Annotated in this window: 62 protein-coding genes, 1 pseudogene and 3 other annotated features (2 of these 66 cut by a window edge); of the genes and pseudogenes, 49 read left to right on the top strand and 14 right to left on the bottom strand. The window is 36.2% G+C overall.

Annotation, left to right across the window (positions count from 1 at the left end):
* The 6 genes and pseudogenes from ACU8YW_RS22985 to ACU8YW_RS22960 all read left to right on the top strand — a co-directional run.
* A protein-coding gene (locus tag ACU8YW_RS22985) for a hypothetical protein (protein WP_088064561.1) crosses the window boundary here: on the top strand, positions 1-221 show its 3' portion. 208 nt of this gene lie to the left of the window's left edge; only the last 221 of its 429 coding nucleotides appear in the window; the start codon falls outside the window, past its left edge; it ends in the stop codon at positions 219-221.
* 44 nt (positions 222-265) lie between these two features.
* On the top strand, positions 266-598 hold the full coding sequence (locus tag ACU8YW_RS22980) for a cupin domain-containing protein (RefSeq protein ID WP_044584895.1): 333 nt from the start codon (positions 266-268) through the stop codon (positions 596-598).
* The gene (locus ACU8YW_RS22975) at positions 595-1,383 is read left to right on the top strand and encodes a GNAT family N-acetyltransferase (RefSeq protein WP_088064560.1); all 789 of its coding nucleotides are present in this window, start codon (positions 595-597) and stop codon (positions 1,381-1,383) included. Before ACU8YW_RS22980 ends, ACU8YW_RS22975 begins: the two co-directional genes overlap by 4 nt.
* 2 nt (positions 1,384-1,385) lie before the next feature.
* Entirely contained in the window at positions 1,386-1,730 is a 345-nt protein-coding gene (locus ACU8YW_RS22970) for a DUF6176 family protein (protein WP_088064559.1), read from the top strand.
* Positions 1,731-1,833: 103 nt separating this feature from the next.
* Positions 1,834-2,007 (top strand): annotated as a pseudogene (locus tag ACU8YW_RS22965) (anti sigma factor C-terminal domain-containing protein); the annotation flags it as partial.
* A gap of 63 nt (positions 2,008-2,070) precedes the next feature.
* Positions 2,071-2,277 carry a hypothetical protein gene (locus tag ACU8YW_RS22960; protein WP_001248904.1) on the top strand — a complete coding sequence of 69 codons (207 nt, stop codon included), beginning with the start codon at positions 2,071-2,073 and terminating at the stop codon, positions 2,275-2,277.
* A gap of 14 nt (positions 2,278-2,291) precedes the next feature.
* Here the strand turns inward: ACU8YW_RS22960 and ACU8YW_RS22955 are convergent, their stop codons facing one another.
* The gene (locus ACU8YW_RS22955) at positions 2,292-3,119 is read right to left on the bottom strand and encodes a DUF2785 domain-containing protein (RefSeq protein ID WP_426934091.1); all 828 of its coding nucleotides are present in this window, start codon (positions 3,117-3,119) and stop codon (positions 2,292-2,294) included.
* Positions 3,120-3,212: 93 nt separating this feature from the next.
* On the opposite strand from ACU8YW_RS22955, the gene ACU8YW_RS22950 reads away from it, so the two are divergent.
* Positions 3,213-3,587 (top strand): hypothetical protein, encoded by a 375-nt coding sequence (locus tag ACU8YW_RS22950; RefSeq protein WP_142310773.1) that lies wholly within the window; start codon positions 3,213-3,215, stop codon positions 3,585-3,587.
* Between the two features lie 40 nt (positions 3,588-3,627).
* Here the strand turns inward: ACU8YW_RS22950 and pepQ are convergent, their stop codons facing one another.
* The gene (pepQ, locus tag ACU8YW_RS22945) at positions 3,628-4,725 is read right to left on the bottom strand and encodes a Xaa-Pro dipeptidase (protein WP_088064556.1); all 1,098 of its coding nucleotides are present in this window, start codon (positions 4,723-4,725) and stop codon (positions 3,628-3,630) included.
* A gap of 149 nt (positions 4,726-4,874) precedes the next feature.
* Between pepQ and ACU8YW_RS22940 the strand changes: the two genes are divergently transcribed.
* Positions 4,875-5,558, top strand: coding sequence for a metal-dependent hydrolase (locus tag ACU8YW_RS22940; RefSeq protein ID WP_060486546.1), 684 nt, complete (start codon positions 4,875-4,877; stop codon positions 5,556-5,558).
* Positions 5,559-5,598: 40 nt separating this feature from the next.
* Here ACU8YW_RS22940 and ACU8YW_RS22935 read toward each other — a convergent pair whose 3' ends face one another.
* Positions 5,599-5,760, bottom strand: coding sequence for a hypothetical protein (locus ACU8YW_RS22935; RefSeq protein ID WP_060486545.1), 162 nt, complete (start codon positions 5,758-5,760; stop codon positions 5,599-5,601).
* A gap of 244 nt (positions 5,761-6,004) precedes the next feature.
* Between ACU8YW_RS22935 and ACU8YW_RS22930 the strand changes: the two genes are divergently transcribed.
* The 4 genes from ACU8YW_RS22930 to ACU8YW_RS22915 all read left to right on the top strand — a co-directional run bounded on the left by ACU8YW_RS22930 (position 6,005) and on the right by ACU8YW_RS22915 (position 9,220).
* Complete coding sequence (locus ACU8YW_RS22930; protein ID WP_000201566.1) at positions 6,005-7,318, top strand: CBS domain-containing protein; 1,314 nt, start codon at positions 6,005-6,007, stop codon at positions 7,316-7,318.
* A 148-nt stretch (positions 7,319-7,466) separates the two neighbouring features.
* Complete coding sequence (locus tag ACU8YW_RS22925; protein ID WP_088064555.1) at positions 7,467-7,790, top strand: hypothetical protein; 324 nt, start codon at positions 7,467-7,469, stop codon at positions 7,788-7,790.
* Positions 7,791-7,925: 135 nt separating this feature from the next.
* A complete protein-coding gene (locus ACU8YW_RS22920; RefSeq protein WP_426934090.1) occupies positions 7,926-8,867 on the top strand; it encodes a phosphotransferase enzyme family protein in 942 nt (313 codons plus the stop codon).
* Positions 8,868-8,956: 89 nt separating this feature from the next.
* Complete coding sequence (locus ACU8YW_RS22915) at positions 8,957-9,220, top strand: DUF3949 domain-containing protein (RefSeq protein ID WP_142291818.1); 264 nt, start codon at positions 8,957-8,959, stop codon at positions 9,218-9,220.
* A gap of 18 nt (positions 9,221-9,238) precedes the next feature.
* Here ACU8YW_RS22915 and ACU8YW_RS22910 read toward each other — a convergent pair whose 3' ends face one another.
* Complete coding sequence (locus ACU8YW_RS22910; RefSeq protein ID WP_088064553.1) at positions 9,239-9,535, bottom strand: YtpI family protein; 297 nt, start codon at positions 9,533-9,535, stop codon at positions 9,239-9,241.
* A gap of 237 nt (positions 9,536-9,772) precedes the next feature.
* Between ACU8YW_RS22910 and ACU8YW_RS22905 the strand changes: the two genes are divergently transcribed.
* Positions 9,773-10,705 carry a DHH family phosphoesterase gene (locus tag ACU8YW_RS22905; RefSeq protein ID WP_087985387.1) on the top strand — a complete coding sequence of 311 codons (933 nt, stop codon included), beginning with the start codon at positions 9,773-9,775 and terminating at the stop codon, positions 10,703-10,705.
* 51 nt (positions 10,706-10,756) lie between these two features.
* On the opposite strand, the gene ytrI is transcribed toward ACU8YW_RS22905, so the two are convergent.
* Both ytrI and ytrH read right to left on the bottom strand, forming a co-directional pair.
* Positions 10,757-11,260: a sporulation membrane protein YtrI gene (gene ytrI / locus ACU8YW_RS22900; protein ID WP_046958744.1), complete on the bottom strand. Its 504-nt coding sequence runs from the start codon at positions 11,258-11,260 to the stop codon at positions 10,757-10,759.
* Positions 11,257-11,670: a sporulation membrane protein YtrH gene (ytrH, locus tag ACU8YW_RS22895; RefSeq protein ID WP_073516695.1), complete on the bottom strand. Its 414-nt coding sequence runs from the start codon at positions 11,668-11,670 to the stop codon at positions 11,257-11,259. Before ytrH ends, ytrI begins: the two co-directional genes overlap by 4 nt.
* A gap of 42 nt (positions 11,671-11,712) precedes the next feature.
* On the opposite strand from ytrH, the gene dnaE reads away from it, so the two are divergent.
* The 8 genes from dnaE to ACU8YW_RS22855 all read left to right on the top strand — a co-directional run bounded on the left by dnaE (position 11,713) and on the right by ACU8YW_RS22855 (position 22,541).
* The gene (dnaE, locus tag ACU8YW_RS22890) at positions 11,713-15,039 is read left to right on the top strand and encodes a DNA polymerase III subunit alpha (protein ID WP_060486540.1); all 3,327 of its coding nucleotides are present in this window, start codon (positions 11,713-11,715) and stop codon (positions 15,037-15,039) included.
* 133 nt (positions 15,040-15,172) lie between these two features.
* The gene (ystJ, locus tag ACU8YW_RS22885) at positions 15,173-16,381 is read left to right on the top strand and encodes an NADP-dependent malic enzyme (protein ID WP_161796084.1); all 1,209 of its coding nucleotides are present in this window, start codon (positions 15,173-15,175) and stop codon (positions 16,379-16,381) included.
* Between the two features lie 14 nt (positions 16,382-16,395).
* Complete coding sequence (locus tag ACU8YW_RS22880; protein ID WP_000204434.1) at positions 16,396-17,040, top strand: FadR/GntR family transcriptional regulator; 645 nt, start codon at positions 16,396-16,398, stop codon at positions 17,038-17,040.
* A gap of 185 nt (positions 17,041-17,225) precedes the next feature.
* Complete coding sequence (gene accD / locus ACU8YW_RS22875) at positions 17,226-18,095, top strand: acetyl-CoA carboxylase, carboxyltransferase subunit beta (RefSeq protein WP_000942866.1); 870 nt, start codon at positions 17,226-17,228, stop codon at positions 18,093-18,095.
* On the top strand, positions 18,083-19,057 hold the full coding sequence (gene accA, locus ACU8YW_RS22870) for an acetyl-CoA carboxylase carboxyl transferase subunit alpha (protein ID WP_000818786.1): 975 nt from the start codon (positions 18,083-18,085) through the stop codon (positions 19,055-19,057). Before accD ends, accA begins: the two co-directional genes overlap by 13 nt.
* Before the next feature lie 128 nt (positions 19,058-19,185).
* The gene (gene pfkA / locus ACU8YW_RS22865) at positions 19,186-20,145 is read left to right on the top strand and encodes a 6-phosphofructokinase (RefSeq protein WP_000821162.1); all 960 of its coding nucleotides are present in this window, start codon (positions 19,186-19,188) and stop codon (positions 20,143-20,145) included.
* A gap of 53 nt (positions 20,146-20,198) precedes the next feature.
* Positions 20,199-21,956: a pyruvate kinase gene (pyk, locus tag ACU8YW_RS22860; protein WP_001232677.1), complete on the top strand. Its 1,758-nt coding sequence runs from the start codon at positions 20,199-20,201 to the stop codon at positions 21,954-21,956.
* Positions 21,957-22,151: 195 nt separating this feature from the next.
* On the top strand, positions 22,152-22,541 hold the full coding sequence (locus ACU8YW_RS22855) for an FxsA family protein (RefSeq protein WP_048544357.1): 390 nt from the start codon (positions 22,152-22,154) through the stop codon (positions 22,539-22,541).
* Positions 22,542-23,173: 632 nt separating this feature from the next.
* Here ACU8YW_RS22855 and ytvI read toward each other — a convergent pair.
* Positions 23,174-24,292 (bottom strand): sporulation integral membrane protein YtvI, encoded by a 1,119-nt coding sequence (gene ytvI / locus ACU8YW_RS22850; protein WP_001081380.1) that lies wholly within the window; start codon positions 24,290-24,292, stop codon positions 23,174-23,176.
* Positions 24,293-24,712: 420 nt separating this feature from the next.
* Here ytvI and ACU8YW_RS22845 point away from each other — a divergent pair, with 420 nt between their 5' ends.
* The 5 genes from ACU8YW_RS22845 to ACU8YW_RS22825 all read left to right on the top strand — a co-directional run bounded on the left by ACU8YW_RS22845 (position 24,713) and on the right by ACU8YW_RS22825 (position 29,812).
* Positions 24,713-25,174 (top strand): DUF441 domain-containing protein, encoded by a 462-nt coding sequence (locus ACU8YW_RS22845; RefSeq protein ID WP_000625511.1) that lies wholly within the window; start codon positions 24,713-24,715, stop codon positions 25,172-25,174.
* A 387-nt stretch (positions 25,175-25,561) separates the two neighbouring features.
* Positions 25,562-26,710: a citrate synthase gene (citZ, locus tag ACU8YW_RS22840; RefSeq protein WP_000503659.1), complete on the top strand. Its 1,149-nt coding sequence runs from the start codon at positions 25,562-25,564 to the stop codon at positions 26,708-26,710.
* 160 nt (positions 26,711-26,870) lie between these two features.
* Positions 26,871-28,163, top strand: a complete 1,293-nt coding sequence (gene icd, locus ACU8YW_RS22835) for an NADP-dependent isocitrate dehydrogenase (protein ID WP_000206896.1) — start codon at positions 26,871-26,873, stop codon at positions 28,161-28,163.
* A 19-nt stretch (positions 28,164-28,182) separates the two neighbouring features.
* Positions 28,183-29,121 carry a malate dehydrogenase gene (gene mdh, locus ACU8YW_RS22830; protein ID WP_446894005.1) on the top strand — a complete coding sequence of 313 codons (939 nt, stop codon included), beginning with the start codon at positions 28,183-28,185 and terminating at the stop codon, positions 29,119-29,121.
* Between the two features lie 217 nt (positions 29,122-29,338).
* Positions 29,339-29,812 carry a MaoC family dehydratase gene (locus tag ACU8YW_RS22825; RefSeq protein ID WP_000914190.1) on the top strand — a complete coding sequence of 158 codons (474 nt, stop codon included), beginning with the start codon at positions 29,339-29,341 and terminating at the stop codon, positions 29,810-29,812.
* A gap of 57 nt (positions 29,813-29,869) precedes the next feature.
* On the opposite strand, the gene ACU8YW_RS22820 is transcribed toward ACU8YW_RS22825, so the two are convergent.
* A complete protein-coding gene (locus ACU8YW_RS22820) occupies positions 29,870-30,001 on the bottom strand; it encodes a hypothetical protein (protein WP_002122970.1) in 132 nt (43 codons plus the stop codon).
* A gap of 89 nt (positions 30,002-30,090) precedes the next feature.
* Here ACU8YW_RS22820 and ACU8YW_RS22815 point away from each other — a divergent pair, with 89 nt between their 5' ends.
* From ACU8YW_RS22815 to ACU8YW_RS22725, 19 genes are all read left to right on the top strand, one after another.
* Positions 30,091-30,336, top strand: a complete 246-nt coding sequence (locus ACU8YW_RS22815; protein WP_426934089.1) for a hypothetical protein — start codon at positions 30,091-30,093, stop codon at positions 30,334-30,336.
* A 153-nt stretch (positions 30,337-30,489) separates the two neighbouring features.
* On the top strand, positions 30,490-31,209 hold the full coding sequence (phoP, locus tag ACU8YW_RS22810; RefSeq protein ID WP_001065223.1) for a two-component system response regulator PhoP: 720 nt from the start codon (positions 30,490-30,492) through the stop codon (positions 31,207-31,209).
* Positions 31,202-32,965: a sensory box histidine kinase PhoR gene (gene phoR, locus ACU8YW_RS22805; RefSeq protein WP_088064549.1), complete on the top strand. Its 1,764-nt coding sequence runs from the start codon at positions 31,202-31,204 to the stop codon at positions 32,963-32,965. Before phoP ends, phoR begins: the two co-directional genes overlap by 8 nt.
* A 284-nt stretch (positions 32,966-33,249) precedes the next feature.
* A complete protein-coding gene (gene polA / locus ACU8YW_RS22800; RefSeq protein ID WP_048544346.1) occupies positions 33,250-35,883 on the top strand; it encodes a DNA polymerase I in 2,634 nt (877 codons plus the stop codon).
* A 12-nt stretch (positions 35,884-35,895) separates the two neighbouring features.
* Complete coding sequence (gene mutM / locus ACU8YW_RS22795; RefSeq protein WP_087985380.1) at positions 35,896-36,726, top strand: DNA-formamidopyrimidine glycosylase; 831 nt, start codon at positions 35,896-35,898, stop codon at positions 36,724-36,726.
* Positions 36,727-36,798: 72 nt separating this feature from the next.
* Positions 36,799-37,431: a sporulation membrane protein YtaF gene (gene ytaF / locus ACU8YW_RS22790; RefSeq protein WP_000281739.1), complete on the top strand. Its 633-nt coding sequence runs from the start codon at positions 36,799-36,801 to the stop codon at positions 37,429-37,431.
* 53 nt (positions 37,432-37,484) lie between these two features.
* On the top strand, positions 37,485-38,087 hold the full coding sequence (gene coaE, locus ACU8YW_RS22785; RefSeq protein WP_088064547.1) for a dephospho-CoA kinase: 603 nt from the start codon (positions 37,485-37,487) through the stop codon (positions 38,085-38,087).
* A gap of 109 nt (positions 38,088-38,196) precedes the next feature.
* Positions 38,197-39,225, top strand: coding sequence for a glyceraldehyde-3-phosphate dehydrogenase (locus tag ACU8YW_RS22780; RefSeq protein WP_000198978.1), 1,029 nt, complete (start codon positions 38,197-38,199; stop codon positions 39,223-39,225).
* Between the two features lie 387 nt (positions 39,226-39,612).
* Positions 39,613-39,996: an adenosylmethionine decarboxylase gene (gene speD, locus ACU8YW_RS22775; RefSeq protein ID WP_002003660.1), complete on the top strand. Its 384-nt coding sequence runs from the start codon at positions 39,613-39,615 to the stop codon at positions 39,994-39,996.
* Between the two features lie 285 nt (positions 39,997-40,281).
* Entirely contained in the window at positions 40,282-40,743 is a 462-nt protein-coding gene (gene nrdR, locus ACU8YW_RS22770) for a transcriptional regulator NrdR (protein WP_001203687.1), read from the top strand.
* Between the two features lie 151 nt (positions 40,744-40,894).
* Positions 40,895-42,301, top strand: a complete 1,407-nt coding sequence (locus ACU8YW_RS22765) for a replication initiation and membrane attachment family protein (protein WP_426934088.1) — start codon at positions 40,895-40,897, stop codon at positions 42,299-42,301.
* A 33-nt stretch (positions 42,302-42,334) separates the two neighbouring features.
* Positions 42,335-43,273: a primosomal protein DnaI gene (gene dnaI, locus ACU8YW_RS22760; protein WP_000400114.1), complete on the top strand. Its 939-nt coding sequence runs from the start codon at positions 42,335-42,337 to the stop codon at positions 43,271-43,273.
* Between the two features lie 278 nt (positions 43,274-43,551).
* The gene (gene ytxC / locus ACU8YW_RS22755) at positions 43,552-44,433 is read left to right on the top strand and encodes a putative sporulation protein YtxC (RefSeq protein ID WP_087985377.1); all 882 of its coding nucleotides are present in this window, start codon (positions 43,552-43,554) and stop codon (positions 44,431-44,433) included.
* Positions 44,434-44,464: 31 nt separating this feature from the next.
* Positions 44,465-44,694 (top strand) — a binding site (T-box leader).
* Positions 44,695-44,741: 47 nt separating this feature from the next.
* Positions 44,742-46,679, top strand: a complete 1,938-nt coding sequence (thrS, locus tag ACU8YW_RS22750; protein WP_446894004.1) for a threonine--tRNA ligase — start codon at positions 44,742-44,744, stop codon at positions 46,677-46,679.
* Between the two features lie 210 nt (positions 46,680-46,889).
* Positions 46,890-47,010 (top strand) — a sequence feature (ribosomal protein L20 leader region).
* Between the two features lie 62 nt (positions 47,011-47,072).
* On the top strand, positions 47,073-47,576 hold the full coding sequence (infC, locus tag ACU8YW_RS22745) for a translation initiation factor IF-3 (protein WP_000973214.1): 504 nt from the start codon (positions 47,073-47,075) through the stop codon (positions 47,574-47,576).
* A 21-nt stretch (positions 47,577-47,597) separates the two neighbouring features.
* Positions 47,598-47,798 (top strand): 50S ribosomal protein L35, encoded by a 201-nt coding sequence (gene rpmI, locus ACU8YW_RS22740; RefSeq protein ID WP_001125946.1) that lies wholly within the window; start codon positions 47,598-47,600, stop codon positions 47,796-47,798.
* Between the two features lie 37 nt (positions 47,799-47,835).
* A complete protein-coding gene (gene rplT / locus ACU8YW_RS22735) occupies positions 47,836-48,192 on the top strand; it encodes a 50S ribosomal protein L20 (protein ID WP_001138364.1) in 357 nt (118 codons plus the stop codon).
* Between the two features lie 470 nt (positions 48,193-48,662).
* Positions 48,663-49,154: a dUTP diphosphatase gene (locus tag ACU8YW_RS22730; RefSeq protein WP_098133589.1), complete on the top strand. Its 492-nt coding sequence runs from the start codon at positions 48,663-48,665 to the stop codon at positions 49,152-49,154.
* 69 nt (positions 49,155-49,223) lie between these two features.
* The gene (locus ACU8YW_RS22725) at positions 49,224-50,309 is read left to right on the top strand and encodes a M42 family metallopeptidase (RefSeq protein WP_048544341.1); all 1,086 of its coding nucleotides are present in this window, start codon (positions 49,224-49,226) and stop codon (positions 50,307-50,309) included.
* Between the two features lie 40 nt (positions 50,310-50,349).
* Here ACU8YW_RS22725 and ACU8YW_RS22720 read toward each other — a convergent pair whose 3' ends face one another.
* Positions 50,350-50,967 carry a TetR/AcrR family transcriptional regulator gene (locus ACU8YW_RS22720; protein WP_048544339.1) on the bottom strand — a complete coding sequence of 206 codons (618 nt, stop codon included), beginning with the start codon at positions 50,965-50,967 and terminating at the stop codon, positions 50,350-50,352.
* Between the two features lie 297 nt (positions 50,968-51,264).
* On the opposite strand from ACU8YW_RS22720, the gene ACU8YW_RS22715 reads away from it, so the two are divergent.
* Together ACU8YW_RS22715 and ACU8YW_RS22710 are read left to right on the top strand one after the other, a co-directional pair.
* Entirely contained in the window at positions 51,265-51,918 is a 654-nt protein-coding gene (locus ACU8YW_RS22715; protein ID WP_001071411.1) for an HlyD family secretion protein, read from the top strand.
* A gap of 12 nt (positions 51,919-51,930) precedes the next feature.
* Positions 51,931-53,730, top strand: coding sequence for a DHA2 family efflux MFS transporter permease subunit (locus ACU8YW_RS22710; protein ID WP_087985376.1), 1,800 nt, complete (start codon positions 51,931-51,933; stop codon positions 53,728-53,730).
* Between the two features lie 21 nt (positions 53,731-53,751).
* On the opposite strand, the gene ACU8YW_RS22705 is transcribed toward ACU8YW_RS22710, so the two are convergent.
* The 5 genes from ACU8YW_RS22705 to sspI form a co-directional block, all read right to left on the bottom strand.
* Complete coding sequence (locus ACU8YW_RS22705; protein ID WP_088609283.1) at positions 53,752-54,108, bottom strand: ammonia permease; 357 nt, start codon at positions 54,106-54,108, stop codon at positions 53,752-53,754.
* Positions 54,109-54,146: 38 nt separating this feature from the next.
* Positions 54,147-54,518 carry a DNA-binding protein gene (locus ACU8YW_RS22700; protein WP_088064544.1) on the bottom strand — a complete coding sequence of 124 codons (372 nt, stop codon included), beginning with the start codon at positions 54,516-54,518 and terminating at the stop codon, positions 54,147-54,149.
* Positions 54,519-54,660: 142 nt separating this feature from the next.
* On the bottom strand, positions 54,661-55,374 hold the full coding sequence (locus ACU8YW_RS22695; protein ID WP_087985373.1) for a CPBP family intramembrane glutamic endopeptidase: 714 nt from the start codon (positions 55,372-55,374) through the stop codon (positions 54,661-54,663).
* Between the two features lie 139 nt (positions 55,375-55,513).
* Positions 55,514-56,071 (bottom strand): HD domain-containing protein, encoded by a 558-nt coding sequence (locus ACU8YW_RS22690; protein ID WP_426934087.1) that lies wholly within the window; start codon positions 56,069-56,071, stop codon positions 55,514-55,516.
* Positions 56,072-56,248: 177 nt separating this feature from the next.
* The gene (gene sspI / locus ACU8YW_RS22685) at positions 56,249-56,458 is read right to left on the bottom strand and encodes a small acid-soluble spore protein SspI (protein WP_000009511.1); all 210 of its coding nucleotides are present in this window, start codon (positions 56,456-56,458) and stop codon (positions 56,249-56,251) included.
* Positions 56,459-56,540: 82 nt separating this feature from the next.
* Here sspI and ACU8YW_RS22680 point away from each other — a divergent pair, with 82 nt between their 5' ends.
* Both ACU8YW_RS22680 and pheS read left to right on the top strand, forming a co-directional pair.
* The gene (locus ACU8YW_RS22680) at positions 56,541-57,338 is read left to right on the top strand and encodes a TrmH family RNA methyltransferase (RefSeq protein WP_137036649.1); all 798 of its coding nucleotides are present in this window, start codon (positions 56,541-56,543) and stop codon (positions 57,336-57,338) included.
* A 48-nt stretch (positions 57,339-57,386) separates the two neighbouring features.
* Positions 57,387-57,615: a binding site (T-box leader), on the top strand.
* Between the two features lie 43 nt (positions 57,616-57,658).
* Positions 57,659-57,671: the 5' portion of a phenylalanine--tRNA ligase subunit alpha gene (gene pheS, locus ACU8YW_RS22675; RefSeq protein ID WP_000388220.1), read on the top strand. The gene runs 1,022 nt beyond the window's last position; the window shows 13 of its 1,035 coding nt (coding positions 1-13); it begins with the start codon at positions 57,659-57,661; its stop codon lies off the right edge, out of view.

The following is a 57,671-nucleotide window of genomic DNA, read 5'->3' as shown; positions in this document are numbered from 1 at the left end:
ATGTTTTTGGGTATCTCCTTGTCGCAATAGAGCTAGTCTTATTCTTTATATTATTTAATAAAGTGTGGCCTAGTTATGAAAGTAAGAACGATAAGCAAAGAAAAATGAGAAAAAAATCTTCAGATGCTTCAAGCTCATCAAGTGGATTCGGTGACTACAGTAGCAACGATTGTAGCAGCTCAAGTGATAGTGGAGGAGATTGCGGAGGTGGTGGAGACTAAGTTGTTTTTTCAGAAGAACGACTAATGAAAGGGTGGGACGAAAGATGGAAACTGTGAACTTAATAGAATTAACAAAGGACATTCAAGATCAACATAAAAACTTCGTCGTTTCAAATGTAAATAGTCATTGCTTACGAATCGCTGTATTTACTGGTGAATATGATTGGCACTATCATTCTAATTCGGATGAATTATTCATTGTGCTAGAGGGAGAATTACTTATCGATTTTGAAGATAGAGAAACAGCAGTTTTAAAGCCGAATGATTCTATCTTAATTCCAGCATGCACGATTCATAGAACGAGAGCATTAAAGAGAACAGTAAATCTTTGTTTTGAAAATATAGAAGCTGATACGATTAAAGTGGAGCAGTTATGAAAAAATTATCTGTAGCTGAGTATAGAAAAATCTTTCCGATTTTAGAAAGTCATACAAAAACGACGACGTTTGCTTATGCGGTATGTGATCAAATGATAGATGGTGAAGTTTTTACAAACGAGAAGTTAACAGCAGGGTTAATTCGTACAGCTAACGGTATCTATTATGTATTTGGTGATACGGATGATCACAATTATAACGAATATTTATTTGCGTATTTAAAAATGGCTATTGAAAAAACAGAGAAGAGATTTACATTGTTCACTTCGAGTGACGAGTGGGAAATGAAGTTAGAAGAGCGTTTTAGTAATACACTTCGGAACATCCTGCGAATGAAATTTCAACGAGAAATTTTTGAAGAGAGAAAACGAGATGCAAACAAAAATACATATGAAGTGAAGCGTATTGATAAAAGTGATATAGAACGAAGCAATGAATTTACAGAGGTGTATTATAAAGAATATTGGGGATCAACTGAAGCATTTTTAAATAATGGCTTTGGATTTTGTATAGAACAAGATGGGATGATTGTAGCTGAATGTGTTTCGATATTTAATGGGAATGGATTTGCTGAAATTGATATTGTGACGCATGAATCATATCAAGGAAAAGGATTAGCACAAGCTGTTGCAACGCGGTTTATTGAACATTGCATGCAAAATGATATTACACCGTGCTGGGATTGTTATGTAGACAATATTCCTTCGCAAAAACTAGCTAGTAAATTAAGTTTTAATCATCCAATAGAATATAGATTGTTTGTACGCAAGAAAACGGGGGAATAAAAATGAATGTAGAGTTAACGAGATTCAAAGTGAAACAAGGTAAAAGTCAGTGTGTAGATGCATGGATGCAGCTTCTTAATGACAATATGAAAGAAGTGCTTTTGACACTAAACGACGAAAAGATGTACGTTGAGACAATTTTCCGGGAAATAAGAGATGGAAAAGAATACTTATATTGGTATTCTGTGCAAGGAGAAGGCGGGGCTCTTGTCGAAAATTCTCATCATGAAATTGATAAAAAGCACTTAGAATTTTGGCATGAATGTATTGATGAAGAAGCACCATCTGTTGATATGAAAACAGAAGTCGTTATGATTCAAGATGTTGTGAAGGAAGCGATGAAATAATAGAATAGTATTTTTGAGAGAAGCACATCAAGGTAGGTGTGCTTTTTATTTTGAAAAAAAATTTGAAGAAAAGCTGTATTTAGATATCTTTAAGTGAAAATAAGGGGGGTATCAAAAGTATTTTAGGGAAAACTATAATGAGATGAAAAACTTTGTAGTAAAAGACTTATAAATATACGGTGTAGTTGTAACAGGTAAAACAGAGGATTTACAAAGTTTACAAGGAGCACCGTATATTAAGGCTGCTGTTAGAGGTGTAACAGTTGAGAAATATTGATTACAAGAGATTAATGTGAATAATCAGAAAATTTATGTTATAATATGGGAAAAGGAGGTTAATATGAGGCAAATACATGGAGCAATTTATATTTACATAACAATGTTTTTCGTGGCGATATCTTATGGATTAGGGCACGTGTATTCGCATCCTATACTAACTTTTTTAAGCGGAGCATGTATGGCGTTTGCGATTCTTGTCCACCTTTTCTCAGTTTGGATCGTGAAATTTCAATTAAATATTAGTGAAATAGAAGAAGGCACTTTTTGAGTGGCCTTCTTTTTTTAATAATATTTTGGAAGCTCTCGTAGCAATTTTTCAATTTCGCATTCGGTTTCTTCACATATAGAAAGTGTACGTAGTCTGAAAAATAAGCTGCGTAGGAAAGATTTTATATTTCCGTATAGAAACTCGTATGATTCAATATGTAGTGTTTGTTTTTGGGCTGGTAATTGAGCTACTAAGTCATGAAGGGCTAATATGAGTACGTCTTCCTTTAGACTATTTTGTAGCATTGAGACAATCGGATAAACGAGTCGCTCGTCTTCTTCATATTTGTAGTAAATAGAATGGACACAAACTTTGTTTAATAAAGTTTGTAATATTTCTTCGTAATGTAAAGTTTCCAGTTTAGGACTACGAACAAGCGCTTCAAATGTATCAGTAGCATGAGCGATACTATGTGCCCAGCCGTGGTCTTGAACATATCCACGGAAATCATGTTCATTGTTCATATATAGAATCAATTGATCTTTTACAGTTAAAATATCATTCTGTGATAAGAAATTATATTTTGTATCAGCATCAATAATGAGCGCAAGTAATAATGTCGTAAATGCGCGGGTAAATACAGCATCTTCGTCATCCGAATGAATTTTATACAATAAATATTTTTCACTAATGCTTTCTAATAATAGTTTCTGTAATTGTGTGTGTGAAATGTAGTCGTTTTTGATGAGATGAAAAAAAGTAGAGTAAATAAGTTTGTCTCTTAAATAGCTATCAGTAACACCGATATGCTCAAGCATATTGGAGCTTAAAGAATCAATGTTAAGTGTGTTATCCAATATGTAATTATTATTACGAATTTTTTCTAACTGTTGTTGTAACATATAAACCTCCTATTTTAGAAAATTCTGTATTTTAATAGTATAATAAAAGGAAGAAATAGACAATAAATAAATGCTTTTGAATGGAGGGGCATGATGAAGAGAGCATTAGTCTTTTTTATAAGTATTTTCTTTTTAGGGAGTTGTTCGATTTGGTATGTTACTTTTTCTAGCGAGAGCAAAAGTTGGACGGGGCAATATAAAGGATATATTAAGGACGACAGTGAAGATGGAATGTTTACGTTTCAGTATAAGGGCGGGGATGGGAATACAGAATTTAAAAATTTAGAGATTGCTATTAATGGATCCTTTGGCACAATGACACAAACGTCAGAAAATCATAAAGGAGCAAAGGTTGAAATGAAGTCTTCTTGTGTCAGTTGTACGCCCCTATCCAAAGATGAACCGATAGCGGTTGTGATTAAATGGGATGATAAGTATGAGGAGAAGATGGTGTTAAATTTGAAATAGTAGAGAAATAAAAAAGGCAGCAATCACGCTGCCTTTTTTATTATTTCACAAATTGTAATTCTTTCGGGAATTTCGTTAAAATTTCTGACCCGTCTTTTGTGATGTAAATATCATCTTCAATACGAACGCCACCTACGTTTGGTACGTAAATACCTGGCTCGATTGTGAAGACCATACCTTCTTTTAATGGAGACTCGTTACCAGCTTTTACATCTGGATATTCGTGTACGCTAATTCCAAGTCCGTGACCAAGGCGGTGTGGGAAGAAGTCCCCGTAACCTGCATCTGCGATAACAGAACGAGCAGCGTTGTCGATTGCGCCAAGTGTAACACCTGGTTTACATGCTTCAACTGCTTGTAGTTGTCCAGCAAGTACAGTGTTATAAATGCGAGTTTGTTCTTCAGAAATTTCACCGAATGCCACTGTACGTGTAATGTCAGAGCAATAACCTTCAATGATTACGCCTAAATCAAATAGTACGAAATCGCCGCGTTTCATTTTATTTGCACCTGGAATACCGTGTGGAAGAGCAGAGTTTGCACCTGCTAATACCATCGTATCAAATGACATTTTATGTATGCCTTTTGTTTTTAATTCGTGTTCAATAATTGCTAATACTTCTAGCTCACTACGATCTTCTTTTATTGCATTTACACCAACTTCAACAGCGTAGTCCGCCATTTTAGCTGCTTCGCGTAAAATAGAAAGTTCTTTTTCATCTTTAATTAAACGAAGTTCACGAACTTTTTCCTCAGCTGATTTGAAAGCTGCATTTGGGAATAACTTTGTTAATTCTTCGTAGCGTTCTACGTTTAAATGTTCTTTTTCAATTGCAACTGCATTTGCATTGACGCCGCGGTCTTTAATTGCTTTTGCAATCATATCCCATGGTCTGTCAGTATCAGTAAATCCGATAATTTCATGTGCCCAGCCAGCGTTACGCGCTTGACCTTCTTCCATTTTAGGGCAAATTAAAATAGGCTCTTTTTCTTGGAATACAAACATACCAAGAAGTCTTTCATGTGGTTCACAGTGGAAGTTTGTCATGTAGAAGACGTTCGGTGTAGAAGTTAAGAACGCAGCTTCTACGTTTTTTTCTTTTAGCCATTGCATTAAATTTTCTAATCTAGCATTCATCGATTGGCACCCCCGAGATATTTAATTACAAATATAACTTTACATCGGAAGAAAGCGTTATGACAAGTAAATAGATGTTAGAAAAGACAGGGAATTGAAAAATCATGTAGAATAAAAAATGAGAATGTGAATAGGGGAGGAATGTAGTAATGAAAGTATCTTATCACGGGCATTCAGTTGTAAAGATTGAAACGAATGGAAAAGTGATTTTAATTGATCCATTTTTAACTGGAAATCCGACAACGGATTTAAAGGCTGAAGATGTCAAAGTAGATGTAATTCTTTTATCGCATGGACATGGTGATCATGTTGGAGATACAGTAGAGCTTGCGAAGAAAAATAATGCAGTTGTTGTGGCACCATTTGAACTAGCGACATTTTTAAGTTGGCAAGGTGTAAATACACATCCGATGCATATTGGTGGTTCGCATGAATTTGACTTCGGAAAAGTGAAGTTTACACAAGCATTCCACGGTTCTAGTTATATTGATGAAGAAAATAAGACGATTACATATACAGGTATGCCAGCAGGTATTTTATTTACAGCAGAAGAGAAAACTGTATACCATGCAGGAGATACCGCTCTATTCTCTGATATGAAATTAATTGGGGAACTGAATAACATTGATATAGCATTCTTACCAATTGGCGATAATTTCACAATGGGGCCAGAAGATGCTGTTTTAGCAGCAAAATGGGTTCAGGCGAAAACTGTTGTGCCGATGCATTACAATACGTTCCCAGTAATTGAACAAGACCCATATCAATTTGTAGAAAAGCTACAAAATTGTACAGGAAAAGTATTAGAAGCTGGAGAAAGTATTACACTATAGAAAAGAAACCCTTCATTTGAAAAGACAAGTGAAGGGTTTTTTACGTGTGTAGGACAGCTTTTAAAGGTTGTACTTGTTTTGATGATTTTTTTCTTTTTGGAAGTGGCTGTTCAGGTGTTTCATTCAATTCCATTGCAACTTTTTTTCCGTCTACGAAAGCTAAAAATACAGCACCTACAACTTCTAATAATTTTTTCATCATATATCCGCTCCTTTGTTTCATTTCTTGTCTTCATTGTATATTGAAGCGGCTGGACAAACTATCGAACGAGATGACAATACCATTACATTGTTGTAATAGAAGAAGTAGTGTAATGTAAGGCGTATTTTGTTATAAAAAAAATAGTACAGATATATAAAGAGAGAGTGTAACAGTTTTGAAAATATAGTATACTGAAAATACAACACATGAAGAATTTAGGGAAAAGAAAGTATGGTGAAACCATTTGGCTACCAAGCATAACCAAATTTTAGAACATATTAATGGCCTGCCAGTAGGGCATAAAATTTCTGTAAGGCAAATTGCGAAAGATTTGAGTGTAAGTGAAGGGACAGCTTACCGTGCAATTAAAGATGCAGAAAATAAAGGATATGTTAGTACGATTGAACGTGTCGGAACAATACGAATTGAACAAAAGAAGAAAGAGAATATTGAAAAGCTGACATATGCAGAAGTCGTTAACATTGTCGATGGTCAAGTACTTGGGGGCAGAGAGGGCCTACATAAAACGTTAAATAAATTCGTAATCGGGGCAATGAAATTAGAAGCGATGATGCGCTATACAGAAGCTGGAAACTTACTTATTATCGGTAACCGTACGAACGCACATCAATTAGCGTTAGAAGCCGGAGCTGCGGTATTAATTACGGGCGGATTTGATACGGAAGATCATGTGAAGAAATTAGCAGACGAATTAAAACTGCCGATTATTTCAAGTAGTTACGATACATTTACAGTTGCGACGTTAATTAACCGTGCAATTTACGATCAGCTTATTAAGAAAGAAATTGTCCTCGTTGAAGATATTTTAACGCCAATTGAAGAGACGTTATATTTAAAGCCGAATGATACAGTGCAGCAATGGCATGCGTACAATGAAGAAACGATGCATGGACGTTATCCAATTGTTGATGAAAATAAAAAGGTGTTAGGTATCGTAACTTCAAAAGATATGATTGGTGTCGTGAAAGAAACACCAATTGATAAAGTGATGACAAAGCATCCAATTACGGTAAACGGTAAAATGTCTGTCGCAGCTGCAGCACGTATGATGGTGTGGGAAGGTATTGAGTTACTTCCAGTTGTTGATGAAGGAAATAAACTGCAAGGAATTATTAGTCGTCAAGATGTACTTCAGGCGCTGCAAATGATTCAGCGTCAACCACAAGTCGGCGAAACAATCGATGATATTGTAACGAATCAATTTATGACGCCGAAAGAAGCGAAAAATGAACATTTATATCAATTTTCAGTGACGCCGCAAATGACGAATTCAATCGGAACGTTATCTTACGGTGTATTCACAACAATTGTGACGGAAGCAACGAATCGCGTTATTCGTGCGCAAAAGAAGAGTGATTTAATTGTTGAGAACTTAACAATTTATTTCGTAAAACCAGTTCAAATTGACAATGTTGTATCGGTTCATCCGAAAGTATTAGAAATTGGACGTAAATTTGGTAAGGTTGATGTAGAAGTGCATCATGAAGGTAATGTTGTCGGGAAAGCATTACTTATGGTGCAGTTGATCGATAAATAAAAAGATGGAGCAGACCGCTTTGGTTTGTTCCATTTTTTTATTTAAAAGGATAGAAACAAAAAATAAATAGCGTATCATTTCATATGTATAATAAAAATACTGAAAAATTCGAAGATGCGGAAATGGCATAGCGATAAGGAGGAAGTGAATGGGCGGAATCATTTTCTTTTTAGTGGTCGTATGTTTCATCATTATTCATGTTTTAACGCATAGAAGAATGAATGCTATTAAAAAGAGGTTGTATTTTGTAAGTTTGACTCTTGCTAGTATAGGTGCCTTGATTCCTATATCAGGAGAAAATGAGCCGGATTTTCTTTACTTTGGTGTACCAGCTGAAACGTTTGTTTATTATGGTGTGTGGGAATGTTGGTTTAATCCATTAGGTTTTTTCTTTAACTTTATTTTGTTTTATTGGATTTTGAAGCTATTGTTTAAGTTACGTAAGAGTTCGGATAGAGAAGTGAAAAAATAGAAGGATATGTATGAGTACGGATAGAAAATTGGTTGTTAGTTGATAAGAAAGCTTACGCTACTAATCATTAAGAGATAATAATAGTGTAATTGGATAGGGAAACTACGCTTCACTATATGAACTAGGGGGAGAAGAATGGATTTTTACATTAAAGAGCAGTTATGTAAGCAATATAATTTTAATAGTTTTACGAAAGTTTCATTGTTACATGGGGGAGAAAATCAAACATATATATTAGAATCGGACAAAAATAAATTTGTAGTGAGGCAGTATAGAGAGGGACGTTATACAGCCGAGCAAATAGAAGCTGAAATACATTGGTTAATAGCGATACAAAAACAAATGTTAGTACCAGAAGTAGTTGTCAATAAAAGTGGTGATTTAATCACACCTATTATGAAAGATGAAGGGAATATCCAGTATTTTGTTGTCTTTAGGTTTATAAACGGAAGTGAAATTTTAGAACCAAGGGATAGGGACTATGAAAAAATCGGATCATTAATGCGAAAGTTTCATGAAAAAACAAATGAAGTGCTCAAAAGAGTGCCGCAAACTTGGAGAGGTTATGAAAGGCCTATATATAGTGAGCAAAAGATAATCCACGAGCCTTTACAACGATTACTAAATGCTTCATTTCTATCACATGCGGATAAGCATAAATGCATAAGAATTGCAGAAAGAATACAAGAACTCGCAAATTCAACTCAACTAGGAGAAAAACAATTTGTTCACGGTGATATGCATTTTGGTAATGTTCTTGTAGACAAAGAGGATTGGTATTTACTTGATTTTGATGAATGTGGATTTGGGTATAAAGAGTTTGATATTGGTGTTCCGAGATTACATTTAATTGCTTCGGGACAGTTAGAAGTTGTATGGGGGAATTTCATGATGGGATATGGGGAAAATATTTCGGAAACAGCTATTCGACTTGGGACTGCTTCGAGAATTTTTTATATGGCGGGAAAGATTCCGTTAAGGCTTGATATCGAGCCTATTAGAAAAGATCCCGGTGCTTTTATTCGGCGATATGTTCAGTATGCTGAAGAGGAATTATGTGGTGAGACAATTGTATAACTAAAAAACAGAATATTAATTTAATTAGAGTTTATACTATGTTACAATTGAATTGTAAGGAAATGGATTTTAGGAAGGTGGTATGCAATATGTCATCAGAAGTGCTCTTCTTTGGTGGAATCGCACTATTTTACTTTCTTGTGATGATACCGTTTCAATATTTATACTTACAAGGTTTACATGAAAAAAAGAAACGAACAGGATTATCTCAGCGAGAACTATATGAAAAAATGTCTTTTGAAGAAGAACAATTACATTTTCACGTACAAGGCAACCCCTTTAATATACCTTCTGCTTTTGTTGCATATATGATTTTAAAAGTTAAGGGACGTAAAAAAGCATCACAATGTTGATGCTTTTTTTGCGCTGATTCAGACAGATTTAGCTTCTTCAACTGCTAATGGTAAGAAATGTTTGTATTGGCGAAATCCATTAAATACACTTGCACTACCAAATAGAACAAATAAAACACCAACGATAATTCGAGCGGTTGAAAGTTCTAAAAAGAATTGGTTTATCCCAAAGAATAAGACGAATGAACCAAGTGCCATTGCGGATTTTCCTGAGAGCCAACCTTTCTCCATTGGGCGGTTTGTACGAAAGTATTTTGTTTTGTAGAAGAGGTACAACATAAATGAGACGATAATACAGAAGACTAATACTGGCATAATGCACGCTCCCATCGCTTTGTGAAAAATAATAGTAGAGAAAAAGAAATATCTAAACTTTCTAACTTTTATTATAAAGCAATTGTTCGCATGTATGAAATACTTTCCGTTATAATGGAGGATAAAGTGAAACTTTAATTAGTGTGAGGATGTTTCTACGCTAATGATTTGCCCGCACCAATCGGGCTTTTACTGCACGTTAAAGTGAAGAAGTTGAGTAAAAAGGAGATTATACATATGCATGAGCAAATTTTAAGAGCAATTAAAGAGTTTGATACAATTATTATTCATCGTCATGTGCGTCCAGATCCAGATGCATTAGGTTCACAGGGAGGTCTTGGTACAATTCTACAAGAATCGTTTCCAGAGAAAAATATTTATACGGTTGGGTACAATGAACCTTCACTAGAATATTTACGAGTAATGGATGATATTGAAGATAGTGTATATGAAAATGCACTTGTTATCGTATGTGATACTGCGAACCAAGAACGTGTTGACGATCAACGCTATGCAAAAGGGAAGATGTTAATTAAAATTGATCATCATCCGAATGAAGATCCGTACGGAGATATTACGTGGGTAGATACGACAGCAAGTTCTACAAGTGAAATGATTTATGAGTTTTACAGTTATGGAAAAGATAAAGGATTACAGATAACGAAAGAAGCAGCTCGTCTTATTTTAGCGGGTATTGTTGGGGATACAGGTCGTTTCTTATTCCCGAATACAACAGCGAAAACACTTCGTTATGTAAGTGAGCTTGTTGATATGGATGTGAAGTTCACAGATTTATATAATGAAATGTATAAGACGAAAGAAAAGATTGCTCGTTTAAACGGCTATATTTTACAAAACTTTACGATGGTAGAAGAAGGAGCAGCTTACATTAAATTAACGAAAGAAGTGTTAGAAAAGTTTGATGTACTTCCTTCTGAGGCATCCGGTGTTGTTGGAGCACTTGGTAATATTGATGGATTAAAGTCGTGGGTTCTATTTTTAGAGGAAGACGATGTGATTCGTGTTCGTCTTCGTTCAAAAGGACCAGTGATAAATAAATTAGCAATGCAATATAATGGCGGAGGGCATCCGATGGCTTCTGGTGCAAAAGCATCTTCTTGGGAAGAAGCGGATCGTCTTTTTGCTGATTTACGTGAGTTGTGTAGATAAGAGATTATATATGAAAACGAAAAGAAGGAGCGGCGCTAAAGCCCTCCTTCTTTATTTTTCTTTCTCTATCGTAATGCTAATTTCAAGCACTGTATCAAAAGATATCGTATCGACTTTGAAACGGTATAGCCGATCGTAATGTTTGTACGTTTTGTTTTCGATTACCTTTTTGAGTAGGTCTTTATTTTTTGCTATACTTTGAATGTTTTTCGTTAAAAGATGTTGGAGGTCATTATGGATAGACGTAGTCATATTTTCGAGTGTAAGGTTGTCTAAATCGTATTTTTCTCGATTTATAAGTTTTATTTTAATCTCTTGAATAGTTAAGAGCCGTTTATTTTCTGTATTCAATTTTTCTTGATCTTCGAGAAGGACGTGGAGCTTTGCTTCTTGTTTTTCTATAATTTCTCGTTGCTCTGCTATTTTACTAGCTTGTTCTTCTTGAAAAACACCGTATATGTACAAAAAAACAAACCAGCTCAACACGCCTCCAACAGCAGCACCAGCTAAAACTAAATACCATTTTTTTGCTGTATTGGCACTTGGTACTCTCATACATGTTCCTGCGTTAGCCATTTAATAATAGTAAGACCTGTTTGCATACCACCCGTTGCGAAAAAAATAAGGAGAATTTGTTTTACAATATCTTTCATATCTCCGCCAAAGAAACTTCTTTCAAAGCTATAAAAAGTATCAAATGTTCCGCCAATTGCTGCAACGAGTGCCCAAATTCTTAAATTTTGGGCGAATTGATTAATGTAAGTTAGAGTTGGTTTTCCGATAAGAAATGCACCAAATCCACCAATTAATGAACCACCAAGTATCACCCCAAAGGCAATAAAATAACTAATAATAAGCAGAGAGAAAAAAGTATGTTCTCTTACATCCATCGTCATTCCCCTTTCTTCTTCATATATATGGACAAAGTATAAGAAGTATGTTTTGATTTCCGCTTTCCTCATCACCTATAATAAAAGTAGTCAGATTGGTAAAGAGAGGGTACAACAGTGAAGTTTGTGCATTTACAATGTCAAACCGTTTTTAGTTTATTAAAAAGTGCTTGTAAAATTGATGAGCTTGTAGTCAGGGCGAAAGAACTTGGTTTCTCGTCACTCGCTATTACGGACGAAAATGTTATGTATGGCGTTATTCCGTTTTATAAAGCATGTAAGAAACATGGTATACAGCCTATTATCGGCTTAACAGCTTCTATTTTTAGTGAAGAAGAGGAAAAATCTTATCCGCTTGTTTTACTTGCTGAAAATGAAATGGGCTATCAAAATTTATTAAAGATTTCTAGTAGCATTATGACGAAGTCAAAAGAAGGTATTCCGAAAAAGTGGCTTGCCCATTATGCGAAAGGATTAATTGCTATTTCACCAGGTAAAGATGGGGAAATTGAAAAATTATTATTAGAAGACAAAGAGAGTCAAGCTGAAGAAGTAGCTCGCATGTATCAAAGTATGTTCGACAATTTTTATATGAGTTTGCAGCATCATGCGATTCAAGATGAACTGCTCCTGCAAGAGAAATTACCTGCATTTATGAGTAGGATAAATGTTCCAGTCGTTGCAACAAACGATGTACGCTACATCAATCAAAGTGACGCACTTGTTCATGAGTGCTTATTATCTGTTGAAAGTGGAACGAAAATGACTGATCCAGATAGACCAAGGTTGAAAACTGATCAATATTATTTAAAATCATCAGATGAAATGGAAGCACTATTTTCTCACGTAGAAGAAGCGATTTATAACACAGTAGAAATTGCAGAACGTTGCAGAGTAGAAATACCGTTTCATATAAATCAATTACCGAAATTTCCTGTTCCAGCTAACGAGACGAATGATATGTATTTACGCCGCGTTTGTGAAGAAGGCTTGCAGAAACGATATGGTACGCCGAAAGAAGTACATATAAAGCGTTTGAATCATGAATTAAACGTTATTTCTAGTATGGGGTTTAGTGATTATTTCCTCATCGTGTGGGATTTTATGAAGTATGCGCATGAAAATCATATTTTAACAGGACCAGGACGTGGATCGGCAGCCGGCTCACTCGTTTCTTACGTATTAGAAATTACAGATATTGATCCGATTGAATACGATCTATTATTTGAAAGATTTTTAAATCCTGAACGTGTGACACTTCCAGATATTGATATCGATTTTCCAGATATAAGACGTGATGAGATGATTCGATATGTGAAAGATAAATATGGTCAGCTGCGTGTTGCACAAATTGTAACGTTCGGGACGCTTGCAGCGAAAGCGGCAATTAGAGATATTGCGCGTGTAATGGGGCTTCCGCCGCGAGACATTGACATATTTTCAAAACTTATCCCATCAAAGCTTGGTATAACGTTAAAAGATGCATATGAGGAATCGCAATCACTCCGTGAGTTTATACAAGGGAATCTGTTACATGAGCGTGTGTTTGAAATTGCAAAACGTGTAGAAGGCTTACCACGTCATACGTCTATTCATGCAGCTGGCGTTATTATGAGCCAAGAGCCGTTAACCGGAAGTGTTGCAATACAAGAAGGGCATAACGATGTGTATGTTACGCAATACCCAGCTGATGCATTAGAAGAACTTGGTTTGTTAAAGATGGATTTTTTAGGATTACGTAATTTAACGTTACTTGAAAATATTATAAAGTTTATCGTGAAAAAGACGGGGACACAAATTGATTTAAGAAATTTACCACTTCAAGATGAAAAGACGTTCCAATTGTTAGGTAGAGGGGATACAACAGGTGTATTCCAGCTTGAATCAGGTGGTATGCGAAATGTACTTCGCGGGTTAAAACCGAATGAATTTGAAGATATTGTCGCTGTTAACTCGTTATATAGACCAGGACCAATGGAACAGATTCCAACCTTTATTGAATCAAAGCACGGAAAAAGAAAAATTGAATATTTACATCCGGATTTAAAGCCAATTTTAGAAAGAACATACGGTGTAATTGTATACCAAGAACAAATTATGCAAATTGCGTCGAAGTTGGCGGGATTCTCGCTCGGAGAAGCAGATTTATTACGCCGAGCAGTGAGTAAAAAAAATCGTGATATTTTAGATCAGGAGCGTAAGCATTTTGTACAAGGCTGTTTACAAAATGGTTATGACGAGACATCCGCAGAGAAAATTTACGATTTAATTGTAAGATTTGCGAATTACGGTTTTAACCGAAGTCACGCTGTAGCCTACAGTATGATTGGATATCAGCTTGCTTACTTAAAAGCGAATTATACGCTGGAATTTATGACAGCATTATTATCAAGTGCAATTGGAAATGAAGATAAGATTGTGCAGTATATACGAGAAACGAAGCGGAAAGGTTTTCACGTTTTGCCGCCGTCTCTTCAGAGAAGTGGTTACAATTTCCAAATAGAAGGTAATGCGATACGTTACAGCTTACTTTCAATTCGAAACATCGGAATGGCTACAGTGACAGCATTACTCGAAGAACGAGAGAAAAAAGTATTTGAAGATTTATTTGAATTTTGTCTTCGCATGCCATCAAAGTTTGTAACAGAGCGAAATTTAGAGGCGTTCGTCTGGTCTGGGTGTTTTGACGATTTTGGTGTTTCGAGAACAAATTTATGGAAAAGCCTTAAAGGAGCGTTAGAGTACGCAAATCTTGCACGTGATTTAGGAGATGCTGTTCCAAAATCAAAATACGTGCAAGGAGAAGAGCTCTCTTTTATTGAACAGTTAAATAAAGAGAAGGAAGCACTAGGTTTTTATTTATCAAGCTATCCGACAGCGCAGTATGTGAAGTTAGCGAAAGAATTAGAAATTCCATCTCTTGCTCAGGCAATGCGACATAAGAAAAAAGTACAAAGGGCTATCGTGTATATAACAAGCGTGAGAGTGATTCGTACGAAAAAGTTGCAAAAGATGGCGTTTATTACATTTTGTGATCAAAACGATGAAATGGAAGCAGTTCTTTTCCCTGAAACATATATACATTTCTCAGATAAGTTACAAGAAGGAGCAATTGTTTTAGTTGACGGCATGATTGAGCTTAGAAATCATAAGTTGCAATGGATTGTAAATGGACTATATCCGTTAGAAGAAATGGATGTGTATGAAGAAAAGAAAGATGCATCTGTTTACGTGAAATTGTCGTCTCAGTATGAGAAAAAGCTTTTAAATCAGGTTACTAAAATATTGTTTGACTATTCAGGTTTTGCGAAAGTACTAATTTATTATGAAAAGGAACATAAAATGGTACAATTGTCTCGAAGTTTATCGATTCATCCAAGTGAAGAATGTTTAGGAGCACTTCGTGAAATTGTCGGGGAAGAAAATGTAGTTGTGAAAATATAATGGACAATTTCCCTACACTTCGATTATTATAGTAGTAGTGTTCGTGGTCAGACCACTTGGAGAAATTGATATCAGCTAGAATAATTTGAGGAGAGTGGATAGTTTGTCAACACTTCGTGAAGAAGCACTTCACATGCATAAAGTGCATCAAGGAAAATTAGAAACTGTATCAAAAGTAAAAGTAGAAAATGCAAAAGATTTAAGTCTTGCATATTCTCCAGGGGTTGCAGAACCTTGTAAGGAAATTTATGACGATAAAAGTAAGGTATATGAATATACAATGAAGGGAAATATGGTAGCAGTTGTGACAGATGGAACGGCTGTACTTGGTCTTGGTAACATTGGACCTGAAGCATCTCTTCCAGTAATGGAAGGTAAAGCTGTATTATTCAAGAGCTTTGCTGGTGTAGATGCATTCCCAATTGCCTTAAATACAAACGATGTAGATAAAATTGTTGAAACTGTAAAATTAATGGAGCCAACTTTTGGCGGCGTTAACTTAGAGGATATCGCAGCACCAAACTGCTTCATTATTGAAGAACGTTTGAAAAAAGAAACAAATATTCCTATCTTCCATGATGATCAACACGGAACAGCTATCGTAACAGTAGCAGGTCTTGTGAACGCGCTAAAATTAGTTGGAAAGAAAATGTCTGACATTAAAGTTGTCGCAAATGGCGCAGGTGCAGCAGGTATTGCAATTATTAAACTTTTATATCGCTATGGTGTACGCGACATTATTATGTGTGACCGTAAAGGCGCAATTTATGATGGTCGTCCTACAGGTATGAATCCGGTGAAGGATGAAGTTGCAAAATATACAAATAAGAATCGTATTGAAGGTTCTTTAGCTGACGTTGTACAAGGTGCGGACGTATTCATTGGTGTATCTGCAGAAGGTGCATTAACAGAAGAGATGGTTCGTACAATGAATGACGATGCAATTATTTTTGCAATGGCGAATCCAGTTCCAGAAATTATGCCAGAATTGGCAAAAGCAGCGGGCGCAGCTGTTGTTGGAACGGGTCGTTCTGACTTCGCGAACCAAGTAAATAATGTACTAGCGTTCCCTGGTATTTTCCGTGGTGCACTTGACGTACATGCGACACAAATTAACGAAGAAATGAAGATGGCAGCTGTACAGGCTATTGCTGAGCTTGTAGCAGAAGATGAGTTGAATGCAGACTATATCATTCCGGCACCGTTTGACGCGCGTGTAGCGCCTCAAGTGGCAGCTTACGTTGCGAAAGCTGCAATGGAGACAGGAGTAGCTCGCCGTCAAGTAGATCCAAATGAGATTGCTGAGAAAACAAAACAATTAGCGCTGATTGGTAAAGAATAAGCGAGGAATTTCCATTGACATCATCAAATACAAAAGTATATCTCGAAATTGTAAAAAAAATCCGTTCCATTATGGAAGAAGATGGATTGGTGGCGGGGGATCGTTTGCCGTCTGAGCGTGAGTTAAGTTCACGTTTAAACGTAGGGCGTTCCTCTGTAAGAGAAGCATTGCGTGCTTTAGAACTGGTAGGATTGATTGAAACGAGACGTGGTGAAGGGACGTTTATTCGAAACTTTTACGATAACGGTCTTGTACAATTGATTGCGCCGTTCTTGCTGCAAGATGAGAAAACAATTCGTGATTTATTACAAACAAAACGATTGCTTGAGAAAGATATGATTCGAATTGTATGTAATTTGCCGAAAGAAACGTTTTCTAAAGTGCTAAGAAAATTAAATCAAGTGCTTGAAGAAAATGAAAACTCGATTCCAATGCTTCATCAAACGTTCTTTAAAACACTCATTGAACAAGTCGATAATTATTTACTCTATCGCATTTGGATGATCGTAAATGATTACGTATCAACTCTTTCTTGTGAAGTTTCAGGAGATTCTATCGATATGTATAGAAAGCTTTATGCTACTTTGGAAGAAAAACAAGAAAATGATGCACTAAAAATTTACGATGAATTAGTAGAGAATATACAGTTTCACTCGTAATGTATAAAATTTGTCGAAATGACCATGACACGTTATGACAAACATTCTATCGCGTAGCGGTTAAAGTTAAACGTAAAGAGTGAGGTTATTAGACAGATTGAGAAGATAAGGCTAACATCAAACTTTGGTGTTAGCCCAATTTTCTTCTTGCGCTAACCTTAGCTCTCAACGAAGGGGGTCAAATTGTGCTAAGAGATTTATTCGTGAAAAAGAAAAAGTACGCTGCAATACCTTCAGAACAAGTACGAAAAGATGTACCAGATGGCGTTATGACAAAATGTCCGAAATGTAAAAAAATCATGTATACGAAAGAGCTTCTAAAAAATTTAAAAGTATGTGTGAATTGTGGATATCATCATCCTATGAATGCATGGGAACGTCTTGATAGTATATTGGACGAAGGGTCATTCCGTGAGTATGACAAAGAAATGGTTTCATTAAATCCACTCGAGTTTCCAGGATACGAAGAGAAACTAGAGAGCGATCGTAAGAAGACTAAATTGAACGAAGCGGTTGTAACTGGTGAAGGAACAATTGATGACATGCTTGTTGTTGTTGCAGTAATGGATTCTCGTTTTCGAATGGGCAGCATGGGCTCTGTTGTAGGAGAGAAAATTGCCCGTGCAGTTGAAAAAGCATACGACTTACAAGTTCCATTTATTATCTTTACTGCGTCGGGTGGTGCCCGTATGCAAGAAGGGATATTAAGTTTAATGCAAATGGCAAAAACAAGCGTAGCTTTGAAAAAGCATAGTAATGCAGGAGGGTTATTTATTTCTGTTATGACTCACCCAACGACGGGCGGGGTTTCAGCGAGTTTCGCTTCACTTGGTGATTACAATCTTGCAGAGCCAGGTGCACTTATCGGATTTGCTGGTAGACGTGTAATTGAACAAACAGTGCGTGAAAAACTACCGGAAGATTTCCAAACGGCAGAATTTTTATTAGAGCACGGTCAATTAGATGCGGTTGTGCATCGTGATGATATGAGAGAATCACTCCGTAAGATTTTAGAAGTTCATCAAGGAGGGGAAATGGCTGTATGGCAGAGCTAGAATTTGAGAAACCAGTTGTTGAGCTAAGAAATAAGATTCGTGAACTGAAAGACTATACGAAAAACAGCCAGATGGACTTCAGTGAGGAGATTCGTATTTTGGAAGACAAGCTAGAAAAATTAGAGGAAGATATATACGGCAATATGAAAGTATGGGACCGTGTTCAAATTGCTCGTCATGCAGAACGACCGACAACGCTCGATTATATTGAGCACTTATTTACTAATTTTTTTGAATGTCATGGAGATCGCCTATTTGGCGACGATGCAGCGATTGTCGGCGGCATTGCGAAATATAAGGGGATGCCTGTAACTGTAATTGGGCACCAACGCGGAAAAGATACGAAAGAAAATATTCGTCGTAATTTTGGGATGCCTCATCCAGAAGGATATCGAAAAGCACTGCGTCTAATGAAACAAGCGGAAAAGTTTAATCGTCCTATTATTTGTTTCATCGATACGAAGGGAGCCTATCCTGGTAAAGCAGCTGAAGAACGTGGACAAAGTGAGGCGATTGCCCGTAATTTATTTGAAATGGCGGGTTTAACAGTACCTGTTATTTGTATTGTTATCGGTGAAGGTGGTAGTGGTGGTGCGTTAGGTCTTGGAGTAGGAGATTACATTCATATGCTGGAAAATTCCACGTATTCTGTTATTACACCAGAGGGTGCGGCGGCAATTCTTTGGAAAGACGCTGGTAAAGCAAAAGAAGCTGCAGAAGCGATGAAAATTACAGCATTAGATTTGAAAGAATTAGGTGTAATTGACGAAATTATTCCAGAGGCAAAAGGTGGAGCGCATCGTAACATTTTAAAACAATCAGAAAATATAGATTTAATGCTTAAGAAAACTTTTGAACAATTAAGCGGAATTTCGAAAGATGAATTAATCGAAAAACGTTATGAAAAATATATGAAAATTGGGCAAGTTTCGTTTTCAAACGCTTCCATTGGGATAAAATAATAAAAGCGTGCGTTCCTCTTCGCGAATGCACGTTTTTATTATGAAAAGACACATCTTCTCCATTGTGTTTTTATATTTTTTCGTGTTATTTTATTATAAGGCAAATAATCTTTATGAGGTGAGTACAAATGAAACGTATTGGTGTATTAACAAGTGGTGGAGATTCACCTGGTATGAATGCTGCCATTCGTGCAGTTGTTCGTAAAGCGATTTTCCATGATATTGAAGTATATGGTATTTACCATGGATACGCGGGTTTAATTTCTGGTCATATTGAAAAATTAGAACTTGGTTCTGTTGGCGATATTATCCACCGTGGTGGTACGAAATTATATACAGCAAGATGTCCTGAGTTTAAAGATCCAGAAGTACGACTAAAAGGTATCGAGCAATTAAAGAAACACGGTATCGAAGGACTTGTTGTTATTGGTGGAGATGGCTCTTACCAAGGTGCTAAAAAATTAACTGAACAAGGATTCCCATGTGTTGGTGTACCAGGTACAATCGACAATGATATTCCTGGTACAGACTTCACAATTGGTTTCGATACAGCTTTAAATACTGTTATTGATGCAATTGATAAAATTCGTGACACAGCTACATCTCATGAACGTACATATGTTATCGAAGTAATGGGACGTCATGCTGGAGATATCGCATTATGGGCTGGTTTAGCTGATGGTGCCGAAACAATCTTAATTCCAGAAGAAGAGTATGACATGGAAGATGTTATTGCTCGTCTGAAGCGTGGTAGTGAACGTGGTAAAAAACACAGTATTATCATTGTGGCTGAAGGTGTTGGAAGTGCAATTGACATCGGTAAGCACATTGAAGAAGCAACAAACTTTGATACTCGTGTAACTGTATTAGGTCACGTACAACGTGGTGGATCACCAAGTGCACAAGACCGTGTATTAGCAAGTCGTCTTGGCGCAAGAGCAGTTGAATTATTAATTGCTGGTAGAGGTGGACGCTGTGTAGGTATTCAAGATAATAAACTTGTTGATCATGATATTATCGAAGCGTTAGCTCAAAAGCATACAATCGATAAAGATATGTATCAATTATCTAAAGAATTATCCATCTAATCGGCTTAATGTCGGATATTTGGGAACGGTTTCATAATTTTCGGAGGTGCAATATGCGTAAAACTAAAATTGTATGTACTATAGGTCCTGCTAGTGAAAGTATTGAGAAATTAGAACAATTAATCGAAGCGGGTATGAACGTTGCTCGTTTAAACTTCTCTCATGGTAGCCATGAAGAGCACGGCGCTCGTATTAAAAACATTCGTGAAGCTTCAAAGAAAACTGGTAAAACAGTTGGTATCTTACTTGATACAAAAGGTCCAGAAATCCGTACTCACGACTTCGTAGACGGACAAGCTGAGCTTGTAACAGGTGCAGAAGTAGTTCTTTCTACTGAGCAAGTATTAGGTACTGCAGAGAAGTTCTCTGTATCTTATGCTGGTCTTTATGACGATGTAGACCCAGGTTCTCGTATTCTAATCGATGACGGTCTTATCGAACTAGAAGTAATCGAAAAAGCTGACGGAAACATCCGTACAAAAGTTTTAAACAGCGGAACTGTAAAAAATAAAAAAGGTGTTAACGTACCAAACGTAAGCATTAAGCTTCCTGGTATCACTGAAAAAGACGTAAAAGATATCGTCTTCGGTATCGAGCAAAAAGTTGATTTCATCGCAGCTTCATTCGTACGTAAAGCATCTGACGTATTAGAAATCCGTGAATTATTAGAAGAGCATAACGCTCAATACATCCAAATTGTACCAAAAATCGAAAACCAAGAGGGTATCGATAACATCGATTCAATCTTAGAAGTTTCTGACGGTTTAATGGTAGCTCGTGGTGATATGGGTGTAGAAATTCCACCAGAAGAAGTACCATTAGTACAAAAACGTCTAATCAAAAAATGTAACGTGTTAGGTAAACCGGTTATTACTGCGACACAAATGTTAGATTCTATGCAACGTAACCCACGTCCAACTCGTGCGGAAGCAAGTGACGTAGCTAACGCAATCTTCGATGGTACAGATGCAATCATGCTTTCAGGTGAAACAGCTGCTGGTCAATACCCAGTAGAAGCAGTAACAATGATGGCTAACATTGCAGTACGTGTTGAAAAATCATTACAATATGAAGATATGTTCAAAAAACGTATTAAAGAGTTCACTCCAACAATTACAGATGCAATTAGCCAATCTGTTGCGCATACAGCACTTGCTCTTGATGTAGCTGCAATCGTAGCTCCAACAGAAAGTGGACATACTGCGAAAATGATCTCTAAATACCGTCCGAAATCTCCAATCGTAGCTGTAACATCTGACGAGCAAGTAGGACGTCGTCTTGCACTTGTTTGGGGTGTACAAGCATTTATGGCTGGAAAACGTGCAGCGTCTACTGACGAAATGTTAGATACTGCAATTCAAACAGGTATGGATGCAGGTCTAATTGGACTTGGAGACACTGTAGTAATCACTGCTGGTGTTCCAGTTGCTGAAACTGGTACAACAAACTTAATGAAAATCCATGTTGTTGGTGAAGAAGTTGCGAAAGGACAAGGAATCGGTCGTAAAGCTGCAAAAGGTAAAGTAGTTGTAGCGAAAACAGCTGCTGAAGCTGTAGCGAACGTAAACAAAGGTGATATCCTTGTTACAACAAGCACTGATAAAGATATGATTCCTGCAATCGAAAAAGCTGCTGCTCTAGTTGTAGAAGAAGGCGGTCTAACAAGCCATGCGGCTGTTGTAGGTGTATCAATCGGTATTCCTGTTATCGTTGGTGTAAACGGCGTAACAGCAACTTTAAAAAATGGCCAAGAAGTAACAGTTGATGCAGCACGCGGAATTGTTTATAATGGACATGCGGAAGTGCTATAAGTAATACGAAGAGAAGGATCGGAGTCCTTCTCTTTTTTTTACACAAAAACGAGGTGGAATCAGCTTGAAACGCCTGGAATTACGTTTAAAATCCGTTTGTTACGAGGTTCAATAGGGAAAGGTGTTTAGTTTCTGTGTAGCGTATACGGACGCTCTGGGTTCGTTTAAAGTGATGAGTGAGAGGAGTGTAGAACTATGAAGTGGTTACTATTCTTGTTTATTTTAATACCGGCGATTGAGATTACAGTCTTAATTGGATCGAGTCATGTAATAGGTTTATGGTCTACGTTCGCTATGATTGTATTTACGGGTGTTGTAGGTGTCTATTTAGCGAAAAGACAAGGATTTAAAGTGCTTAGAGAGATTCAATCTAAGTTGAATAGAGGAGAAATGCCAGGAGGAGCGGTACTGGATGGTATTTTTATCTTTGTAGGAGGTATTCTTTTGGTACTTCCTGGATACGTAACGGATATAATAGGTTTGATCTTCGTTATCCCTATGACGAGGGCTTTGTTGAAGCCATTTGTTATGAAGTGGATGGAATGGAAGTTCAGAAAGAGTTCTACTATTATTGTGCAGAAATAGTGCTTAGATTATAGCGATCTAAGCACTATTTTTTTGCCCGCAAAAGGATGAGAGATGGATGAAGTTCTGTTGATTAAAGTTTTGCTGTATCATGCCTTAAAATGTGGTGAATGCGAAGGAGTTAAGTGGAAATCAGACTGCTCATACAAGTCCGGTTGGTGAAAGTTAATAATCGGTGGTGGACAAAATCCTTACTGATCATAGTTTTGCCTTATTATATTTGCTATGTATTTTTCGATTGGATATGGAGGTAGTTCTTAATGAGTGTGTTGTAGGGAAATTCATATGAACTCAAGCTGGTTTTTGTATATAAAAAGAATCAATTGGTATGGAAAAGTTAGATACGAACAGGAAAAATGTTAGTTTAAGTCTTATTTTATACCATTTTGCATATTTATTCATTTACATAAAAAGTAATAAATGTAAGTAATAATTATAAAAATAATAGAATAAATATGTAAAAATACCTCGGAATATGCGTTTTCTATGCAAAAAAAACAAGAGTATTATCCTTTTTGTGGGAAAATCTCTTGTTGTATGTAATGAGTGTGAAAAACAAGTATAAGGAATAATCAGTGGGAAATTCCCACTGATTACATATAAGTTTTTTGTTGTATATGAATTAGAAACTATTATTTTGAAGGTGAGCCTTTAATATATTTCCACAAATCATGGAATACACGAGCTTTGTGCAATGTATTAAGTAGTACTAAGATGACTGGACCGATGATTAATCCTAAAAAGCCAAAAAGCTTAAAGCCGACAAATAGAGCGATCAGTGTTGCTAATGGATCGAGGCCGATATTAGATGAAAGTACTTTAGGTTCCATAATTTGTCTTTGGACAATCACGACGATGTATAAGATGAGAAGACCGATGGCGAAAGCAGTATCGCCAGTGAAAAATACGTATATAACCCAAGGAACGAAGACGGCACCTGTTCCTAAATACGGGAGTAAATCTACAACCCCTGTAATAATCGCGATAGTAATGGCGTATGGTACGCGTAATATTAAAAGTCCGATTAGTACAATAACAGTTGTCATAGATACGAGTGTAAGTTGCGCTTTAACAAAACCAAATAAAGCTTTTCTTAAGTCGACAAAAATAGTTTTTCCATAGCCATGAACACGATTGGGCAAAAATTTTCTTACTTTCTGAGCGAGACGATGCCAATCGTAACTAATGAAGAAAGTGGCTAATAAAACGAATACAAGGACAGTTAAAGTGGTTGGTAATGCACTAATGAAATTTGTTAACCCGCTTATAATAGCAGTTAAAAGTTCTTTCATTTGCGTCGTTGCTTCGGTTCCTAAGTTTTGAATGTTTTGTGTAATCGTATAGCGCTGTGGTTCCCCAAGATGATTAAATTTAGAAATTAAATCATCATAGAGAGGCATAATATGATTAAGTGCAAATTGCTCTGCGAATTTAACGATATCCGGGAACTTTACTGTAACAAGTTGTAGTAAGTATGTTGTGGCCGATATTGCTTCCGTTACAAGATATGTAACGAGTCCGACGATAGCTCCGAATACGAGAATTAAGCTAACGAGTACTGCTAGTGCGCGAGGAAATTGTAGTTTTTGATTAAGGAAATTGACGACGGGATTAATCAAATAAGCAAATGCGAAAGCGATAATAAAAGGATAGATAAGTCCTGACATATATAGTAATGCATAGAACCCGGCTACCGTTGCTACAATGACAAATATGAGTCGCAATATCATATATAGTAAGTTTCGGTTCAAAGATGTATACCTCCCATTCCAATTTGGATTATCCTAATTCGTTCAACTTATAACGAGTGTGCTGCACTGATTAAAGTTTCACTTTATGTTATAGTGGAATGATGGATTTTTCCTGCTTTTTCAGTACATGAGTGACTGTAAAAGCTTGGTGTTGATGCTTCTACTATATGGTAAAAACTTCATTTTTTCTTCTTTTTATTTTACCTGTTTCTTATTAGAAAAGAAAGGAGAGACAATCGTTTTCAAAAATGTATATAGGCTTAAATTTTTGATGATGAAAGTCTCAGTTTAGCATTTTAAAATACATAAAAAATGAAGTGGTTATTGTTGAATATACATCGATATAGCATGTATAACGATAGGTTTAAAGGTATTTTTGTTTGGAAATGAGTTCATTATTTTCAGAAAGGAAGTGTAAACATGATTAGTCAGTCAACGTTATTTTTATTCATACTACTTATTATAGGACTTGTTGCTAAAAACCAATCGCTTACTGTAGCTATTGGTGTGTTATTTTTATTGAAATTTACGTTTCTAGGAGATAAAGTCTTTCCTTATCTACAAACGAAAGGGATTAACCTCGGTGTAACGGTTATTACAATAGCAGTACTCGTACCGATTGCAACGGGGGAAATAGGTTTTAAACAACTTGGAGAAGCGGCGAAATCGTATTATGCATGGATTGCTTTAGCTTCAGGGGTAGCGGTTGCTTTGTTAGCGAAAGGCGGCGTACAATTATTGACGACGGATCCTCATATTACAACTGCGCTCGTTTTCGGGACAATTATAGCGGTTGCTTTATTTAATGGAGTTGCTGTAGGTCCATTAATTGGGGCTGGAATTGCCTATGCAGTTATGAGTATTATACAGATGTTTAAATAAGGAATTTTATAGTAATATAAAATTTTTGAATTCTTTCTGTTCACAAAAGTCAGATAATTGTTTATAATAGGATTAGAAACTTTGAAAAGTTACATAACAGCAGAGACTTTACACCAGATAAAATAAAAACAACATAAAACAATTTTATAATGATATTGTTTTATGTTGTTTTTATCATAAAACTCTTCGGGATTAATTTTCCTCACTAACTTGTTGTTTTGAGCGTGAGGATTCGGGGAGACATTCACGCTCATGCTTTCCATGTAAACAATGGACAATAAGAGGGGAACATCGCAACAAATTTGCATGATCGTGCATTTTGCTTGCCTAAAGAGTGAACGGGCGTTCATAATTCAAAAGGGAAGCAAATAGATATAAGGAGCAAGGTTGGGAGAATTTTCAGGAAAAGGAGAGAATGTCATGACTGTTATTCGAGGTTTAGAAGGGGTAGTAGCAACAACATCATCTGTGAGCTCTATTATTGATGATACATTAACTTATGTTGGGTATAATATTGATGATTTAGCTGAGAATGCTACATTTGAAGAAGTAGTGTACTTATTATGGCATCGCAAGCTTCCTAATGAACAAGAACTAGCGAAATTTAAAGAGATTGTATCGGAATACTATAAAGTTCCAGGTGAGATTTTAACATATTTGAAACAAGTAGATTTAAAAATCGCACATCCGATGTCTGTTTTACGAACTGCAATTTCCATGCTATCATTATATGATGAGAGCGCTGAAATTATGGATGAAAACTCCAATTATTTGAAAGCGGTTAAATTGCAGGCTCAAGTGGGAACTTTAGTTGCTGCTTATGCAAGAATTCGTAAAGGTTTAGATGTTGTTGAGCCTAGAAACGATTTATCATTAGCTGCAAACTTCTTGTACATGTTAAATGATCGCGAGCCAAATGAAGTTGAAATTGAAGCTTTTGACAAGGCGCTTGTACTTCACGCAGATCATGAGTTAAACGCTTCTACATTTACTGCACGCGTTTGTGTAGCTACACTTTCAGATGTATATTCTGGTATTACAGCAGCAATCGGTGCGTTAAAAGGTCCTCTTCACGGCGGGGCAAACGAAAATGTAATGAAGATGCTAACTGAAATTGGCGAAGAAGAAAATGTAGAATCATATATTCATAATGCTCTTCAAAATAAAGTGAAAATCATGGGCTTTGGCCACCGTGTATATGAGCAGGGTGATCCGCGTGCAAAACATTTACGCGAAATGTCTAAGAGATTATGCGTGCTTTTAGGAGAAGACAAATGGTATAATATGTCTATCAAAATTGAAGACATTGTAACAAAAGAAAAAGGTCTTCCACCAAATGTTGATTTCTATTCAGCTTCTGTATACCATTGTTTAGGAATTGACCATGACTTATTTACACCTATTTTTGCAATTAGCCGTATGTCAGGCTGGTTAGCTCATATTCTAGAACAATATGAAAACAACCGTTTAATCCGTCCGCGTGCTGATTATAATGGACCAACACATCAAGTGTACGTTCCAATTGCACAACGATAAGCGAAAAACACTATTTTGATAGTGAAAATACGCTTTCAAAAGTCTGATTTTTTCGGAAAGACGTAATGATTAGAATATTTTAATTTAAATAACGGTTTGAACTGAGGGGTTATTCCCTCAGTTTCATACATATGAAATTTCAAACATGGGGGTTATCACATTGACGACAGGTGAAAAAATTACTGTAACTAATGGTGTTATGAATGTACCAAACAATCCGATTATTCCATTTATCGAAGGAGATGGAATTGGTCCTGATATTTGGGCAGCTGCATCTCGTGTACTAGAAGCAGCAGTTGAAAAAGCTTATGATGGTGAGAAGAAAATCGTTTGGAAAGAAGTGCTTGCAGGGGAAAAAGCATTCAACCAAACAGGCGAGTGGTTACCAGAAGAAACTTTAAATTTAATCCGTGAATATTTAATCGCGATTAAAGGTCCACTTACAACTCCAGTTGGCGGTGGTATTCGTTCTCTAAACGTAGCACTTCGTCAAGAATTAGATTTATATGTATGTCTACGTCCAGTTCGTTATTTTGATGGTGTTCCTTCACCTGTAAAACGTCCGGAAGATACTGATATGGTTATTTTCCGTGAGAATACAGAAGACATTTATGCTGGAATTGAATATGCACAAGGATCTCCGGAAGCAGAAAAAGTCCTTGCTTTCTTAAAAGAAGCAATGGGTGTTAATAAAATCCGCTTCCCAGAAACATCTGGTATTGGTATTAAACCAATCTCAGAAGAAGGGACAAAGCGTCTTGTTCGTGCTGCAATTCAATATGCAATTAATGAAAAACGTTCTTCTGTTACATTAGTTCATAAAGGAAACATTATGAAATTTACAGAAGGTGCTTTCAAAAACTGGGGTTACGAAGTAGCGGAACAAGAATTCGGCGATAAAGTATTTACTTGGGCTGAATATGATCGTATCGTTGAGAAAGATGGTAAAGATGCAGCGAATAAAGCGATGGCAGACGCTGAAGTGGCTGGGAAAATCATCGTAAAAGATTCTATTGCAGACATCTTCTTACAACAGATTTTAACTCGTCCACGTGAGTTCGATGTTGTTGCAACAATGAACTTAAACGGAGACTACATCTCTGATGCACTTGCTGCACAAGTAGGTGGAATTGGTATTGCACCTGGTGCAAACATTAACTATGTGACTGGACATGCTATCTTTGAAGCTACACATGGTACAGCTCCAAAATATGCAGGTTTAGACAAAGTAAACCCATCTTCAGTTCTTCTTTCTGGTGTATTATTATTAGAGCACTTAGGATGGAACGAAGCTGCGAAATTAGTAACTGATTCAGTTGAGAAAACAATTGCTTCAAAAGTAGTAACTTATGATTTCGCACGCTTAATGGAAGGTGCAACAGAAGTGAAATGTTCTGAGTTCGCTAATGAACTTATTAAAAACATGGATGTAGCGATAATCAAAAACGCATAATTAAAGCGGGGGGTAAATTATGACAATCAAACGCAAGAAAGTTTCAGTCATCGGTGCAGGATTTACAGGAGCAACAACAGCATTCTTATTAGCACAAAAAGAACTTGCAGATGTTGTATTAGTGGACATTCCACAACTGGAAAATCCAACAAAAGGGAAAGCGTTAGATATGTTAGAAGCGAGCCCAGTACAAGGTTTTGATGCTAACATTATTGGAACATCTGATTACGCAGATACTGCTGATTCTGACGTTGTCGTTATTACAGCAGGTATTGCACGTAAGCCTGGTATGAGCCGTGATGACTTAGTAGCAACAAACTCTAAAATTATGAAAAGTATTACGCGCGACATTGCAAAACATTCACCAAATGCGATTATTGTTGTGTTAACAAATCCAGTTGATGCAATGACATATTCTGTATTTAAAGAAGCAGGATTCCCGAAAGAGCGTGTTATCGGTCAATCGGGCGTATTAGATACAGCTCGTTTCCGTACATTTATTGCACAAGAATTAAATCTTTCTGTGAAAGATATTACAGGATTTGTTCTTGGTGGACACGGTGACGATATGGTACCTTTTGTACGTTATTCTTATGCAGGTGGCATTCCGTTAGAAACGTTAATTCCGAAAGAGCGTTTAGAAGCAATCGTAGAACGTACCCGTAAAGGTGGCGGCGAGATTGTAGGCTTATTAGGAAACGGTAGTGCATATTACGCACCAGCTGCTTCTTTAGTTGAAATGACAGAAGCAATCTTAAAAGATCAACGCCGTGTATTACCAGCTATTGCGTACCTTGAAGGTGAATATGGTTATAGCGACCTTTACTTAGGCGTACCAGTAATTCTAGGTGGTAACGGAATTGAAAAAATTATTGAGTTAGAACTTCTTACAGATGAAAGAGAAGCGTTAGATCGCTCTGTAGAATCTGTACGTAATATAATGAAGGTTCTTGTTTAATAATTAAATATTAAGTAGAAAAAGATTCGGGGCCCCGAATCTTTTTCTACTATTTATTCAAATGTTTTTTTGAAATAATATGAAAACGCTATCATTTGGTGTATCCTATAATGAAACTATAGATTTATACTATACATTGCCCTCATCATAGTAAATTTCGGATAAGGTATCGCTATTAGTAGGATAATAAGGTGAAAAAATCGGAGGGGGTTGTAACATGTTAAAGAAAAAAGTTCAAATTGGTCGTAGAATGGATGAAATTACAGTAGGAGAGAAATTATCTATCACTGAAAAAATTGAGGATAAAGATTTGTTATTGTACTTAGGGTTAACGAATGATGCCAATCCATTATATATTCAGCATGATTACGCATCCCAAACTCCGTATGAAAAGCCGATTGTACCAAGCATTATGCTAACGGGAATGATTACAACGGCAGTTACGAAATATTTACCAGGTCCAGGCAGTCATATTACTAGGAAGGACCTTACGTTCGTGAAGCATGTTCATCATTATGAAACGTTACAAATCCATTTTGAAGTTGTAGCTGTTTCTGAGGAGGAACATACAATTGATATGCTTGTATCTGCTCATGATGAAAAAGGAGAAACGGTTGTAAAGGGTTCTTTAACAGTAACGCCGCCTTTTAAATCAGTTTCTATTATGGAAAAAGCATTAGATAATTTTTAAAACATGAAAATATGAATAGCGCTAGCATACCTTTCTATAAGTGGGCTAGCGTTATTTTTAGTTGAAGAATCCTTGTGTGAATCCTTCGGCGAAATCGGAACAACCTGTTTTAATAGTATCCCAGCTTGGGGCGTTGAAAGTAAGAATACATGTTACTACTAAAGATAGAATAGGTAGAACTAATCGCATAATAGACCTCCGTGTTTTTAATATTTATATATTTAAATTAATAATATAAAGATTAATAATGTAAGTCAATAAAAGGGGTGATTTTTAAGGTGAAGTGGAAAAAAGAAGATGTTATCTTTGAAACGATAAGAGAAGCTGAAGTGTGGGCAGACGGGGTCGCGAATGAAATGTATGGAAGACTATTTGATATATATGAAACACCGGACTATAAAATAGCGTATGCTCTTTCGTTTTTCCTAGCGCAGGAGAGGGGATTTGTGGTTCATACGGAAAAATACTTTGAAAAAGGTAGGTTTATCTACCGAGTTTGGATAGCGGAGAGGGAGAGAGAATGAAGTTTTAATTGCTTTTATTTTCGAAGCATTAGTAGAAACGAGCCCATGAATAGACAATTATATTGAGAGGGACCTTGTTTTCTAGTATGATGAGAATAACGGGGAAAATACTAGGATGAAGAAGGTTTCAAGTCTATAACTTGGAGGAAAAGAATGAACAATCGTATTTTAGTAGTTGATGATGAGGAATTTATCTTAACTTTAATTGAATTTAATCTACAACAAGCTGGGTTTGAAGTGATAACAGCGATGGATGGAGAAATGGCGCTTCAAAAAGCGACAACAGAACGCCCAGATTTAATTATATTAGATTTAATGCTTCCAAAAATGGATGGTATGGAAGTGTGTAAAGAATTACGATTGCAGCGCGTTATGACGCCGATTTTAATGTTAACAGCAAAAGATGATGAATTTGATAAAGTGCTAGGTCTTGAACTTGGGGCAGATGATTATATGACGAAGCCATTTAGCCCAAGGGAAGTTGTTGCGCGTGTGAAGGCAATTTTGCGCCGCACGAAATTACAACAAGAAGAACAAGTGAAAGAAGCGTCAGATGAAGAGAGCATCACACTTGCTGAACTTAAAATTTTGCCGGAATTTTATGAGGCTTATTTCCAAGGAAGAAAGCTTGAATTAACACCAAAAGAATTTGAACTACTTGTTTATCTTGCGAAAAATAAAAGTCGCGTGTTGACACGTGATCAATTATTAAGTGCTGTATGGAACTATGATTTTGCTGGTGATACACGAATTGTTGACGTTCATATTAGCCATTTGCGCGATAAAATTGAACAAAATACGAAAAAACCGACGTACATTAAAACGATACGTGGTTTAGGATATAAATTAGAGGAGCCAAAAGGGGATGAATAAATTTCGTTCCAGGCTTCTTTTTACATTTGTTTCTCTTATTGTTTTTATTTTAGTTGGACTAGGTTTATTACTGGAAACCGTGTTTGAAAACTACTATATAGATCATGCAAAAGAGAGAATGGTAAAAGAGACAGAGTATGTTGCGGTATTAGCAGAAGAACAGGGTTTTGATGATGTTTTAAAAAATCCATATGTATTTGAAAAGTTAGAAGAAAAAATACAGGCTTCTATTGCATTTGTAGATGAAAAAAAGAAAGTTCAATATAGCGGAGGAGAACAGTCTGCTTTTAGTGAAGGGATAATTAAAGAACTTTCTTCTGAAACAACAAAACAAAGAAACAAAGTCATTACGAAAGAAACAGATCAGAATAATGAATTTTACCATGCGGTATTCGTTCAAGATGTAGCAGGGAAACAAGGGTACATTTTGGTGAAAAGTACAATTGAGCCTTTGAAATCTGTTCATCAAAAAACGTGGGGATTATTAATTATCGGATTTGTTATCGCTTGTCTCGTAGTCGTATTTTTAGGTATGAAAATTACAGGGCAATATATTAGGCCAATTGAATCCGTTACGAAAGTTGCTATCGAATTAGCGAAGGGAAATTATAAAGCACGCGCTTATGAAAGTCATTCGGATGAAACAGGAATGCTGAGTAAAGCAATTAATATTTTAGCCCGTAATTTACAAGAGATGACACTTGAGCAAGAAATGCAACAAGATCGTCTGCATACGTTAATTGAAAATATGGGAAGCGGAATGATTTTAATTGATAGCCGCGGTTATATAAACCTTGTAAACCGTTCTTATAAGGAGACTTTCCACGTAACAGATGAAGAATATTTAGATCGTTTATATTATGAGTCGTTTCATCATACAGAAATTATAGAGCTCGTGGAAGAAATCTTTATGACAGAAGTGAAAGTGCGTAAACAAATGTTATTGCCGCTTGGAATTGAGCGAAAGCATTTTGAAGTATATGGAGCACCGATTATCGGGACGAACCATGAATGGAAAGGGATTGTCCTTGTATTCCATGACATTACTGAGCTAAAGAAATTAGAACAAATGAGAAAAGACTTTTTAGCGAATGTTTCTCATGAACTAAAGACACCGATTACTTCTATTAAAGGTTTTTCAGAAACGCTCTTGGACGGTGCTATGGATAATAAAAAATTCTGCGAACATTTCTTGCACATTATTTTAAAAGAAAGTGAACGCATGCAAGGGTTAATTGAAGATTTATTAGATTTATCAAAGATTGAGCAACAAGGATTTAAATTGAGTATGGGGACCGTTGATATGAAGGGACTTCTTGAAGACATTCATATGGTGCTTGATAACAAAGCAGGAGAAAAAGAAATTTCTTTACAAGTAAATGCGCTAAAAGGAGTCTCGGTCATTGGAGATCCAAGTCGTTTGAAGCAAATCTTTATTAATTTAATGAATAACGCAATCGTATATACGCCGGCTGGAGGCGTTGTTTCTGTAGAATTAGTAGAAGATAAATATAATGCTTATATAAAAGTATCGGATACGGGAATTGGTATTAGTAAAGATGAAATTCCGCGTATTTTTGAACGCTTTTACCGAGTGGATAAAGCGAGAAGTAGAAATACTGGTGGTACAGGCCTCGGATTATCGATTGTAAAGCATTTAGTTGAGGCACATCACGGTACGATTACAGTGGATAGTGAAGTTGGGGAAGGGACAACATTTACAGTTGTTTTACCAAAATCAGCAACTGAAAAATAGGATGAAGGATGTTTACAATATATTAACAATGGCTTAATTAAATATTAATAAAGGTCTGTTAATATAATACATGAAAACCCCTTCATCCAAGGAGTAATTTTGGACGAGAATAGTTATGCTGTTCTCGTCACTTCCCTTTTATGTTAGTAAACGTTTATATATATGATAGAAAATAGCCGTTATTTTTCTTCTCTCTATTAGTCATGTTAATATAGAGAGAGGAAAGGAACGGTTTTTTTTCTGTGAAAAAAATCATTTCAAATTTGTATGGGGAGGTTTCTGGTTTGGAAAAAAAGGTCGTATTAGTAGATGGTAACAATATCGCGTATCGTGCTTTCTTTGCACTACCGCTTTTAAATAACGACAAAGGTATACATACGAACGCAATTTACGGTTTTACAATGATGTTAATGAGAATATTAGAGGAAGAAAAACCAACGCATATGTTAGTAGCGTTTGATGCGGGTAAAACGACATTCCGTCATAAAACGTATAGTGAGTATAAAGGAGGACGTCAAAAGACTCCACCTGAATTATCAGAGCAATTCCCGTTTATTCGTGAGATGCTTGATGCATTCAACGTACCGCGTTATGAATTAGAAAATTATGAAGCGGATGACATTATGGGGACGTTAGCGAAAGAAGCGAGTGAACAAGGGTTTCATGTAAAAGTTATTTCAGGAGATAAAGACTTACTGCAACTTGTTTCAGATAATACACTCGTATGTATTCCACGCAAAGGGATTACAGAAGTGGATGAATATACGAAAGAAGCTTTATTTGAGAAATACAGCTTATCACCAAAGCAAATTATCGATATGAAAGGTTTAATGGGAGACCAGTCAGATAATATTCCAGGTGTACCAGGAGTTGGTGAAAAAACTGCGATTAAATTGTTAACACAGTTTGAAACGGTCGAGGCAGTGTATGAAAATATAGATCAAGTGAGCGGGAAGAAATTAAAAGAAAAGCTAGAAGCAAATAAAGACCAAGCTCTTATGAGTAAAGATCTTGCAACTATTATTACAGATGCGCCGATTACAGTGCATGTGGATGATATGGAGTATAAAGGGTATGAAGCAAGTGATGTGATTCCAATGTTCGAGAATTTAGGATTTACATCACTTTTAAATAAATTAGGTGTTACGCCAGAAGAAACGACTCCAGCTGAATTAGATGATATTACATTTGATATTGTGGAAGAAGTTACAGAAGAAATGCTAGTGCAAGATAGTGCGCTTATTGTTGAAGTACAAGAAGATAACTATCATAAAGCGGACATTCAAGGTTTTGGTATTCAAAATGAAAATGGCTGTTACTTTATTCAAACAGAAATTGCTCTTAAGTCAGACGCTTTTAAAGAGTGGCTTGCAGATGGAGAAATGAGAAAGTATACATTTGATGCGAAGCGCGCAATCGTTGCACTTAAATGGAACGGGATAGATATGCAAGGGATTGACTTTGATCTACTAATCGCTGCTTATTTACTTGACCCGGCTGATACGGATAAAGATTTCCGTACTGTAGCAAAAATGAAAGAAACACATGCTGTGAAATCTGATGAAGAAGTTTACGGAAAAGGTGCGAAGCGTGCTGTTCCAGAGCTAGAAGTAGTAGCGGAGCATGTAGCTCGTAAAGTGCACGTATTATATGATGTAAAGCAAACATTCGTTGAAGAGTTACAAAAGAATGAGCAATATGAACTGTTTACAGAGTTAGAATTACCACTTGCGCGTGTATTAGCTGATATGGAAGTAAAAGGTGTAAAAGTTGATACGGAGCGTCTTCGTAATATGGGAGAAGAACTTGCAGGTAGATTAAAGGAAATGGAACAGGAAATTTATAAGCTTGCGGGAACAGAATTTAATATTAATTCACCGAAGCAGCTTGGTGTTATTCTGTTTGAGAACTTAAACTTACCAGTTATTAAAAAGACGAAAACAGGTTATTCTACGTCAGCAGATGTACTAGAAAAGCTTATGGATCGCCATGAAATCATTCCAAACATTTTACATTATCGTCAATTAGGGAAACTAAATTCAACTTATATTGAAGGTTTATTAAAAGTTGTACATGAAGATTCATCTAAAATCCATACTCGTTTCAATCAAGTATTAACGCAAACAGGTCGATTAAGTTCAACGGATCCGAACTTGCAAAATATCCCGATTCGATTAGAAGAAGGAAGAAAGATTCGTCAGGCATTTGTTCCATCAGAAGAAGGATGGATTATGTATGCGGCAGATTATTCACAAATTGAACTTCGCGTATTAGCTCATATTGCAAATGATAAAGGGCTAGTTGAAGCGTTCCAACATGACATGGATATTCATACGAAAACAGCGATGGATGTATTTGGCGTTGAAAAAGATGAAGTAACTTCGAATATGAGACGACAAGCGAAAGCTGTCAATTTCGGGATTGTATATGGTATTAGTGATTATGGTCTTTCACAAAACTTAGGAATTACAAGAAAAGCAGCAGCGGAATTTATTGAAAAGTATTTAGAAAGTTTCCCTGGTGTACAAGAATACATGAGTGACATCGTAAAAGATGCGAAACAAAAAGGGTATGTGGCTACATTATTAAATCGCCGCCGTTATATTCCGGAAATTACGAGTCGTAATTTCAATTTACGTAGCTTTGCTGAGCGTACGGCTATGAATACACCAATTCAAGGGACTGCAGCAGATATTATTAAAAAAGCGATGATTATTATGGCAGACCGTCTAGAAGAAGAAGGATTACAGGCGCGTCTACTTCTGCAAGTACACGATGAATTGATATTTGAAGCACCAAAAGAAGAAATTGAAAAATTAGAGAAGCTTGTACCTGAAGTAATGGAGCATGCGATTGAACTCGCGGTTCCGCTGAAAGTTGATTATTCTTACGGTCCAACTTGGTACGACGCAAAATAAGGAAGTGATGAAATGCCTGAATTACCAGAGGTTGAAAATGTTAGGCGGACGCTTGAAAATCTTGTAACAGGAAAAACGATTGAAGATGTCATTATTACTTATCCAAAAATAGTAAAACGTCCGGATGATGCAGAAATCTTTAAAGAAATGCTAAGAGGCGAGAAGATTGAAAATATAAAGCGAAGAGGAAAGTTTTTGCTTTTATATGTAACGAATTATGTTATTGTTTCACATTTACGTATGGAAGGTAAGTTTTTACTGCATCAAGAGGATGAGCCAATTGATAAGCATACACACGTCCGTTTCTTATTTACAGATGGAACTGAATTACATTATAAAGATGTGAGAAAGTTTGGTACGATGCATCTCTTTAAGAAAGGTGAAGAATTGAATCAAATGCCTCTTGCTGACTTAGGTCCGGAGCCGTTTGATGCTGAATTGACACCGCAGTATTTACAAGAAAGATTGCAAAAGACCAATCGTAAAATAAAAGTCGTATTATTAGACCAGCGTCTTTTAGTAGGGCTTGGAAATATATATGTAGATGAAGTTTTATTCCGTTCTCAAATTCATCCGGAACGAGAAGCTTCGTCTTTAACAGCAGAAGAAATTGAACGAATTTACGAGGCGACTGTTACAACGTTAGGTGAAGCAGTGAAGCGAGGCGGAAGTACAATTCGAACGTATATGAATTCGCAAGGGCAAATTGGCTCATTCCAAGAACTTCTAAATGTATACGGAAAAAAAGGAGAACCATGTGTGACTTGCGGTACGATATTAGAAAAAACAGTTGTTGGCGGAAGAGGAACGCATTACTGCCCGATTTGTCAGCCGAGAATATAGAAAAGAGATAACATTGGATAGGCATTTGTCATATACATACAGCAGGGCTATGTATAAGGGAGGAGCTTACCGATGTACCTTTATTTATCTCTTATTTTATTAGCTTTTACATTAAGCTTAGATAGCTGTAGTGTAGGGCTAACATATGGTTTAAGAAGCGTAAGAATTCCACTAAGATCAATTATAATTATCGGAATGTGTTCAGCGGCTGTTATGCTTGTTTCAATGGGAATTGGACATATGATCGCGAAAATATTTTCACCTGTTATCGCAACGCGTATCGGTGGGCTTGTTCTTATTGGAATAGGAATTTGGGTATTATATCAATTTTTTCGAAGTGAGAAAAAAGAAGAACCAAAGCAAGAGGAGAAGGTTTGGAAATTAGAAATTGCTTCGCTCGGGCTAGTGATTCAAATTTTACGGAAACCGACTGTTGCAGATTTTGATAAATCAGGCACCATTTCTGCAGGAGAAGCGTTACTTCTTGGTATCGCTCTTTCTATAGATTCGTTCGGTGCTGGAATTGGTGCATCTTTATTAGGATATGCGCCCGCTATGATGGCAATATTAGTTGCGGTTATGAGTTCTTTGTTTTTATTTATTGGAATGAAACTTGGCACGGTTTTATCAAATATGAAATGGTTACAAAAATTTACATTCCTGCCTGGGGTATTACTCATTATTATTGGAATTTGGAAAATGTAAGTATGGGCGTGGAACATTAGTTTCGCGCCTTTTATATTGTGAGGAGGATTATGATGACAGTAGTAATTGGATTAACGGGAGGCATTGCAAGTGGAAAAAGTACAGTGTCTCAAATGTTTCGTGAACTGAGTATACCAGTTATTGATGCAGATATTATTGCGCGAGAAGTTGTAGAACGAGGAAAACCAGCATATAACAAAATTGTAGAAGTGTTTGGAACGGAAGTATTACAAGAAGATGGAGAATTGGATCGCCCGAAATTAGGAAGTGTCGTTTTCTATAATGAAGAAAAACGATTGCAGTTAAATAAAATCGTTCATCCTGCAGTTCGTGAGGAAATGAATACACAAAAGGAAAAGTACATAAAGGAAGGTATGCAAGCGGTTGTGTTAGATATACCTCTCTTATTTGAAAGCAAATTAACAAGTCTCGTTGACCGCGTATTAGTTGTAGCGGTTAAGCCACATACGCAATTAGAACGTTTAATGAAACGAAATAATTTTTCAGAAGAAGAAGCAACAGCTCGTATTCAATCTCAAATGCCGTTAGAAGAAAAAGTGAAGAATGCAGATGAAGTGATAAATAATGATGGCACAATTATGGGAACGAAAACACAATTACAGGTGATTTTAAAGAATTGGAACATTATTGACTAAAAAATTGTGAAATTAATGAAAATGCTTAGTGACATATCCCCTTTTTGTGTTATACTATTATTGGGATTGGAGATAAATAGTATAACGCATTCAAGGGGGATAACATATTATGACTCGTGTGGCAATTAATGGATTTGGACGTATTGGGAGAATGGTATTTCGTCAGGCAATAAAAGAAAGCGCATTCGAAATTGTAGCAATCAATGCAAGCTATCCATCTGAAACGTTAGCACATTTAATTAAATATGATACAGTTCACGGCAAGTTTGACGGAACAGTAGAAGCATTTGAAGATCACTTGTTAGTTGATGGGAAAATGATTCGCCTTTTAAACAACCGCGATCCAAAGGAATTGCCTTGGACAGATTTAGGTGTTGAAGTTGTAATTGAAGCAACTGGTAAATTTAATTCAAAAGAAAAAGCAATTCTTCATGTTGAAGCTGGAGCGAAAAAAGTTATTTTAACAGCGCCTGGTAAAAATGAAGATGTAACAATTGTAGTTGGTGTGAACGAAGACCAATTAGATATTACAAAACATACTGTTATTTCAAATGCATCTTGCACAACAAACTGTTTAGCGCCTGTTGTTAAGGTGTTAGATGAGCAGTTTGGAATTGAAAACGGTTTAATGACAACTGTTCACGCTTATACAAATGACCAAAAAAATATTGATAACCCACATAAAGATTTAAGAAGAGCACGTGCTTGCGGACAATCAATCATTCCGACAACGACAGGTGCCGCGAAAGCGCTTGCAAAAGTTCTTCCGCACTTAAACGGAAAACTTCATGGTATGGCACTTCGTGTACCAACGCCAAACGTGTCTCTTGTTGACTTAGTAGTAGATGTAAAACGTGATGTGACAGTTGAAGCTATTAATGAAGCATTCAAAACTGTTGCAAACGGTGCGTTAAAAGGCATTGTAGAATTCAGCGAAGAGCCTTTAGTATCTATTGACTTTAATACAAATACACACTCAGCTATTATTGATGGTTTATCTACAATGGTAATGGGTGATCGTAAAGTGAAAGTACTTGCTTGGTATGATAACGAGTGGGGCTACTCTCGTCGTGTTGTAGATCTTGTAACGTTAGTTGTTGACGAATTAGCGAAACAAAAAAATGTGCAACATATTTAAGTGAATAAGGGAGAGGGCAAGTGAATATTTGCCCTCTTTTTTTATTTTTTTCTGAAAAGGAAAAAAATTATAGGAGTATATTTTTGAAAGTGGACATACCACGAAACGTTGTGATTACTGTATTTGTGAATCATTTATTTTTTTTAGGGAAAAGTAAAGAGGAAAATATGACAGAAAATCGAAAAAACTGTTGTTGCAAAATGAAAATAAACAAAGTATACTAACACTCGTAAACTTAAGAGCTGAGGTACGTAGTCACTACTTAAAGGGTTAGGACCTCTCTGGACTAACTTTCCCCCGTGGTAGTGGAGCAAGCCAAATTGCAAATTAGTTTTCAATTCGAACAGTTAGAATAAATTTACAAGGGGGAACTGTAGAATGGATACTATGGATACGATGGGTCGTCACGTAATCGCTGAACTTTGGGATTGCGATTTCGACAAGCTTAATGACATGCCGTATATTGAACAATTATTTGTGGATGCAGCACTGAGAGCTGGTGCTGAAGTGCGTGAGGTTGCTTTCCATAAATTTGCACCACAAGGTGTAAGTGGAGTAGTAATTATCTCGGAATCACATTTAACAATTCATAGCTTTCCGGAGCACGGTTACGCAAGTATTGATGTTTATACTTGTGGGGATCGTATTGATCCAAATGTTGCTGCAGAATATATTGCAGAAGGTTTAAACGCGAAAACGCGTGAGAGCATCGAGCTTCCTCGAGGCACTGGTAGCTTCGAAATTAAGCAGAGAGAAACAAAAGCTCTTTAAAAAAGAACATAATTGATTTAAAATGTAAAGAGGTGTATAATGCACCTCTTTTTTAGTTTATAAAAAAGGAAAAATATAACGTACTCGTTAGTGAGATAAATTGAGCTCTTACGAATAAGTTAGCACCCCATCTACCATCTTATTTTTGAAAACGAGATGATAAAATAATGTGCTTAAACTTAAAGTGGTAAGAGAGTTAGAATGAGTTATATAATATTGTATATATATTGTCAGATGAAGTAAGTAGAGAAAAAATAAAGAGTATAGTGTAAAGGAGTGAATATATTGCGTTGTCCATCCTGTTCGCATAATGGTACAAGAGTGTTAGATTCGCGTCCGGTAGACGAGGGGCGCTCTATTCGAAGAAGGAGAGAGTGTGAAAGTTGTTTAAGTCGCTTTACGACATTTGAAAGAGTAGAAGAGTCACCTCTTATCGTTGTAAAAAAAGAAGGCACACGAGAAGAATTTAATAAAGAAAAGATTTTGCGCGGCTTAATTAAAGCGTGTGAAAAAAGACCAGTATCTTTAAGACAATTAGAAGAAGTAACTCAAAGTGTGGAACGTGAACTTCGTAATTTAGGTATATCAGAAGTGAAAAGTGATATGATTGGTGAAATTGTTATGGAAGAACTGCGTGATATTGATGATGTTGCTTACGTGCGTTTTGCTTCTGTATATCGCCAATTTAAAGATTTAAATGTATTTATTGAAGAATTAAAAGATATACTGCAAAAAGAAAGAGAGTAGAAGTTGTATTTTATTCTCTTTACATACCGTAGTAATGAGATAAGAGAGCTAGAAGCGAAAGCTAATAGCTCTTTTTCGCTAAGCAATTATATAATGAAGATAGAACGAATGAAGTAGAGGATAGATTGGATGAGAGAAAGGAAAAGCAAGAATGGAAAAACATTCATGGATGGAGCTATTGCCAATTGATCGTTATAAAGTAAGTGCGAAAGGGTTATTGCATAATTACGACCGAAAAGTGTTAACGATGTTGTATCAGCCGTTAATAGGTAGTAGAGCTTTTAGTTTGTACATGACGCTATGGGGAGAGTTAGAGCAAGATCGTGTGTTTGGAAAAGAGAATACACATCATTCCCTTATGGTGACCATGCAGATGCAGCTTCCCGAAATATATGAGGAACGAGTAAAGTTAGAAGCAATTGGGCTTTTGAAGGTATATATTAAGAAAGAAAAAGATATTCGAATGTTTATATATGAATTGCAACCACCTTTATCTCCGAAGCAGTTTTTTGATGATATTGTGTTAAGCATCTTTTTATACAATCGATTGAGTCGGACAAAATATAATCAAGTAAAGCAATATTTCTTAGAAGAAGAATTTGATTTTGCTTCTTATGAAAATGTTACGCGTTCTTTCAATGATGTGTTTGGTTCGTTTAATCCAGGACAGCTTGAGCATGCGCAAGAAGATCTTCGTATTCCAAAAACGACAGCTATGCCAAGTAACGAGAAGGGAGACGCTCCAAAAGTTTGGAATGATTTCTTTGATTTCTCCTTATTTGTAGATGGCTTGTCCGCTCTTGTCCCTAAAAAGGCGATTACAGATCAAGTGCGAGAATGTGTCATTACACTTGCTTACGTGTACGATGTAGATGTGTTATCGATGCAAAATATCGTTCTTGGTACGGTGACAGAGATGCAGACAATTGATACCGAAAGGCTTAGAAAAGGAGCACGTGATTGGTATCAGTTCGAAAACGGTCAAGCGTTACCTGTATTAAGTGAAAGAGTACAACCTCACGCTGCACGTATGATGGAAGGAAAAGAGCCTTCTACACAAGAAGAGATGTTAATAAAACAGTTAGAGGAAATCTCACCAAAACAACTATTAAAAGAAATCTCTGGTGGTGCAGAGGCGACAAAGGCTGACTTGCAGATCGTTGAAGATGTAATGATCAATCAAAAATTAACGCCAGGTGTTGTGAATGTACTTATTTATTACGTTATGCTACGCTCAGATATGAAGCTTGCGAAAACGTATGTGGAGAAAATTGCTGGGCATTGGGCACGTAAAAAGGTCGGTACAGTAGCTGAAGCAATGGCGTTAGCGAAAGAAGAAAACCGTCAATATCAAGAATGGGCTGAGACGAAGAAAAAAGGCCGTACGTCGAAGAAAACGATAAGAAAAGAAATGGTACCAGATTGGCTGAAAGAAGAGCCGAAAGAACAAGAGAAAGAAACAGTGAAGAAAGATGTAAGTAAGAAAAAAGATGCAAGTACGTTAGATGATGAACGAAAACGACTAGAAGAAGTGTTAAAAAAATATAAGCGTGATTAATAGAAGAGAATGAACGCTCTTTGAGGTGAGAAAATGGAGCATATTCAAAATTCATTTGCAAAGTTAATGGAAAATAAAAATTTTAAAAATAGATATGAAGTATTAAAGGCGGAAGTAATGGCGCATCCGCGTGTGAAAGAATTTATAGACGAACATCAAGGTGAAGTAACAACTTCTATGATTGAGCGCAGCCTTGTGAAGTTATACGAATATATTGGACAAAGTGTAGGTTGTGCGGATTGTCCGGATCTAGGTTCGTGTAAAAACATGCTGCAAGGATATGAGCCAAAGCTCGTTATCCAAGGGAAGATGATTGATATTCAATACGATCGTTGCGTTAGAAAAGTAGCATATGACGAGAGAAAGAAATATGAAAAACTCGTTCAAAGTGTATATATGCCAACTGACATTTTACAGGCAACGATGGAAAACTTAGATCCTTCAGATTTAGATGCGCGTATTGATGCAATTGGTGCAGCTAATGAATTTTTAAGTACATATGAACCTGGTAAAAAAGTACAAGGTTTATATTTGTACGGTAAATTTGGTGTAGGGAAAACGTATTTGTTAGGAGCAATGGCGAATGAACTTGCTCAAAAGAAAATAAGTTCGATGCTCGTATACTTCCCTGAATTTTTACGTGAAATTAAAAGTTCGATTCAAGATAATTCGATTGGGGAAAAGATTGATGCGGTGAAACGCGTACAAGTTTTAATGCTAGATGATATCGGAGCAGAAGCGATGTCAAGTTTTGTGCGTGACGATGTGCTTGGTGCCATTTTGCAATTCCGTATGTTAGAAAACTTACCGACGTTCTTTACGTCTAACTTTGATTTCAAGGAATTGGAACATCATTTAACGTATACACAGCGTGGTGAAGCAGAACAAATGAAAGCAGCGCGTATTATGGAACGAATTAAATATTTAGCGAAGCCAATTCCGATTGGCGGGAAAAACCGACGTCATAAGTAAAGAGTAAGCTGAAAAGCTTGCTCTTTTTTCGTTTTGAACACTTTTCAGAATAGGTGAATTGCAAAACGAAAAACTTCTTATAGAAAATTCATTGTAGCTTGTATCATTTTTTTCTCCCTCCCTTAATATATATAAAATTAGCAAGCCATATTGAGTGGATTTTCTAACGATAGGAAATGTAATTCTACTAAGAGTGAACTTCACGCGGGACGGACTCTTATAGGATTTGTAACGTATAGATACAATCCTTTAGAGCAGGGATAAAAGGGGGGACAAAAGTGATTGAAATTTGCTTCGAAGAAAAAAATGATGCTATGCATGTATATAGACAACTATTGAAAAGAGCGGAACTGTTATATAAGGAAACGAGTGTGTATTTACAGGAACAAAAAGTGGTGATTCACATACCAGTATGTGAATCGAATTATATTGAAAAGATTTTATTGCCGGTAATGGTATATTTCATTGTGAATGTAAAGCAAAATAAGTGGATTTATACAATCTTAAAAGAGAAGTTTTTTTATGAAGAAGAGGAAGAGTGTCATCAAATATTGCATATGGCACAAGAGATTTTAAAGGGAAGAAGAAAAGGGATTGCTCGTGAATTAACACGTCACACATTTGAATCATATATTAAATCTTCTTTAAATAACTGGCTTTGTGATCCGCTTTCGTTCTCGTTTTCATCATATGTTCGTTTTCGCCTTCGTACATATAGGGAAATGGTAGCTAAGCTTGCTGAATTGTCGATTGATGAGTATAAGTTGGAACAAGAATATCAAATGTTTATTGAGACGCTAAGGCAACAAGTGCGCAGCCGAAAATCACGTTTGTCCTGTGTGCATCTTATTTTTGATGAAAGTTTTATTTTCTATGATGATAAAGGTAGACGTTTAAAACAGGAGAAATTGGTCCAATATATAGACGAGGAATTATTAAAGCAAAAGGATGTATATATTGATACGAAAGTAATTGCACCACTTCTTTCTATTTCGCCGAAAAAAATTTATTTATATACGAAAGAACAAGACCATAATATGATTATTACTTTGCGAAATGTATTTCAAGAACGGGTCCAATTACATGGATTACATGAGTTTGAGCGCAATGTGAAAAATTTAAAAAATAAAGGTAACGCCCTTGATTTTCTAAGTTTTTGAGCATATAATTACCTACATAAATGAAATATATTGAAATGTCATGATGAGGACATGAGTAGTTTTCTACGATTTTCAGAGAGGGAAGCCTTAGGGTGTGAGCTTCCTAGTACGGGATTATTACTTACCACCTCTAAACTTTAGCAGTGAACGGTTTTTTCTAGTAATTGCTAACGGACAACACCGTTATGTTGAACTTGAGCAATTAACAATAATGTTAATTGGAACAAGGGTGGAACCACGAATTCAACACTCGTCCCTTTTTACGGGATGAGTGTTTTTTATTTTGAAAAAAAGAGGAGTGACCAGTGATGGCAGATGTAGTTAAAATTACTTTCCCTGATGGAGCTGTGAAGGAGTTTCCAAAAGGCGTAACAACTGAAGAAATCGCAGCTTCTATTAGCCCAGGCTTAAAGAAAAAAGCTGTGGCTGGAAAATTAAACGATGAGATGATCGATCTTGTTACACCAATCGAAGAAGATGGTGCAGTTTCTATTATTACATTAGATTCTGAAGATGGCTTATACATTTTACGCCATTCAACAGCCCACCTATTAGCACAAGCGTTAAAACGTTTATATAAAGATGCTAAGCTTGAGCTCGGCATTGGTCCAGTGATTGAAAATGGCTTCTACTACGATATTGATATGGAAGAAGCAATTACAGTTGAAGACTTCAAGAAAATCGAAAAAGAAATGCAAAAAATTGTGAACGAGAACTTAGAAATCGTTCGTCATGAAGTGCCACGTGCAGAAGCACTTCGTCGCTTTGAAGAAATCGGCGATGAGTTAAAATTAGATTTAATTAACGATCTTCCAGAAGATGCAGTTATTTCAATCTACGAGCAAGGCGAATTCTTCGACCTTTGCCGTGGTGTTCACCTTCCATCTACAGGGAAAATTAAAGTATTTAAATTATTAAGCGTTGCAGGTGCTTACTGGCGCGGCGATAGCAATAATAAAATGCTACAACGTATTTACGGTACTGCATTCGTTAAGAAAGCAGAATTAGATGAGCACTTACGTATGCTTGAAGAAGCGAAAGAGCGCGATCACCGTAAATTAGGTAAAGAATTAAAACTATTTACTAATAGCCAAAAAGTAGGACAAGGTTTACCACTTTGGTTACCAAAAGGTGCAACTATCCGCCGCATTATCGAGCGTTACATCGTTGATAAAGAAGCAAGCTTAGGCTATGATCACGTATACACTCCAGTACTAGGAAGCAGAGAGCTTTATGAAACTTCTGGTCACTGGAATCACTACCGTGATGGTATGTTCCCATCAATGGAAATGGATAATGAAGAGTTAGTTCTTCGTCCGATGAACTGCCCTCACCACATGATGGTTTATAAAAATGATATTCACAGCTACCGTGAATTACCAATCCGTATTGCCGAACTTGGAACAATGCACCGCTATGAAATGTCTGGAGCATTATCTGGATTACAACGTGTACGTGGAATGACTTTAAACGATGCGCACATTTTCGTTCGCCCAGATCAAATTAAAGAAGAGTTAAAACGTGTTGTAAACTTAACTCTAGAAGTGTACAAAGATTTTGGTTTAGAGAACTATTCATTCCGTCTATCTTATCGTGACTCAGCTGATACTAAAAAGTACTATGCTGATGATGAGATGTGGGAAAAAGCACAAGGTATGTTAAAAGAAGCTATGGATGAAATGGGTCTTGATTACTATGAAGCTGAAGGTGAAGCGGCATTCTACGGTCCAAAACTTGACGTTCAAGTTCGTACTGCTCTTGGAAAAGACGAAACACTTTCAACTGTACAATTAGACTTCTTACTTCCAGAACGCTTTGAATTATCTTACGTTGGTGAAGACGGTAAACAACATCGTCCAGTTGTAATTCACCGTGGTGTTGTATCAACTATGGAACGTTTCGTAGCCTTCTTAATTGAAGAATACAAAGGTGCATTCCCAACTTGGTTAGCTCCAGTTCAAGCGCAAGTAATTCCAGTTTCTCCGCAAGTACATTTAGACTATGCGAAGAAAGTACAAGATGAATTACGTCGTGCTGGTATCCGTGTTGAATTAGATACTCGTGAAGAGAAAATTGGTTACAAAATCCGTGAAGCACAAATGCAAAAAATTCCGTACATGCTTGTAGTAGGTGACAATGAAGTAACTGAAAACGGCGTAAACGTACGTAAATATGGTGAACAAAAATCAGAAACAATTGCATTAGATGCTTTTGTTGATATGATTAAAGTAGAAGGAAAACGATAAGACAAAGCCGCGGTATACCGCGGCTTTCGTATGTATTATAAAAAAGAAAAACTAGAAAAAATAACCAAACTATACTTATCATAAAAAAGTATTGCAAGTATGTTAGTTGTTTGTTACAATATTTCTTGTTGTTAGTAAAACACATAGCGTCTTCTTGACAGACGTCATGTCCTATGATAAACTCATCAAGGATAATAGAATATTGTTTTGTGGAACAAGTAGAAGCACCCGCTTCTCACCTGATGGACGCATTCGCAGTTTACAGGTAAATGTATTTCTTACTTAAGAATTTACAAGTGTGGGTGTCGTATGCCCGCACTTTTTTTGTCGGGTTCTATGACTACAAAAGATGTTCTGAAAAAACCTTGGAGGTGGCTTACTATTAGCAAGGATATGATGATTAACGAGCAAATTCGTGCACGTGAAGTACGTTTAGTTGGTGCAAATGGCGATCAACTTGGAATCAAGTCTCGTAATGACGCTTTAGACTTAGCTGCAAATCTTAATCTTGATTTAGTATTAGTTGCTCCAAATGCGAAACCGCCAGTATGCCGCATTATGGACTACGGTAAATTCCGCTTTGAGCAACAGAAGAAAGAAAAAGAACAGCGCAAAAATCAAAAAGTAATTAGCATGAAAGAAGTTCGTTTAAGTCCAACAATTGATGAACACGACTTTAACACAAAACTTCGTAATGCTATCAAGTTTTTAGAGAAAGGCGACAAGGTTAAAGCGTCAATTCGCTTTAAAGGACGTGCCATTACTCATAAAGAAATCGGTCAACGTGTTTTAGATCGCTTCTCAGAAGCTTGTGCTGAAGTTAGTACAATTGAATCTAAGCCTAAAATGGAAGGACGTAGTATGTTCTTAGTTTTAGCACCGAAAAACGATAAGTAATAGATAGAGGAGGAAATACCTATGCCTAAACAAAAAACTCATCGCGGCTCTGCAAAGCGTTTCAAAAAGACTGGATCAGGTAAACTGAAACGTTCTCACGCTTACACAAGCCATTTATTCGCTAACAAATCTACAAAAGCTAAACGTAAACTACGTAAAGCTGGTGTAGTAAGCGCTGGTGACTTCAAACGCATTCGTCAAATGCTTGACAACTTAAAATAAGTTCGGCTGATATATAGAACAATTAGGAGGTAATATTATGCCAAGAGTAAAAGGTGGTACAGTTACTCGTCAACGTCGTAAAAAAGTTATAAAATTAGCAAAAGGTTACTACGGTTCTAAGAGTACATTATTCAAGGTTGCTAACCAACAGGTTATGAAATCTCTAATGTATGCATTCCGTGACCGTCGTCAAAAGAAACGTGACTTCCGTAAATTATGGATTACACGTATCAACGCAGCAGCTCGTATGAATGGTCTTTCTTACAGCCGTTTAATGCACGGTCTTAAAAATGCTGGCATCGAAGTTAACCGCAAGATGCTTGCTGACTTAGCTGTTCATGACGAAAAAGCTTTCGCTGAATTAGCAACAGTTGCAAAAAACAACATTAACTAATTAATTAGTTGAAACCTTAGAAGATTTTTCTTCTAAGGTTTTTTTATTTGTATGCAAAGAGAAGTATGTCGTTATCGATATGACAAAATCAATATAAAAGCTATAGCGATATAGAAGAATATATATATGAAGCCAGGAGAATTCTCCTGGCTTTTTTCAATTATCCCCCTTTGGAAAGAAGAGTATCTTTCCTACCTGAAACGACACTGCTATAATGGAAAGATGATATGGAACTTTCATCAGATAAAATAAATTTTTTATCAGTGGACAATCCCCGGATAATGATTAACTATCACCAATCGGAGTGAACAATCTAATAGTGATGATTGAAACGTATTTGTAAATTAAGGACAAGCTATTTTGTAAAGAGATAAATGGCTGACTTATTAATAAGAAACGAAAAATAATAATGAACTTTGAGATGAAACAACATTGTTGCGTAAAATGCGATGTTGGAGGAGGACAATAGAATGGACTTACTACAACTATTTAAATTACAAAAAGAATTAGATGACCGTATTGTAAAAGAGCATGATTTACAACCGAAAAAGTTGTTAAAAGAAAAAATGTTAGCTCTTCTTGTAGAAATTGGAGAACTTGCAAATGAAACACGTTGTTTTAAATATTGGAGCAACAAACCAGCATCAGAACGTGAAGTAATATTAGAAGAATACGTAGATGGCTTGCATTTTATTTTATCAATCGGAATTGATTTAGGTATTGATAAAAACTTCCTATTCTATAAATGTGCACAAACGAATAAAACACAAGTAGAAATTTTCTTAGACACATATGCGAAAGTAATTCGTTTTACAGATCAACCATCTATTACGAACTATATTGAATTATTTACAAGCTACCTTCGACTTGGACAAGCGCTAGAGTTTGAGCAAGAAGAAATTGAAAAGGCATATTTAGATAAAAATAAAGTAAATCATCAGCGTCAAACACAAGGATACTGATTTAATTTTTGAATATTTCAATTTCCTTTTGTATAATGAAGTGACTGAAGAAAAAGGAGGGTGTTGGCAATGACAAAATTAGACGCGACATTGACAATGCTAAAAGAATTAACAGATGCACGTGGTATTGCGGGTAACGAGCGTGAACCACGCGAAGTAATGAAGAAATATATTGAGCCGTTTGCGGACGAACTTTCTACTGATAATTTAGGAAGTTTAGTTGCGAAAAAAATAGGGGAAGAAAACGGCCCGAAAATTATGGTTGCAGGTCATTTAGATGAAGTTGGCTTTATGATTACGCAAATTGATGACAAAGGTTTCCTTCGTTTCCAAACAGTTGGTGGCTGGTGGTCACAAGTTATGCTTGCGCAGCGCGTGACAATTGTAACGCGTAAAGGAGATGTAACAGGTGTAATTGGTTCAAAACCACCACACATCTTACCTCCAGAAGCGCGTAAAAAGCCAGTTGAAATTAAAGACATGTTCATCGATATTGGTGCTTCTAGCCAAGAAGAGGCAATGGAGTGGGGCGTACGACCTGGCGATCAAGTTGTACCTTACTTTGAATTCCAAGTGATGAAAAATGAAAAAATGTTACTTGCAAAAGCATGGGATAACCGAATTGGTTGTGCAATTGCAATTGACGTATTAAAACAATTAAAAGATGAAAAGCATCCAAACGTTGTATACGGCGTAGGGACTGTACAAGAAGAAGTTGGTCTTCGTGGTGCGAAAACATCTGCGAACTATATTAAACCAGATATTGCATTCGCAGTAGATGTTGGTATCGCTGGTGACACACCAGGTGTAACGGCAAAAGAAGCGCAAAGTAAAATGGGTGATGGACCACAGATCATTTTATATGATGCTTCTGTTATTGGACATACAGGTTTACGTGACTTTGTAGTTGATGTTGCTGACGAATTACAAATCCCGTATCAATATGATTCAGTAGCGGGCGGTGGAACGGATGCAGGCGCAATTCACATTTCTGCAAATGGTATTCCGTCTATGGCAATTACGATTGCAACGCGCTACATTCATTCTCATGCGGCAATGTTACACCGTGATGACTATGAAAATGCAGTGAAGTTAATTGTAGAAGTTATTAAACGTCTTGATAAAGAGGCTGTACATAACATTACATTTAATTAATAGAAAAAGCGAAGGAGATTTTCCTTCGCTTTTTTATGTTTTAAAAAGGTCGTTCTAATCCTGCAGCAGTATGAGCACCTAAAATGATTAAACGAGTTAATTGCATAGCCATAAAATGCGGGGTATAAATCATCCCTCTTTTTAACCATGACATAATCATCCCGATATGAGCTCCTGTCACATAACTAATTAAAATATCACGAGGAACCATAAGATCTTTATCATCTGGCTGTGAAATAGACAGGCTTAATGTTAAATGTGTTTGTATTGTTTTCATCATTTTATAAGAGTAGTTTCCAGCGGCTTTATCACCAAGCATAACGTTATAGAAGTTCACATTTTCTGCAATATGTTCGAACAAAGCCAAAAATGTCGGATGTGGTGAATCAAATGTAAGTTGAAAATCTTCTTTATTTCTATTTTTCGGCTTAATAACTTCTGTTAATTTCTCTAACATTTCTTCAATGCTTTTGTCTAATAGGTCATATTTATCATGGTAATGGCTATAAAACGTAGCGCGATTTACAGGAGCACGTTCTGCAATATGTTGAACAGTTACATCATCAAATCCTTTTTCGCCTACTAAAGCGACAAAAGCATCCTGTATGAGTTGTCTCGTCCGCTTTACACGTGGATCATTTGTATTTTTAATAGACATTTTTACTTCCCCTCGTTTAATTTTCTATACTTAAACAACATATAGGTATTATATTGTTGTTTAAGCGACATTTCATACTTAAATTGTCGGTTGTAGATTCAAAATAATTATTTATAATTATAAACGATAGTCCTTCAGAAATCAGCACCGCTCGCAGGTAGATAAATTTCAATTTACACCGCAGATGGTGTGATTTTTTTGTTTAAAAGTTAATATAATTAACAATTAAACACTCTAAACAATAAGGACGTAAATAGTTTAGAAAAAAATTATATGCGATATAAGGAGAGGAATGCAATGAATCAGTTTCGAAGAATGGTGATTATCAACATTATCACATTAATTGTACTAGTTGGCGGCGGTATTGGCGGTTATTACTATTACAATCAAGCGGAAAATTATTTAAAAACAGAAAATGCAAAAATTGATGGAAAGGTAATTCCGATTGCATCACCAGTAGCAGGTAAATTAACTGACTGGAAAGCTGAAGTAGGAAAGAATTACAATGAAAATGATAAATTAGGTGCTGTTACTGTAGCGGCAGCAAATGGAGAACAAACAGTAGATGTAACAATTCCACAAAATGCAACAATTGTGCAATCAAATGCAACAACAAATGCTTTCGTTGGAGCAGGTAGCCCAATTGCTTATGCATTTGATATGAACAATTTATGGGTAACAGCAAACATTGAAGAAACAGATGTTGACGATGTACAAAAAGGTCAAGATGTAGATGTGTATGTAGATGCATACCCAGATACAACTTTATCAGGAAAAGTAGAGCAAGTTGGATTAACAACAGCGAATACATTCTCTATGTTACCATCAAGCAACGCAACAGCGAACTATACGAAAGTAACACAAGTAGTACCAGTTAAAATTTCTTTAGATCATAGTAAATCAGTAAATATTGTTCCTGGAATGAATGTGTCAGTTCGTATTCATAAGTAAGGGGGAGATGAGATGTCCTCAATTGCAATTGCAGGATATGCACTATTTTGTATAATCGTCTTCTTCCTTGTAAATCGTCTTTTACGAAAGAAAAAAACGAACGTGGGAGAAGAACAAGTCCCAGCCGTAAATAAAATAGAAGTAAGTAAGGTAGAAACAGAAGAGAAAGAAATTGAACGAAAGCAAGAAGCAGAAATTTCTAATGTAGTTGAGTTAGAAACAGGAAAGCAAGAAGAAGTAAAACAAGAAAAAGAAGCGCCGAAAAAACAAATGTCTACGCCTGTAGAAAATGTGAACGTCAAAGCAGTTGTAGCTGTATTAATTCTCGGCATGTTCGTTTCTATTTTAAACCAAACAATTATTAACGTTGCATTGCCTCCGTTAATGAACGAATTTAACGTATCAACTTCAACAGCACAATGGTTAATTACAGGTTTCATGCTTGTAAATGGTATTTTAGTACCGATTAGTGCCTTTTTAGTTTCACGATTTACGTATCGTAAATTATTCGTAGCGGCAATGTTATTCTTCACGGTAGGATCTATCATTTGTGCTATTTCAGGAAACTTTACAATGATGATGACGGGCCGCGTTATTCAGGCGGTGGGTGCAGGTATTTTAATGCCGGTTGGTATGAATATTTTCATGACATTATTCCCGCCTCATAAGCGCGGAGCAGCGATGGGATTACTAGGTGTAGCGATGATTTTAGCACCAGCTATCGGACCAACTGTAACGGGCTGGGTGATTGAAAACTATAGCTGGAACTTAATGTTCTATGCGATGTTTATTATCGGTTTAATTATTACATTCCTATCTTTAAAATTCTTTACACTAGCTCAGCCGGTATCTAAAACGAAGTTAGATGTATTCGGTGTTGTTAGTTCAAGTATTGGACTAGGTAGCTTATTGTACGGATTTAGTGAAGCAGGAAATAATAGTTGGACTAGTGCAGAGGTTGTTATTTCACTTATCATTGGTGTAGTAGGTATTGCGGTATTTATTTGGAGAGAGCTAACAACGGACAACAAAATGCTTGATTTACAAGTGTTTAAATACCCAGTATTTACTTTTACTTTAGTAATTAATGCAATTGTTACGATGGCATTATTCGGAGGTATGTTATTACTTCCGGTATATCTGCAAAACATTCGCGGTTTCACACCGATAGAATCAGGTTTATTACTACTTCCAGGATCATTAATTATGGGGATCATGGGACCCATTGCAGGTAAACTATTTGATAAGTATGGTATTCGTCCGTTAGCAATTGTCGGTTTAGCCATTACAACGTTTGCGACATATGAATTCACAACGTTATCGATGGATACACCGTATAGCGTTATTATGACGGATTATATTATACGTTCGATTGGTATGTCATTCATTATGATGCCAATTATGACAGCAGGTATGAACGCACTGCCGATGAAATTAATTTCTCACGGTACAGCAACGCAAAATACGTCAAGACAAGTAGCTGGTTCAATTGGAACAGCGATTTTAATCACACTTATGACGCAGCAAACGACTGCTCACGTAGCAGATTACGGCAACATGTTAACAACGTCAAACCCAATCTTAGTTGATAAAGTACACGGCATGGGGCAAAGTTTAGCAGCGATCGCTGGATCAGCGCAAGCAGGAGATGCGATGAGCACGCAACTATTATTTGGACAAATTTCGAAGTTATCTGCAATTAACGGTATTAACGATGCCTTCTTAATTGCGACGATACTCGCAGGGATTGCTTGGGTATTATCGTTCTTCTTACCATCAGGCAATAAACCAAATAGAAAAGCAGGGAATTAATTTCCCTGCTTTTTTGTCTGTTTAAAGAGTTAAATATAAAAAATGATAACCAGTTACGGAGCACAGTCCTGTTATAAATAAAACCATTCCCATAGCACGAATACTGGATATTTGTCTTCCGCTTATAATAGCTAATAGTCCAGCCAAAGAGAAGAAACACCAATATAAAGTTCCCGAAATTGGAACAATCCCCTCTAAATCTATTCCATAACCTATACAAATGATAGGAACAACAATAAGCGATATGCTAATGAAACCAGCCATAATAGTAAGTGATTTACGACATTTAATACCAGCAATAATTAAAAAAATGCCAACGATGAAGTCGCATAACATCAAAGTAAGAGCGAAAATCATCCAAGTTAATATTCCGAACACTTTTGTATTACCTCCGATTTATGGGGTTCTAAAAAATATTATATATAGTATGAATCACCTACAGTCATGAGTAACCAGAAGATAACCCCTAATATACCAGCGATGAAAATAATGAATCCCATATTACGTATACTTTTAATTTTGGTTTGGACTCCACTTATCCCTGCTAATAATCCAGTTAAAGAAAACAGTATCCAATATAAAGTTGTTGAAATAGGGAGGATTGCATTGCTATCCACTCCCATGCCCCAAAAAACAAAAGGTAGTGTGACAAAGGAGAAGCTAAGTAGCCCCATTAAACCAACAAATAATTTACGATGTTTCATGCTAGTAACAATTAAAAAAATACCACCGAACAATCCGCATAAAACAAGAAGTGGCATATAAACAACCCAAAGTAAGCTCAACATATATAGTCTCCTTCTATAGTAATCAGTTATATTTTACTACATGAGGTTTATTTTGGATATTATTAATAAATATGTATAAATTGATAGAAATGAGAAGTAATGATACGAATTAATAAAAAAGGTATCGCGATGATACCTCTTTCTAACTCAAGAATGCCAACATATTATTCATAATATGAAATAACATAGCTGGAATAATGGATTTTGTTTTTTTACATAAAATAGCCATTAATAATCCCATGAAGAAAGTAATTACCATTACGCCAAGTGAGTATGTATGAGCGATACCGAAGAAGAAACTTGTTACGATAGCTGCAATCCAAAATGGAAAGCGTTCTGAGAAGAAGCGGAGTATAAAACCACGGAAAATCAGCTCTTCAAAAATTGGTGTAAGTATTGCGAAGCCGAGAAGTAATAATATTTGATACTGCTTGAAAACGTCTAAGTTAAGTGCGGAAGATTGCTGCTTTGTTGCGTCTTGGAACATATAATTTAACAAGATGTAATTGAGTAAAATATTTGTAGCGAAGAAAAGAAGTAAGTATACGTATGTACGCCATTCTTTAAGTGCTTTAAAGTTAAAAGATTTTAGTAGTAATTTTTTTGCGGGTTCGAATTTAAAAATGAAGAATAACAACACGGCTAGTTGTAATACGATACTTGCAGTATTTGCAATAGATTCATACAGGGCAATTTGTTTTTTATCTGTAAGACCGGCTGTATAAATTGTTAAGGGCATTGCGAGGAACACAGTAATAAGTCCGGTTCCGAAAAAAGCGAATAAAACGGAGCTAATAAATTGTCCCCATGACATAGAGTATTTCTGTTCATTAGAAAGTTGTGTAGCGGGTTGCATTTGTAAAATCACCTCTTTATATTTGTATATTTAATTATAAAGTATTTTGTTTTTATATGTAATATTTAAATATTACATATAAAGGTGTATTTTCCATAAAATAATAAAAGAGGTATCACCCTATAGTGATGCCTCTTTCTCATTGATAACTATGTTCTGCCTTGTTATTCGATTTTGATTGCTCTATTTGCAATTCACGTTCTACCAATCGGTCTAACTGTTGAATAGCTCTTAATGCTTTTTCATAAGAAATCGTTCTATAATGGTGCGCTCCGCCCGGTTCTTCATCTGCTTCGTCTGCCCATTTAATAATGTTTTGAAGAGATGTTCTTTCAATTTCTTGCTGTACTAAGAAAGAATCTGTATGAAGAAGAATCGCGATAGAAATTTCTTTTGCTAGTTTCGGATGTTCTCCTAATCTAATAAGCAATTTATGAGCTCTTTCTGCTCCTTTAATCGCATGTATATCATTCTTTTTATACAAGTCATAATCCCATTCTCCCTCGCTGTACCATGTGTGATGTCCGATATCATGAAGGAAACCAGCTTTTGTTGCAGCATCGACTGAGGCATGATGCTTTTTCGCTAAGTGAAACGCATGGTAAGCGACAGCAATCGCGTGGACCATTCCAGAACGGTTTACATATTTTTGTGTAATGTGATGTTTAAAAACTTGTTCAAGCGTAATACGTTGCATAAAACATTCACTCCTTTTATCTAATGGTGTCTATAAAGAAAATCGATCGGTTTAAATGTATTTTGAATATTGTACTCCATCTGTGTAGCGTTAGTAAAGTAGAAATGTTTAGGAGAAGAAAAATTTTATAGACATAAAAGGTCACCTTAGTTTTTTTCTAAGGTGACCTTTTATTGTTTATTTTTTTAATCCTTGCTCTAGTGTTCCTAACATTTCGTGTTTTTCATTTTCATCAGCATTTTTCCAAATGACTTCGAATAAAACGCCAAGACCTGGAAGCATTTTTTCTTCACCGCTTTGAATTGCATCGACAATCGTTTCTTGTAATTGATCTTGTGAATTTCCAGATACATTCGCTAATACAGCACCGCGTAAATTAAAACTCATTATTTTCACCTCTTCTTCAGAATTGAAACTGACGTTAGTTTTTGTTCTTTTTTATGTAAATATGTATGAAAAATAGGCTATAATGATAAGACAAGAAGAGAGGGAAATACATATTATGAAAAACATTGATTCAGTGCAAAATCCGCGTGTGAAGCAGTGGAAAAAGCTGCAGACGAAAAAAGAGCGCGATAAAAAAGGTTTATTTTTTGTAGAAGGATTCCACTTAGTGGAAGAAGCTTTAAAAGCAGGAGTTGTAACAGAACTTATCGTTTCTGATCAGACAGATCTTCCGAAAGATTGGACAGTTAATGATGTGGAAATGTATATCGTACCTGAAGCAATCGTAAAAGTACTCCGTGAAACAGAAACGACGCAAGGGGTATTTGCTGTTTGTGAGAAACACGAGAGTGAAGTAGCTCTTGCAGATGGAAAGTTTCTTTTATTAGATGGTCTTCAAGACCCGGGCAACTTAGGGACAATTATTCGTACAGCTGATGCAGCTGGTATTCATGCTGTTGTGCTTGGAGAAGGGTGCGTTGATGCATATAATAGTAAAGTGCTTCGCTCTACACAAGGTTCTATTTTCCATTTACCAGTTGTAAAAGGGAACTTAGAAGAGTGGGTAGACAAGTTAAGAGAAAATAACGTTCCTGTATATGGAACAGCTCTTGAAAATGGAGTTCCGTATGGTGAAGTAACACCAGCTGGTGGTTTTGCATTAATTGTAGGAAATGAAGGAAGCGGCGTAAGCCAAGAAATTCTTGCAAAAACGGATCAAAACTTGTATATTCCGATTTACGGCGGGGCAGAATCATTAAATGTTGCGGTTGCAGCAGGGATTTTAACGTATTATTTACAAAGCCCAGTTGCGAACAAATAAAAAACTTCTTATAATAAGTTGAAGTATATTATATTAAAAGTTAAATAACGAAAAACGTTGATAGAGAAGAGTAACTTACAAAATCGCCATATAGGGAGAGAATGCCTTAGACTGAAAGCATTCTTATGGTAGACGGAAGTGAATTCACCTCTGGAGTTGACGCCAGGACCATATATATGTAAAGGCGTTCCGGTCAGAATTGATCGTTATAACTAATGAGTGGGCAGACCTGGTCTGTCAATTTAGGGTGGTACCGCGAATTTACCTCGTCCCTTTTTGGGAGCGAGGTTTTTTTATTTTTAAAATTAGGAGGGTTCCAAATGGAAGCACGTT

It is taken from the genome of Bacillus pretiosus (assembly GCF_052947655.1).
Note: the sequence above shows the minus strand (reverse complement) of the source record. Positions and strands in the feature narration are given on the sequence as shown.

Bases quoted from the DNA above. Each gene is read 5' to 3' on its own strand.
- ACU8YW_RS22980 (WP_044584895.1), top strand. From the start codon at position 266: ATGGAAACTGTGAACTTAATAGAATTAACAAAGGACATTCAAGATCAA.
- ACU8YW_RS22975 (WP_088064560.1), top strand. From the start codon at position 595: ATGAAAAAATTATCTGTAGCTGAGTATAGAAAAATCTTTCCGATTTTA.
- ACU8YW_RS22970 (WP_088064559.1), top strand. From the start codon at position 1,386: ATGAATGTAGAGTTAACGAGATTCAAAGTGAAACAAGGTAAAAGTCAG.
- ACU8YW_RS22960 (WP_001248904.1), top strand. From the start codon at position 2,071: ATGAGGCAAATACATGGAGCAATTTATATTTACATAACAATGTTTTTC.
- ACU8YW_RS22955 (WP_426934091.1), bottom strand. From the start codon at position 3,119: ATGTTACAACAACAGTTAGAAAAAATTCGTAATAATAATTACATATTG.
- ACU8YW_RS22950 (WP_142310773.1), top strand. From the start codon at position 3,213: ATGAAGAGAGCATTAGTCTTTTTTATAAGTATTTTCTTTTTAGGGAGT.
- pepQ (WP_088064556.1), bottom strand. From the start codon at position 4,725: ATGAATGCTAGATTAGAAAATTTAATGCAATGGCTAAAAGAAAAAAAC.
- ACU8YW_RS22940 (WP_060486546.1), top strand. From the start codon at position 4,875: ATGAAAGTATCTTATCACGGGCATTCAGTTGTAAAGATTGAAACGAAT.
- ACU8YW_RS22935 (WP_060486545.1), bottom strand. From the start codon at position 5,760: ATGATGAAAAAATTATTAGAAGTTGTAGGTGCTGTATTTTTAGCTTTC.
- ACU8YW_RS22925 (WP_088064555.1), top strand. From the start codon at position 7,467: ATGGGCGGAATCATTTTCTTTTTAGTGGTCGTATGTTTCATCATTATT.
- ACU8YW_RS22920 (WP_426934090.1), top strand. From the start codon at position 7,926: ATGGATTTTTACATTAAAGAGCAGTTATGTAAGCAATATAATTTTAAT.
- ACU8YW_RS22915 (WP_142291818.1), top strand. From the start codon at position 8,957: ATGTCATCAGAAGTGCTCTTCTTTGGTGGAATCGCACTATTTTACTTT.
- ACU8YW_RS22910 (WP_088064553.1), bottom strand. From the start codon at position 9,535: ATGCCAGTATTAGTCTTCTGTATTATCGTCTCATTTATGTTGTACCTC.
- ACU8YW_RS22905 (WP_087985387.1), top strand. From the start codon at position 9,773: ATGCATGAGCAAATTTTAAGAGCAATTAAAGAGTTTGATACAATTATT.
- ytrI (WP_046958744.1), bottom strand. From the start codon at position 11,260: ATGAGAGTACCAAGTGCCAATACAGCAAAAAAATGGTATTTAGTTTTA.
- ystJ (WP_161796084.1), top strand. From the start codon at position 15,173: ATGCATAAAGTGCATCAAGGAAAATTAGAAACTGTATCAAAAGTAAAA.
- accA (WP_000818786.1), top strand. From the start codon at position 18,083: ATGGCAGAGCTAGAATTTGAGAAACCAGTTGTTGAGCTAAGAAATAAG.
- pfkA (WP_000821162.1), top strand. From the start codon at position 19,186: ATGAAACGTATTGGTGTATTAACAAGTGGTGGAGATTCACCTGGTATG.
- pyk (WP_001232677.1), top strand. From the start codon at position 20,199: ATGCGTAAAACTAAAATTGTATGTACTATAGGTCCTGCTAGTGAAAGT.
- ACU8YW_RS22855 (WP_048544357.1), top strand. From the start codon at position 22,152: ATGAAGTGGTTACTATTCTTGTTTATTTTAATACCGGCGATTGAGATT.
- ACU8YW_RS22845 (WP_000625511.1), top strand. From the start codon at position 24,713: ATGATTAGTCAGTCAACGTTATTTTTATTCATACTACTTATTATAGGA.
- mdh (WP_446894005.1), top strand. From the start codon at position 28,183: ATGACAATCAAACGCAAGAAAGTTTCAGTCATCGGTGCAGGATTTACA.
- ACU8YW_RS22825 (WP_000914190.1), top strand. From the start codon at position 29,339: ATGTTAAAGAAAAAAGTTCAAATTGGTCGTAGAATGGATGAAATTACA.
- ACU8YW_RS22820 (WP_002122970.1), bottom strand. From the start codon at position 30,001: ATGCGATTAGTTCTACCTATTCTATCTTTAGTAGTAACATGTATTCTT.
- phoP (WP_001065223.1), top strand. From the start codon at position 30,490: ATGAACAATCGTATTTTAGTAGTTGATGATGAGGAATTTATCTTAACT.
- phoR (WP_088064549.1), top strand. From the start codon at position 31,202: ATGAATAAATTTCGTTCCAGGCTTCTTTTTACATTTGTTTCTCTTATT.
- mutM (WP_087985380.1), top strand. From the start codon at position 35,896: ATGCCTGAATTACCAGAGGTTGAAAATGTTAGGCGGACGCTTGAAAAT.
- ytaF (WP_000281739.1), top strand. From the start codon at position 36,799: ATGTACCTTTATTTATCTCTTATTTTATTAGCTTTTACATTAAGCTTA.
- coaE (WP_088064547.1), top strand. From the start codon at position 37,485: ATGACAGTAGTAATTGGATTAACGGGAGGCATTGCAAGTGGAAAAAGT.
- ACU8YW_RS22780 (WP_000198978.1), top strand. From the start codon at position 38,197: ATGACTCGTGTGGCAATTAATGGATTTGGACGTATTGGGAGAATGGTA.
- speD (WP_002003660.1), top strand. From the start codon at position 39,613: ATGGATACGATGGGTCGTCACGTAATCGCTGAACTTTGGGATTGCGAT.
- ACU8YW_RS22765 (WP_426934088.1), top strand. From the start codon at position 40,895: ATGGAAAAACATTCATGGATGGAGCTATTGCCAATTGATCGTTATAAA.
- dnaI (WP_000400114.1), top strand. From the start codon at position 42,335: ATGGAGCATATTCAAAATTCATTTGCAAAGTTAATGGAAAATAAAAAT.
- thrS (WP_446894004.1), top strand. From the start codon at position 44,742: ATGGCAGATGTAGTTAAAATTACTTTCCCTGATGGAGCTGTGAAGGAG.
- infC (WP_000973214.1), top strand. From the start codon at position 47,073: ATGATGATTAACGAGCAAATTCGTGCACGTGAAGTACGTTTAGTTGGT.
- rpmI (WP_001125946.1), top strand. From the start codon at position 47,598: ATGCCTAAACAAAAAACTCATCGCGGCTCTGCAAAGCGTTTCAAAAAG.
- rplT (WP_001138364.1), top strand. From the start codon at position 47,836: ATGCCAAGAGTAAAAGGTGGTACAGTTACTCGTCAACGTCGTAAAAAA.
- ACU8YW_RS22730 (WP_098133589.1), top strand. From the start codon at position 48,663: ATGGACTTACTACAACTATTTAAATTACAAAAAGAATTAGATGACCGT.
- ACU8YW_RS22725 (WP_048544341.1), top strand. From the start codon at position 49,224: ATGACAAAATTAGACGCGACATTGACAATGCTAAAAGAATTAACAGAT.
- ACU8YW_RS22720 (WP_048544339.1), bottom strand. From the start codon at position 50,967: ATGTCTATTAAAAATACAAATGATCCACGTGTAAAGCGGACGAGACAA.
- ACU8YW_RS22715 (WP_001071411.1), top strand. From the start codon at position 51,265: ATGAATCAGTTTCGAAGAATGGTGATTATCAACATTATCACATTAATT.
- ACU8YW_RS22710 (WP_087985376.1), top strand. From the start codon at position 51,931: ATGTCCTCAATTGCAATTGCAGGATATGCACTATTTTGTATAATCGTC.
- ACU8YW_RS22700 (WP_088064544.1), bottom strand. From the start codon at position 54,518: ATGTTGAGCTTACTTTGGGTTGTTTATATGCCACTTCTTGTTTTATGC.
- ACU8YW_RS22695 (WP_087985373.1), bottom strand. From the start codon at position 55,374: ATGCAACCCGCTACACAACTTTCTAATGAACAGAAATACTCTATGTCA.
- ACU8YW_RS22690 (WP_426934087.1), bottom strand. From the start codon at position 56,071: ATGCAACGTATTACGCTTGAACAAGTTTTTAAACATCACATTACACAA.
- sspI (WP_000009511.1), bottom strand. From the start codon at position 56,458: ATGAGTTTTAATTTACGCGGTGCTGTATTAGCGAATGTATCTGGAAAT.
- ACU8YW_RS22680 (WP_137036649.1), top strand. From the start codon at position 56,541: ATGATAAGACAAGAAGAGAGGGAAATACATATTATGAAAAACATTGAT.